Source organism: uncultured Serinicoccus sp., from assembly GCF_947500995.1.
Classification (GTDB): Bacteria; Actinomycetota; Actinomycetes; order Actinomycetales; family Dermatophilaceae; genus Ornithinicoccus.
This window is the reverse complement of the sequence record NZ_CANMUA010000006.1, coordinates 222,843-279,637: the sequence shown is the minus strand read 5'-3', so window position 1 is coordinate 279,637 and position 56,795 is coordinate 222,843. Positions and strand designations below refer to the sequence as shown.

The 56,795-nt window shown below is 69.7% G+C and carries 55 protein-coding genes (2 of these 55 cut by a window edge); 38 read left to right on the top strand and 17 right to left on the bottom strand.

Annotation, left to right across the window (positions count from 1 at the left end):
- The 5 genes in view from Q0967_RS11340 to Q0967_RS11320 are tightly spaced (at most 3 nt apart) and all read right to left on the bottom strand, a layout consistent with a single transcriptional unit that may run on beyond the window.
- On the bottom strand, positions 1-194 hold the beginning of the coding sequence (locus Q0967_RS11340) for a Xaa-Pro peptidase family protein (protein ID WP_298889745.1). It extends 982 nt beyond the left edge of the window; the window shows 194 of its 1,176 coding nt (coding positions 1-194); its start codon is at positions 192-194; its stop codon lies off the left edge, out of view.
- Entirely contained in the window at positions 191-1,099 is a 909-nt protein-coding gene (locus Q0967_RS11335; RefSeq protein WP_298889743.1) for an ABC transporter permease, read from the bottom strand. The genes Q0967_RS11340 and Q0967_RS11335 overlap by 4 nt, the downstream gene beginning before the upstream one ends.
- Positions 1,096-2,058, bottom strand: coding sequence for an ABC transporter permease (locus Q0967_RS11330; RefSeq protein ID WP_299450162.1), 963 nt, complete (start codon positions 2,056-2,058; stop codon positions 1,096-1,098). Before Q0967_RS11330 ends, Q0967_RS11335 begins: the two co-directional genes overlap by 4 nt.
- Positions 2,059-2,061: 3 nt before the next feature.
- Positions 2,062-3,690: an ABC transporter substrate-binding protein gene (locus Q0967_RS11325; protein ID WP_299450158.1), complete on the bottom strand. Its 1,629-nt coding sequence runs from the start codon at positions 3,688-3,690 to the stop codon at positions 2,062-2,064.
- The gene (locus tag Q0967_RS11320) at positions 3,690-4,898 is read right to left on the bottom strand and encodes a dipeptidase (protein ID WP_298889738.1); all 1,209 of its coding nucleotides are present in this window, start codon (positions 4,896-4,898) and stop codon (positions 3,690-3,692) included. The genes Q0967_RS11325 and Q0967_RS11320 overlap by 1 nt, the downstream gene beginning before the upstream one ends.
- Positions 4,899-5,085: 187 nt before the next feature.
- On the opposite strand from Q0967_RS11320, the gene Q0967_RS11315 reads away from it, so the two are divergent.
- Together Q0967_RS11315 and Q0967_RS11310 are read left to right on the top strand one after the other, a co-directional pair.
- Positions 5,086-6,108 (top strand): Lrp/AsnC family transcriptional regulator, encoded by a 1,023-nt coding sequence (locus tag Q0967_RS11315; RefSeq protein WP_298889736.1) that lies wholly within the window; start codon positions 5,086-5,088, stop codon positions 6,106-6,108.
- On the top strand, positions 6,101-7,822 hold the full coding sequence (locus Q0967_RS11310) for an ABC transporter ATP-binding protein (protein ID WP_298889734.1): 1,722 nt from the start codon (positions 6,101-6,103) through the stop codon (positions 7,820-7,822). Before Q0967_RS11315 ends, Q0967_RS11310 begins: the two co-directional genes overlap by 8 nt.
- A 93-nt stretch (positions 7,823-7,915) precedes the next feature.
- On the opposite strand, the gene Q0967_RS11305 is transcribed toward Q0967_RS11310, so the two are convergent.
- The 7 genes from Q0967_RS11305 to Q0967_RS11275 form a co-directional block, all read right to left on the bottom strand.
- Entirely contained in the window at positions 7,916-8,683 is a 768-nt protein-coding gene (locus Q0967_RS11305) for an SDR family oxidoreductase (RefSeq protein WP_299450152.1), read from the bottom strand.
- Positions 8,684-8,722: 39 nt separating this feature from the next.
- On the bottom strand, positions 8,723-9,526 hold the full coding sequence (locus Q0967_RS11300) for a sugar phosphate isomerase/epimerase family protein (RefSeq protein ID WP_299450149.1): 804 nt from the start codon (positions 9,524-9,526) through the stop codon (positions 8,723-8,725).
- A 52-nt stretch (positions 9,527-9,578) separates the two neighbouring features.
- Entirely contained in the window at positions 9,579-11,033 is a 1,455-nt protein-coding gene (locus Q0967_RS11295; protein ID WP_299450146.1) for an L-fuculokinase, read from the bottom strand.
- Positions 11,030-11,530 (bottom strand): YjbQ family protein, encoded by a 501-nt coding sequence (locus Q0967_RS11290; RefSeq protein WP_299450144.1) that lies wholly within the window; start codon positions 11,528-11,530, stop codon positions 11,030-11,032. The genes Q0967_RS11295 and Q0967_RS11290 overlap by 4 nt, the downstream gene beginning before the upstream one ends.
- A gap of 44 nt (positions 11,531-11,574) precedes the next feature.
- A complete protein-coding gene (locus Q0967_RS11285) occupies positions 11,575-12,456 on the bottom strand; it encodes a carbohydrate ABC transporter permease (RefSeq protein WP_299450141.1) in 882 nt (293 codons plus the stop codon).
- Positions 12,453-13,319 carry a carbohydrate ABC transporter permease gene (locus Q0967_RS11280; RefSeq protein WP_299450138.1) on the bottom strand — a complete coding sequence of 289 codons (867 nt, stop codon included), beginning with the start codon at positions 13,317-13,319 and terminating at the stop codon, positions 12,453-12,455. The genes Q0967_RS11285 and Q0967_RS11280 overlap by 4 nt, the downstream gene beginning before the upstream one ends.
- A gap of 68 nt (positions 13,320-13,387) precedes the next feature.
- Positions 13,388-14,785, bottom strand: a complete 1,398-nt coding sequence (locus tag Q0967_RS11275; protein ID WP_299450135.1) for an extracellular solute-binding protein — start codon at positions 14,783-14,785, stop codon at positions 13,388-13,390.
- Positions 14,786-15,021: 236 nt separating this feature from the next.
- Between Q0967_RS11275 and Q0967_RS11270 the strand changes: the two genes are divergently transcribed.
- Genes Q0967_RS11270 through Q0967_RS11260 form a run of 3 tightly spaced genes read left to right on the top strand, consistent with a single transcriptional unit; the run spans position 15,022 to position 16,956 of the window.
- Positions 15,022-15,828 (top strand): DeoR/GlpR family DNA-binding transcription regulator, encoded by an 807-nt coding sequence (locus tag Q0967_RS11270; RefSeq protein WP_367181622.1) that lies wholly within the window; start codon positions 15,022-15,024, stop codon positions 15,826-15,828.
- Entirely contained in the window at positions 15,828-16,544 is a 717-nt protein-coding gene (locus tag Q0967_RS11265; RefSeq protein ID WP_299450133.1) for a triose-phosphate isomerase, read from the top strand. Before Q0967_RS11270 ends, Q0967_RS11265 begins: the two co-directional genes overlap by 1 nt.
- Positions 16,545-16,599: 55 nt before the next feature.
- Positions 16,600-16,956, top strand: coding sequence for a hypothetical protein (locus tag Q0967_RS11260; protein ID WP_299450130.1), 357 nt, complete (start codon positions 16,600-16,602; stop codon positions 16,954-16,956).
- On the opposite strand, the gene Q0967_RS11255 is transcribed toward Q0967_RS11260, so the two are convergent.
- A complete protein-coding gene (locus Q0967_RS11255; RefSeq protein WP_299450128.1) occupies positions 16,953-17,642 on the bottom strand; it encodes an RraA family protein in 690 nt (229 codons plus the stop codon). The two genes, Q0967_RS11260 and Q0967_RS11255, sit on opposite strands and share 4 nt — an antisense overlap.
- Positions 17,639-19,123 carry an FAD-dependent oxidoreductase gene (locus Q0967_RS11250; RefSeq protein WP_299450125.1) on the bottom strand — a complete coding sequence of 495 codons (1,485 nt, stop codon included), beginning with the start codon at positions 19,121-19,123 and terminating at the stop codon, positions 17,639-17,641. Before Q0967_RS11250 ends, Q0967_RS11255 begins: the two co-directional genes overlap by 4 nt.
- A gap of 193 nt (positions 19,124-19,316) precedes the next feature.
- On the opposite strand from Q0967_RS11250, the gene Q0967_RS11245 reads away from it, so the two are divergent.
- The 19 genes from Q0967_RS11245 (at position 19,317) to Q0967_RS11155 (ending at position 38,783) form a co-directional block, all read left to right on the top strand.
- Positions 19,317-20,285: a dihydrodipicolinate synthase family protein gene (locus tag Q0967_RS11245; RefSeq protein ID WP_299450123.1), complete on the top strand. Its 969-nt coding sequence runs from the start codon at positions 19,317-19,319 to the stop codon at positions 20,283-20,285.
- Between the two features lie 2 nt (positions 20,286-20,287).
- Positions 20,288-21,460 (top strand): enolase C-terminal domain-like protein, encoded by a 1,173-nt coding sequence (locus Q0967_RS11240; protein ID WP_299450121.1) that lies wholly within the window; start codon positions 20,288-20,290, stop codon positions 21,458-21,460.
- A 47-nt stretch (positions 21,461-21,507) separates the two neighbouring features.
- On the top strand, positions 21,508-22,767 hold the full coding sequence (locus Q0967_RS11235; protein WP_299450118.1) for a hypothetical protein: 1,260 nt from the start codon (positions 21,508-21,510) through the stop codon (positions 22,765-22,767).
- 31 nt (positions 22,768-22,798) lie between these two features.
- Entirely contained in the window at positions 22,799-23,818 is a 1,020-nt protein-coding gene (locus tag Q0967_RS11230) for a LacI family DNA-binding transcriptional regulator (RefSeq protein ID WP_299450116.1), read from the top strand.
- A gap of 247 nt (positions 23,819-24,065) precedes the next feature.
- Positions 24,066-24,530 (top strand): hypothetical protein, encoded by a 465-nt coding sequence (locus tag Q0967_RS11225; protein ID WP_299450113.1) that lies wholly within the window; start codon positions 24,066-24,068, stop codon positions 24,528-24,530.
- A complete protein-coding gene (locus Q0967_RS11220) occupies positions 24,527-25,429 on the top strand; it encodes a MaoC family dehydratase N-terminal domain-containing protein (protein WP_299450110.1) in 903 nt (300 codons plus the stop codon). Before Q0967_RS11225 ends, Q0967_RS11220 begins: the two co-directional genes overlap by 4 nt.
- The gene (locus Q0967_RS11215) at positions 25,426-25,839 is read left to right on the top strand and encodes a MaoC/PaaZ C-terminal domain-containing protein (protein WP_299450107.1); all 414 of its coding nucleotides are present in this window, start codon (positions 25,426-25,428) and stop codon (positions 25,837-25,839) included. The genes Q0967_RS11220 and Q0967_RS11215 overlap by 4 nt, the downstream gene beginning before the upstream one ends.
- Positions 25,836-26,915: a tartrate dehydrogenase gene (locus Q0967_RS11210; protein WP_299450105.1), complete on the top strand. Its 1,080-nt coding sequence runs from the start codon at positions 25,836-25,838 to the stop codon at positions 26,913-26,915. Before Q0967_RS11215 ends, Q0967_RS11210 begins: the two co-directional genes overlap by 4 nt.
- Positions 26,912-27,694, top strand: coding sequence for an SDR family NAD(P)-dependent oxidoreductase (locus tag Q0967_RS11205; RefSeq protein WP_299450103.1), 783 nt, complete (start codon positions 26,912-26,914; stop codon positions 27,692-27,694). The genes Q0967_RS11210 and Q0967_RS11205 overlap by 4 nt, the downstream gene beginning before the upstream one ends.
- A 4-nt stretch (positions 27,695-27,698) precedes the next feature.
- Positions 27,699-28,592 carry an ABC transporter permease gene (locus tag Q0967_RS11200; protein ID WP_299450100.1) on the top strand — a complete coding sequence of 298 codons (894 nt, stop codon included), beginning with the start codon at positions 27,699-27,701 and terminating at the stop codon, positions 28,590-28,592.
- A 1-nt stretch (position 28,593) separates the two neighbouring features.
- Entirely contained in the window at positions 28,594-30,099 is a 1,506-nt protein-coding gene (locus Q0967_RS11195) for an aldehyde dehydrogenase family protein (protein WP_299450098.1), read from the top strand.
- Entirely contained in the window at positions 30,096-31,292 is a 1,197-nt protein-coding gene (locus Q0967_RS11190) for a CaiB/BaiF CoA-transferase family protein (protein WP_299450095.1), read from the top strand. Before Q0967_RS11195 ends, Q0967_RS11190 begins: the two co-directional genes overlap by 4 nt.
- Positions 31,289-32,323 (top strand): ABC transporter ATP-binding protein, encoded by a 1,035-nt coding sequence (locus tag Q0967_RS11185; RefSeq protein ID WP_299450093.1) that lies wholly within the window; start codon positions 31,289-31,291, stop codon positions 32,321-32,323. Before Q0967_RS11190 ends, Q0967_RS11185 begins: the two co-directional genes overlap by 4 nt.
- On the top strand, positions 32,320-33,159 hold the full coding sequence (locus Q0967_RS11180) for an ABC transporter ATP-binding protein (protein ID WP_299450090.1): 840 nt from the start codon (positions 32,320-32,322) through the stop codon (positions 33,157-33,159). Before Q0967_RS11185 ends, Q0967_RS11180 begins: the two co-directional genes overlap by 4 nt.
- A complete protein-coding gene (locus Q0967_RS11175) occupies positions 33,156-33,977 on the top strand; it encodes an enoyl-CoA hydratase/isomerase family protein (protein ID WP_299450087.1) in 822 nt (273 codons plus the stop codon). The genes Q0967_RS11180 and Q0967_RS11175 overlap by 4 nt, the downstream gene beginning before the upstream one ends.
- 92 nt (positions 33,978-34,069) lie before the next feature.
- A complete protein-coding gene (locus tag Q0967_RS11170; RefSeq protein WP_299450084.1) occupies positions 34,070-35,596 on the top strand; it encodes an ABC transporter substrate-binding protein in 1,527 nt (508 codons plus the stop codon).
- A gap of 73 nt (positions 35,597-35,669) precedes the next feature.
- Positions 35,670-36,467 carry an HpcH/HpaI aldolase/citrate lyase family protein gene (locus tag Q0967_RS11165; protein ID WP_299450081.1) on the top strand — a complete coding sequence of 266 codons (798 nt, stop codon included), beginning with the start codon at positions 35,670-35,672 and terminating at the stop codon, positions 36,465-36,467.
- A gap of 28 nt (positions 36,468-36,495) precedes the next feature.
- Positions 36,496-37,560, top strand: a complete 1,065-nt coding sequence (locus Q0967_RS11160; protein ID WP_298889678.1) for an ABC transporter permease — start codon at positions 36,496-36,498, stop codon at positions 37,558-37,560.
- Positions 37,557-38,783 carry a CaiB/BaiF CoA-transferase family protein gene (locus Q0967_RS11155; protein WP_299450078.1) on the top strand — a complete coding sequence of 409 codons (1,227 nt, stop codon included), beginning with the start codon at positions 37,557-37,559 and terminating at the stop codon, positions 38,781-38,783. The genes Q0967_RS11160 and Q0967_RS11155 overlap by 4 nt, the downstream gene beginning before the upstream one ends.
- A 39-nt stretch (positions 38,784-38,822) precedes the next feature.
- Here the strand turns inward: Q0967_RS11155 and Q0967_RS11150 are convergent, their stop codons facing one another.
- From Q0967_RS11150 to Q0967_RS11140, 3 genes are all read right to left on the bottom strand, one after another.
- Positions 38,823-39,677, bottom strand: coding sequence for a carbohydrate ABC transporter permease (locus tag Q0967_RS11150; RefSeq protein WP_298889674.1), 855 nt, complete (start codon positions 39,675-39,677; stop codon positions 38,823-38,825).
- Positions 39,674-40,552: a carbohydrate ABC transporter permease gene (locus Q0967_RS11145; protein WP_298889672.1), complete on the bottom strand. Its 879-nt coding sequence runs from the start codon at positions 40,550-40,552 to the stop codon at positions 39,674-39,676. Before Q0967_RS11145 ends, Q0967_RS11150 begins: the two co-directional genes overlap by 4 nt.
- 169 nt (positions 40,553-40,721) lie before the next feature.
- On the bottom strand, positions 40,722-42,050 hold the full coding sequence (locus Q0967_RS11140) for an ABC transporter substrate-binding protein (RefSeq protein WP_299450074.1): 1,329 nt from the start codon (positions 42,048-42,050) through the stop codon (positions 40,722-40,724).
- A 167-nt stretch (positions 42,051-42,217) separates the two neighbouring features.
- Here Q0967_RS11140 and Q0967_RS11135 point away from each other — a divergent pair, with 167 nt between their 5' ends.
- The 14 genes from Q0967_RS11135 to Q0967_RS11070 form a co-directional block, all read left to right on the top strand.
- The gene (locus tag Q0967_RS11135; protein WP_299450072.1) at positions 42,218-43,102 is read left to right on the top strand and encodes a carbohydrate kinase family protein; all 885 of its coding nucleotides are present in this window, start codon (positions 42,218-42,220) and stop codon (positions 43,100-43,102) included.
- Positions 43,103-43,111: 9 nt separating this feature from the next.
- Positions 43,112-44,005, top strand: coding sequence for an aldolase (locus Q0967_RS11130; RefSeq protein WP_299450069.1), 894 nt, complete (start codon positions 43,112-43,114; stop codon positions 44,003-44,005).
- A gap of 4 nt (positions 44,006-44,009) precedes the next feature.
- A complete protein-coding gene (locus tag Q0967_RS11125) occupies positions 44,010-44,843 on the top strand; it encodes a DeoR/GlpR family DNA-binding transcription regulator (RefSeq protein ID WP_298889664.1) in 834 nt (277 codons plus the stop codon).
- Positions 44,840-45,865, top strand: coding sequence for a zinc-dependent alcohol dehydrogenase family protein (locus Q0967_RS11120; protein WP_299450067.1), 1,026 nt, complete (start codon positions 44,840-44,842; stop codon positions 45,863-45,865). Before Q0967_RS11125 ends, Q0967_RS11120 begins: the two co-directional genes overlap by 4 nt.
- A complete protein-coding gene (locus tag Q0967_RS11115) occupies positions 45,862-46,923 on the top strand; it encodes a tartrate dehydrogenase (protein ID WP_299450065.1) in 1,062 nt (353 codons plus the stop codon). Before Q0967_RS11120 ends, Q0967_RS11115 begins: the two co-directional genes overlap by 4 nt.
- Positions 46,920-48,338 (top strand): aldehyde dehydrogenase family protein, encoded by a 1,419-nt coding sequence (locus Q0967_RS11110; RefSeq protein ID WP_299450063.1) that lies wholly within the window; start codon positions 46,920-46,922, stop codon positions 48,336-48,338. The genes Q0967_RS11115 and Q0967_RS11110 overlap by 4 nt, the downstream gene beginning before the upstream one ends.
- A 95-nt stretch (positions 48,339-48,433) precedes the next feature.
- Complete coding sequence (locus Q0967_RS11105; RefSeq protein WP_299450061.1) at positions 48,434-49,057, top strand: helix-turn-helix domain-containing protein; 624 nt, start codon at positions 48,434-48,436, stop codon at positions 49,055-49,057.
- A gap of 168 nt (positions 49,058-49,225) precedes the next feature.
- Positions 49,226-50,803 (top strand): ABC transporter substrate-binding protein, encoded by a 1,578-nt coding sequence (locus tag Q0967_RS11100; protein WP_299450059.1) that lies wholly within the window; start codon positions 49,226-49,228, stop codon positions 50,801-50,803.
- A gap of 7 nt (positions 50,804-50,810) precedes the next feature.
- Entirely contained in the window at positions 50,811-51,872 is a 1,062-nt protein-coding gene (locus Q0967_RS11095) for an ABC transporter permease (RefSeq protein ID WP_299450057.1), read from the top strand.
- Positions 51,869-53,629: a dipeptide/oligopeptide/nickel ABC transporter permease/ATP-binding protein gene (locus Q0967_RS11090; protein WP_299450054.1), complete on the top strand. Its 1,761-nt coding sequence runs from the start codon at positions 51,869-51,871 to the stop codon at positions 53,627-53,629. Before Q0967_RS11095 ends, Q0967_RS11090 begins: the two co-directional genes overlap by 4 nt.
- On the top strand, positions 53,626-54,435 hold the full coding sequence (locus Q0967_RS11085) for an ABC transporter ATP-binding protein (protein ID WP_299450051.1): 810 nt from the start codon (positions 53,626-53,628) through the stop codon (positions 54,433-54,435). Before Q0967_RS11090 ends, Q0967_RS11085 begins: the two co-directional genes overlap by 4 nt.
- Positions 54,436-54,472: 37 nt before the next feature.
- Positions 54,473-55,330 carry an alpha/beta fold hydrolase gene (locus Q0967_RS11080; RefSeq protein WP_299450048.1) on the top strand — a complete coding sequence of 286 codons (858 nt, stop codon included), beginning with the start codon at positions 54,473-54,475 and terminating at the stop codon, positions 55,328-55,330.
- Positions 55,331-55,503: 173 nt separating this feature from the next.
- Positions 55,504-56,574: an amidohydrolase family protein gene (locus Q0967_RS11075; protein WP_299450045.1), complete on the top strand. Its 1,071-nt coding sequence runs from the start codon at positions 55,504-55,506 to the stop codon at positions 56,572-56,574.
- Positions 56,571-56,795: the beginning of a DUF1028 domain-containing protein gene (locus Q0967_RS11070; RefSeq protein WP_299450042.1), read on the top strand. Its footprint extends 702 nt past the window's final position; only the first 225 of its 927 coding nucleotides appear in the window; the start codon lies at positions 56,571-56,573; its stop codon lies off the right edge, out of view. The genes Q0967_RS11075 and Q0967_RS11070 overlap by 4 nt, the downstream gene beginning before the upstream one ends.

The following is a 56,795-nucleotide window of genomic DNA, read 5'->3' as shown; positions in this document are numbered from 1 at the left end:
AGCACGACGCGGTCGCCGGAGATCCAGACGGCGCCGGGTCGCTCGTTGGGGTGGTGGAAGAACCCGCAGAGATAGGCGACGTCGCGCCAGTCGTCCACCAGGATGGCGTCCAGCCCGCTCTGGTGCAGCCGGTCGCGCAGGCGCGCATGGAGCTGGTCGTAGAAGGACCGGGGAAGTCGGTGGGACAGAGTCATCGGGCAGAGTCACCTCGGGTGCGGGGGTTGCGGGCGTCGTTGTAGGCCAGGGAGGTCAGGGTTGCTGCGACCACGAGCAGCAGGATGGCGAGCGAGGGGAACAGTGCGGTCCACCAGGCCGAGGCCAGGACCCCGCTGCGCTGGGCGTTGTAGAGGATCGTGCCCCACGACCAGCTCGAGGGGTCGCCCAGGCCGAGGAAGGACAGGCCTGCCTCGCTGAGGACGGCCCGCGAGGCAGTCAGCACGACCGACACGACGATGACGGGAGTGACGGCCGGCAGCACGTGCCGCAGCAGCACCCACCGGTTGGGGGCGCCGATGACGTGGGCGGCGTTGACATACGTCAGATCCACCACCGGCAGGGCCTGCGACCGGACCACGCGGGCGACCTCGGGCCAGGAGAAGACGGCGATCACGACGACCAGGGTCGAGATGCTGGGGCCGGCCAGAGCCGCCACGAGGATCATCAGCGGGAGGATGGGCAGGGAGAGCATGACGTCGATGAGCATGCCCAGGGGCGTGTCCAGGCGCCGGAAGTATGCCGCGCCGATGCCGACGGCCGCGCCCAGCACGATCGCGAGGGCGGACGCTCCGAGGCCCACGGCCAAGCTGGTACGCGCACCCCAGACGATCTGGTTGTAGACGTCGCGCCCGATGTTGTCCGTGCCGAGCCAGTGCTCGGCCGAGGGCGGTGCGAGCACGTCGGCGCTGTAGCCGCCGGGCTCGCCCGCGATGAGCGGTGCGGCGAGCGCGACCGCGACGATGAGGAACAGGACGGCCAGCGAGACGAGCCCGAACGGGTTGCGGACGAAGGCGCGCCAGGTCCGGCTCCGGGGAGAGACGGCCTCCGTCCGCATACCCTCGCGGGCGTCCTCGGCGGTGCCGCTGGGCGGGATGATGCTCATGTCTGTCGCACCCTCGGATCCAGTAGTCCGTACATGAGGTCGGTGAGCAGGTTCGCCACCACCACCGTGGCCGCGAGGAGGACGAAGGCTCCCTGCATCACCGGGAAGTCGAGCTGGCCCACGGACTCGTAGATCGCCCGCCCGATGCCGGGGTAGGCGAAGATGGTCTCGGTCAGCACCGAACCGCCCACGAGGAATCCGAGCTGCAGGCCCACGAGCGTGACGGTCGGCAGCAGGGCGTTGCGCAGCGCGTGCACCCAGACGACCTTGGTCTCCGACACCCCCTTGGACCGGGCCACGTTGGTGTAGTCCTCGGACAGCGCCTCGATGAGGCTGGTCCGCAGGAACAGCACGTAGGGACCGAGCTGCAGCAGGACCAGGCTCAGACCCGGCAGCACCAGGTGCGCCAGGATGCTCCCGTAGGCGGCGACGCCGTAGACGTCGCTCGCCATCGCGCCCCCGATCGGCAGCCATCCCAGCCACACGCCGAAGACGTAGAGCAGGAAGATGCCCACCGTGGGGACGAACAGGGCCTGGCCGACGACACCGCCGACCTGCACGGCGCGGTCCAGGGCCGACCCCTGGCGGCGGGCCGCCGCCACGGCGAGCGGCACGCCGACGATGAGCGTGACCACCAGGGAGGAGCCGGTCAGCAGCAGGGTCCACGGCAGCCGTTCCAGGAGGATGTCCAGGACCGGCGCGTTCTGCCGGAAGGAGATCCCCAGGTTGCCCTGGGCGAGCTGGCCGAGGTAGGTCGCGTACTGGACCAGGAGGGGCTCATCGAGCCCGAAGTCCGAGAGCATCTGGGCGCGCTGGTCAGCCGTCATGGTGGGGCTGGCCACTGCCAGGGCAGGATCCCCCGGCAGCAGCCGCACCAGGAAGAACGTGACCGTCACGGCGAACCAGAGGGTCAGCAGCCCTCGGAGGAGGCGCACGGACACGAAGCGCAGCAGGCCCATCGATCAGCCCGAGCTGGCCTGCGCCAGCGACTGCGGGTTCACCAGGGAGAGCAGGTCGCTGGGCTTGGGCTCGAAGCCCGTCCAGTTCGAGGACGCCGCGAAGTTGAACTGCTCCACATACATGACGTTGTCGTAGACCTGGTCGTGCACGATGCGGGCGATCTCCTGGAGGGGCTCCTTCGCGTCCTCGGGGGAGAGGGCGGTGGAGGCCTCCTCCATGAGCTCGTTGATCTCGGCATCCTCGACACCTGCGTAGTTGATGAACCCGTCGGGCGCGAAGAGCAGGGAGAAGTTGCTCTGCGGCTCGTCGATGACGGCCCAGGAGCCGGCATAGATGTCGAAGTCACGGTCGGCGGTGCGCGACAGGTAGGTGTTCCGCTCCAGCCCGGCCAGCTCGATGGTGATCCCGGCCTCGGCGCTCTGGTCGCGGACCAGCTCGGCCCACGTGGAGATCATCGGGTCGGCCTGGTCGTAGATCATCTCGAACGTGAGGTCCTCCTCGGAGTAGCCGGCGTCCTCCAGCAGCTGGCGTGACTGCTCCGGGTCGTAGGCATACTCCTCGAGGTCCAGCCCGTCCTGCCACTGCTCGAAGACGGGCGTGAGCACGCTGGAGTCGGCGGAGATCGCGTTGCCCCCGAGGACGACCTGGCGGATGGCCTCGTAGTCGACGGCGTGGGCCAGGGCCCGTCGCACGTCGACGTCGTCCAGCGGTGGGCGGCGCATGTTGTACTGCATGTGCGCCCACCCCAGGGAGGGGACGGTGTAGAGCTCGACGCTCTCGTCGGACGACAGCTGCTCGGCGACGGCCGGAGGGAGCGCGTTGCCGATCAGGTCGAGCTCGCCCGAGCGCAGGGCGAGGACCTCGGTGTTGACGTCCGGGTAGACGGAGAACACCACCTCGTCGACGTTGGGCGTCCCGGACTCCACCAGGGGGTAGTTGTCGACGGCCTCGAGGACGTACCGCTGACCCCGCTCGACGGTCGAGAGGACGAAGGGGCCCGCGGAGACCCAGTCCGAGTCGTTGGCGAACTCGGCGACCGACTCCACCTCCCCGAAGATGTGCTCGGGCACGACCGGCATCCAGAAGCCGACGCTGGTCAGGAACGCGCCGTCCGGCCGGGACAGGGTGAACTCCACGCGGGTGGGGGAGACCGCCTCGGCGCTCTCGTAGGCGCCGATCATGCCCGCCACCGTCCCGATCTGCTCCGCCTGGATGGCGTCGATGGTGAAGACGACGTCATCGGCGTCCAACGCCTCGCCGTCCGTCCACTCCATGTCGTCGCGGATCTCGACCCACGCCGTCGTCCCGTCCTCGGAGTAGCCCCAGTCGGTCGCCAGCGCCGGCACCTTCTGGCCGCTGTCGTCCAGCGTCATCATGTGCGGGTACATGAGGTTGGTGACCCAGGTGTCCGTCCGGCTGTTGCCGACGAGAGGGTTGTAGTTGACGACGTCGGCGGTGGTCCCGATGTTGAGCGTGGTGTCCTCGGCCTGCTGACCGGAGCCACCGGTCCCGTCCGCCGAGTCCTCACCCGGTGCGTCGGGGTTGGACGGCACACATCCGGCGAGGACGAGGGCTGACAGACCCACGGACATGGCCAGCGTGCGCGCTGCTCTTCCTGTCGTGCTTCCCATCAGACCCAGACCTCCTCGATGACACGCATGGCGTTGCCGCCGACGACGGCACGGATCTCGTCGTCGGAGTAGTCGTGGCTGACGAGCCACGCGACGATGTTCCAGAAGCACTCGGCCGGGTTCTCCAGGCCGTCGACGTACGGAACACGCTCGTACTCGACCCCCGCATGGGCCTCGCCCAGCGACAGAGCCCCGGAGAACAGGTCGTGCAGGCCGACGTGGTCCCCGAAGAGGGTGTCGGGCCCGAAGGCGACGTGCTCGATGCCGACGAGGTCGACGCAGTAGGTGAAGTGGTCCATGACGGACTCGATGGAGTGCCGGGGATGGTCGGCCGACAGCGTCGTATGCGGCGCAGCCTCCAGTCCGATGACCCCGCCTCGTTCCGCACACGCCCTGATGACCTCGTCGGGCTTCATCCGGTTGGTGTCCCAGACTCCTCGGGCCCCGGCATGAGTGATCATGATCGGCTTGGTGGAGTGCTCGATGGTCTCCAGCGAGGTCCGGTCACCGGAGTGGGAGACGTCGACGACGATGCCCAGACGGTTCATCCGCTCCACGGCCCGCCGACCGAACACCGTCAACCCACCGTCATGACGCTCCTTGAGGCCGCTGCCCAGGGTGTTGGCCTCGCTGTAGGCGATGCCCAGCTGGCGCACCCCGAAGCCGTAGAGGATGTCCAGACGGTCGAGCTCGTTCTCGATCGGCGTGGACGCCTCCAGCCCGGCGATGAGGGCCAGTCGTCCCGTCTCCTTCGCCGCGTGGATGTCCGCGACGGTCTCGGCCTTGATGACGTAGTCCTGGTGGGCGAGGTCGGAGAACCGCAGGCCCAGGTCGGCGATGATGTCCGTCCACTTCCAGCCGGCCTGGCTGGTGACGCAGGCGGTGCCGTCCATGAAGTTGTCGATGACCGCGGTCATGCCCGAGCGCGCCAGGCCCTCGTAGCCGGTCCGGTGGCGACCGGTCCGGTTGTAGTCGATGGTCTGGTCGATGTCGCTGGGGAAGCGCGTCGGATGGTCGTGGGTGGACACCACGATGCACTCGTCCAGCAGCCGGCCGACCCGTTCGCGCTGGTCGTCGGTGAGGTCGCCACCGGCGTAGGCCGGGACACGGTCGAGCTCGGGGGCGAGGTCGAAGGACTTGTAGTCCCTGCCCTCCTCGAGATAGCTGTACGAGCGGTAGCCGGTGTACCGGCTGGCTGGTTCGAGCACGGCGGTTGCCTTCCTTGGCTGGTCTTCGTGCGGGCACGGGGTGGCACGTCCGCTTCCACCGGGGATGTGGCGGATATCGTCGCGAACTGCGCCCAACTTGCCATAAATCCCCGTCGAGCACAAGAGTTTCGCCCAGTTTCCTCATACGCTAGGGTGGCGACACCTCATACACGAAGGAGGGGCAGCGGTGAGGAATCATCAGGCGCCTGGCCTCGACCAGCTCGACCGGCGCATCATCGCGGCACTGCAGATCCACGGTCGCGCGACGTGGCAGCAGATCGCCGGCGCCACCGGCAGCTCGGACAGCACGGTGGCGCGCCGTGCACAACGACTCTTCGGAGAAGGACTGGCCCAGGTCGTCGCCACGACGGACCCGCTGCTCTGCGTCGAGGGCTATCCCGTCCTCGTGGAGATCACGACCACCGCCGGATCCGTCACCCAGGTGGCCAAGGCGCTGGCCGGGCGCACCGACGTCCGGTTCGCCGCCCTGCTCACCGGTTCCTTCGACCTGGTGGTCGAGCTCATCGTCAGCTCGCAGGCCGAGCTCGCGCGGGTGCTGCTCACCGAGATCGACCGCATACCCGGGGTGTGGGCCACCAAGACCGAGAGCGTCCTGTCGCACTACAAGCTCGAGCACACCTGGCTGCAGACGGACCTGCCGGCGGAGGCGGCCGACATCCTGGTGCAGCACCGGGGCGCGGTGACCCCCGGAGACCCCCGGCCGCTGGACGAGCGCGAGCGCGCCCTCGTCGACCTGCTGAGCGTCGACGCGCGAGCCAGCATCTCCGAGCTCGCCCAGCAGCTCGGGGCGAGCGAGACCTCCGTGCGCCGACGGCTGGACAACCTGCTGACGGAGGGGCGGGTCCGGCTCAGCACGCTGGTGGACCCCGAGCTCCTCGGTTATTCGGCACCCGCCATGTACTGGTTGCACATGGACCTCCGGCACGTCGACGACGCGGCGAAGACCCTCACGCGGTGTCCCGAGGTCCGCTACGTCGCCGCCACCTCCGGACACAGCAACATCACCCTCGAGGTGGTCCTCCGGGACCAGGCCGACCTGCACCGGTTCAACACCGAGGTGCTCGCCGGCCTGCCGGGGCTGCACCGCGCAGAGGCGGGTCAGCAGCTGGCCACCCTCCGACGCGCCTTCGTCCTCAACCGCAGAACCCTCGCCCTCATCGACACAGCGGAAGAAGAGACACATGCGTGACGAGACCACTGCTCCACAGGTTCCGGAGGGGGAGCGACCGGTGCTGGCCCTGCGAGACGTGTCGGTGTCCTTCGCCGTCGGCGGGTGCGTCGTCGCAGCGACCCAGGAGGTCAGCCTCGAGGTCTTCCCCGGGGAGATCCTGGCCATCGTGGGTGAGTCCGGGTCGGGCAAGAGCGTCAGCGCGATGTCGGTCCTGCGGCTCCTCCCCAGCTCCGCGCAGCTGAGCGGCAGGGTCGAGCTCGAGGGCGAGGACGTCTCCGGCTTCGACGAGTCGGCGCTCCGGCAGATGCGTGGGCGTGACGTCGCGATGATCTTCCAGGAGCCGATGACCGCGCTCAACCCCGTCTTCACGATCGGGTGGCAGATCAGCGAGATGCTGCGTCTGCATCTGTCGATGACCCGCAGACAGGCTCGTGACCGAGCCGTCGAGATGCTGCGCCTCGTCGGGATGCCGGACCCGGAGGAGCGTGTCGGCTACTACCCGCACCAGCTCTCGGGTGGTCAACGTCAGCGAGCGATGATCGCCATGGCGATCTCCTGCGATCCGAAGGTGCTCCTGGCGGACGAGCCGACCACGGCCCTCGACGTCACCGTCCAGGCCGAGATCCTCCAGCTGATGCGAGACCTCCGGCAACGCATCTCCGCGGCCATGGTCCTCATCACCCACGACATGGGGGTCGTGGCCGACATCGCCGACAGGGTCATCGTCATGAAGGACGGGCAGATCGTCGAGCAGGCGTCGGTCGATGACCTGTTCGCCCACCCGCAGCACCCCTACACCCAGCAGCTCCTCGCCTCGGTGCCCCACCTGGGCCGACGTCGCGCGGATCCGCCGGCAGCCACGCACCAGCGAGGTCCGACGACTGGCGACGACAGCCGGGAGCCAGTTGCGGATGCCATCCTCCGGTTGCGCGACGTGGTGGTGGACTACCCGGGCGGTTTCGGTCGGCGCCCCTTCCGGGCGGTGGACCAGGTGAGCCTCGACATGAACCGCGGCGAGATCGTGGGGCTGGTCGGGGAGTCGGGATCGGGGAAGTCCACCCTCGGTCGAGTCGTCGTGGGGCTGCAGCAGGTCACCTCAGGAACGGTCGAGGTCACCGGGACCGACATCAGCACGGCGTCGCGCCGCCAGCTGCGTCCCCTCCGACGCCACATCGGCATGGTGTTCCAGGACCCTGCCGCGTCGCTCAACCCTCGCTACACCATCGGCGACAGCGTCAGCGAGCCTCTCCGACTCCACCGGCTGGTGCCCGAGGGACGGCGTGAGCTGGAGAACCGCGTGAGTGAACTGCTGGACAGCGTTCAGCTCCCGTCCTCGTGGCGCAACCGGTTCCCCCACGAGCTGTCCGGAGGCCAACGCCAACGAGTCGCCATCGCGCGGGCCCTGGCTGCCCACCCCGAGCTGCTCGTCGCGGACGAGCCGACCAGTGCGCTGGACGTCTCGGTCCAGGCCCGCCTGCTCGATCTGATCCTCGAGCTGCAGCGCGAACTCGGCTTCTCCTGCCTCTTCATCAGCCACGACCTGGCCGTCGTCGAGCTGCTCTCCGACCGGATAGCGGTCATGAGCCAGGGCAAGATCGTGGAGCAGGGGAGCCGTGAGGACGTCCTCACGCGACCAGAGGACGCCTACACCCGACGTCTCATCGCCGCGGCGCCCGTCCCCGACCCCGTCGAGCAACGACGGCGGCGGCGTGCAGCCACCGACGTCGCCTAGGTCGAGCGAGACGACCCCGCCTGACGGCGGCGCGCGGCGTGGCACCAGCGGCCCACCAGACGGGAGCGGGTCGCGCCCGCACGACCACCACGGTCAGACCGCCGTGTAGCCGCCGTCGATGACGATTTGCTGCCCGGTGAGGTAGGAGGAGATGTCCGAGGCGAGGAAGAGCACCAGCCCCGCCAGGTCCTCGGGCGTCGCCATCCGGCCCTGGGGGATGAGGGCCACCCACTCGGCCTCCAGCTCGGGCTGCCGCTCGAGGATCTGTCGGGTGAGGTCGGTCAGGACGTAGCCGGGGGACATCGAGTTGACCCGGATGCCCGCGGCCGCCCACTCCACCGCGAGCGAGCGCGCGAGGTGGGCGACTGCTGCCTTCGAGGAGTTGTAGGAGGCCGCCCACTGGGGCACGTTGACGATGACACCGGACATCGAGGCGACCAGGACGGCGCTGCCCGGCAGCTCGGCGTCGAGCAGTCCGCGGCCGAAGGCCTGGCAGGAGAAGAACGTCCCGGCCAGGTTCACGTCGATGACCTTGCGCCAGTCCGCGGCCGAGACGTCGATGGAGTCCTCGTTGATCTCGATCCCCGCGGCGGTCAGGAGCACCTGGGGGACGCCGAGCTGCTCCCGCACGGTCGCGAAGCACGCCTCGGTGGCGTCCTGGTCCGTCACGTCGAGCCGCAGACCGCAGGTCTGCACGCCGAACTCGGTGGAGATCTCCGCGGCCGTGTCGCCCACCCCCTCCAGCAGGTCGAGCAGGGCGACGTTCACGCCCTCGGCAGCGAGGGCCCGCGCCATGCTCAGGCCGATGCCTCGTGCACCGCCGGTGATGACGGCGGTCTTGCCGGCCAGCTTCAGGTCCATGGTGTGTCTCCTCGGTGTCTCGGGTGTTCTGGTGGTGGGTCAGGCTGCGAGGTCGCGCAGTAAGCGCACCGTCTCGGGGAGGGTCCGCTCGGGGTCGCCGCTGGTCGAGCACTCCAGGTTGACGGTGCCGTGGTAGCCGATCTCCGACAGGGCGGCGAAGATGTCGGGCCAGTCCAGCGCACCGTGACCGGGCAGGAGCCGGTTGCTGTCGCCCAGGTGCACGTGACGGACCTGGTCCCCGGCGGCGCGGAGGGAGTCCGCGACGTTCTTCTCCTCGATCGACATGTGGAAGGTGTCCGGGAGCAGTCCCGCGTTGGGGTGGTCCACCTTCTCGATCATGCGCAGGTTGTCGGCGACCGAGTTGAGGTAGCGGCTCTCGTAGCGGTTGAGCGGCTCCAGCAGGATCTTCCCGTCCGACCCGGCCACGCGGTCCAGCAGCTCGCGGTAGAACTGCAGGAACGCCTCCTCGGTCTCCGCGTCCATCCGCTGGTAGGGGTCGAAGAGGGGCATCGGGTCCTGGGGACCGTACTCGTACTCGATCTCGGTGACGAGGCCGAGCTCGGCGCAGACGTCGGCCGCCTGCGTGTACATGTCCCGGCACGCCGTCCGGAGCGCCGCGTCGGACGACATGGCCTTGCCGTAGATCTCGTCCATGAGGACGAACTCGACCGGGCGCACGCCGGTGCGGGACTCGAGCTCCACGAGCTCGCGGTGCACGGTGTCATCCCAGCGGGCGTAGTCCTGGAAGACCGCGATGGCGTCGAAGCCCCAGGTCTTGAGTCGCTCGGCCTGCGAGGTCAGCGACTCGTCGGGCAGCATGACGCTCGAGCAGCACAGGATCATGATCTTCTCCTTGGTGGTATGCGTGTGGTGAGACGTGGGGTGGGCGGTCGGGTCAGGGGCCGTACAGTCGCTGCAGGGCCGTGTCGAAGGCTGCGTAGCGCTGGTCGGTGAGCGGGTCGGCACGGGGTCGGTAGGTGGCGACGGGGGGTCGGCTGAGGTGCGCGGTGTCGTCGATCGAGCCGATCGTTCCACCGGCGGCCAGGGCGAGGATGGCGGCGCCGCGGCAGGCGTCCTGGGGTTCGCGCGGCACGGTCAGCTCCACCCCGGTGACGTCGGCCTTGAGCTGGTTCCAGACGTCCGAGGCCGTGCCGCCGCCCGCCGACGTGAGCGAGGTCGCCGACTGGCCATGCGCCCCGAGGTCCACGAGGTTCCGCCGGAGCAGGTGGGCCACCCCCTCCATGACGGAGTAGACCAGGTCGCTGCGCCGGTGGCGGAGCTGGAGGTCGAGGAACGCGCCTCGGGCCCGGGGATTGAAGTCCGGCGGGTTGAGGCCGGTGAGGTAGGGGAGGAACAGCGGTGCCGCCCCCCTGTCCACGTCGCGCAGCTGCGGCTCGACGGCCCCGAGGTCGCCGTCCGCGCCCAGGATCTCCTGGAGCCAGCCGAGGCATACACCTCCGCTGTCGGCGCAGCTGAAGAGGACCGTGTCGTCCGGTCGGAGCCCGGCGTGGAAGGACACCCTGAAGGTGGGGTCGTGCGTCCAGCCGTCGGCCAGCATGGACAGCGCCAGCACGGTCCCGGCGGAGACGCTCAGCTGGCCGGGGGCGTAGGTGCCCGTGCCGAGCATCGCGCAGAAGTGGTCCAGCGCGCCGGTGTTCACCGTGTATGACGCCGGGGGCAGCCGCTCGCTGAGGCGCGGGACCACCGGGCCGACGGTCGCTCCGGCGGGGACCACCTCGGGCATCATCCCCGGGGTCACCCCGCAGAAGTCCAGCATGTCCGGCCAGTAGTCGCGCCGGGACACGTCGTAGAGGTAGGTGAAGCCGCGCGTGGTCTCCTCGCCCACCGCGCGCCCGGTGAGCCGCCAGATGACGAAGTCCTTGATCATGAAGACGTGTCGGACGCGGGGGAGGACCTCGGGGTGGTGCTGCGCCAGCCACCGCAGCTTGGTCGCGGGCCAGGTGGGCACCGGCTCCGGCTCCCCGGTGATCGCGAAGGCCTCGTCGGGGTCGAAGGCCGCCGCCATCTCCCGGGCCTGGACACCCGACCGCTCGTCCATCCAGGAGATCCCCGGACCCACGACCTGCCCCTGCGCGTCCACCAGGACGAGGGACTCGGCCTGACCGGTGAGCACGATGCTCGCGGACGACTCGGTCTCCGGCGCCTCCCGTCCGGCCGCGCGGATGAGGTCGAGCACGGTGTCGACGACGGTGTCCGGGTCGAAGGTGACCCGGTCGCCCTCGCGGTGGTAGTGCATCGGCGACGACGCCGTCGCCCGGGCACGTGCGGCATCGTCATACCGGACGACCTTGACGTTGGTCGTGCCCAGGTCGACCGCGTAGACGATCACGGAGCACCCAGGACGGTGAAGTAGACCGTCCGCTCGCGGGCGCGGACCGAGTCCAGGTCCCCGACGTAGATGCGCCCGAACTCGCCGAGGACGGGTTCGCCGTCGACCACCGGCACCGTCGCGGAGCGGCCCAGGATGGAGGAGATGATGTGGCCGTCGGTGTTCAGGCCCCAGGACGGGTGCTCCCCGCGCAGGTCCGCGGCGTTCTTGATGTGGATGGGGCCCGGGTGCAGGTACTGGCCCTCGTTCCGTGTCGGCGGCGCGATCTTGGCCAGGACGTTGAGCGTGTCCTGGAGGAGCAGCTGGGTCCCGTAGTAGGTCGTGTCCTCCGACTCCTCCTGGATGAACACGCAGCAGCTGGTGTGCTGGGTGTAGGCGACGGCGAGCCCGTCCGTGCACCCGGACTCGGTGATGAAGGCGGTGAACTGCTCGGTCACGTCGAAGAACTCCTGGCGCGCCGGGGTCTGGATGACGGTGGTGGTGGATCGGACCAGCATGGGTGTCTCCTGAGAGGCGAGGGCGGTGCGGGGCTGTGTGTGGCTCACTCCGCTGAGATGGCTCCGCCGGTCATGCCGGCAACGATGTGCTTCTGGACGATGAAGGCCACGATCATGACCGGCATGACCGTGACGGTGCCCACGGCCGCGACCTGGCCCCAGGACGTGCCGATCGGGGTGATGAGGCTGGGGATGGCCACCGGCAGCGTCTGGGTCTCCCGCCCGGTGAGGACCAGCGCGAAGAGGAACTCGTTCCAGGAGTTGATGAGGCAGAAGATGGCCGTCGCGGCCAGACCGGGCTTGACGATGGGCATGATGACCCGCAGGAAGGTGCCCCACTCCCCGCACCCGTCCAGCTGCGCCGCCTCGTCGAGGGCGACCGGGACGGCGAGGAAGAAGCCGCGCATCATCCATACCGTGAACGGCAGCGCGAAGGTCAGGTGCGCGGCGATGAGGCCGGCGTAGGTGTCGCGGAGCCCGAGGTTGGAGGCGAGCACGAAGAGCGGGACGGCCAGCACCATGGCCGGCAGCAACCGGGCGGCCAGGAGCGCCATCATGAAGCCCTCGCCCTTGCTGGCGCGGCTGAGGCTGTAGGCCGCCGGCAGGCCCACCAGGAGCGCGATCAGCGTGGAGGCGAGGCCCACCACCGCAGAGTTCACGAGGTTCTCGGTGAAGCCCTTGTCCACGAAGGCCTCGACGTAGTTGGCGAGGGTCGGGGTGAAGAACACCGTGGGGGCGGAGGAGAAGATGTCGACCCGGTTCTTGAACGAGGTCAGGACCAGCCACACGATGGGCGAGAGGTAGGCGAGCATCAGTGCGGCGGGGACCAGCACCGAGAGGACGGTGACGAACGCGCGTCGTGGCGTCCGGCGGGGCTGCTCGGTCCTCTGTGGCCGGGTCTCGACCCGGGCGTCCGTGGTCGTCATGCTGCACCCCTTCGGTTGAGGTAGCGGAAGAGCACCCAGGTCAGCGTCATGACGACGGCGAACGTCGCGATGCCGAGCGTCGCCCCGTAGCTCATGTCGAACGCGGTGAAGCTCACGCGGTACTGGAAGATGTCGTTGACCGTGGTGGCCGATCCGGGGCCGCCGCCGGTGAGGATGTAGACCTGGTCGAACATGCGGATCGCCTCGGTCGCCCGGAACAGGATGGCCACCCCGATCACCGGGCGGATCATGGGCAGCATGACGTGCCAGTAGATCTGGAAGGTCGAGCACCCGTCGAGCTGCGCTGCCTGGATCTGGGCCTCGGGTGCGGCCGACAGGCCCGCCAGCACCATGAGGGCGATGAAGGGGGTCCACTCCCAGACGTCCATGACGACGAGGGCCGCGAACGCCCCGACGGGGCTGTCCAGCACCCCCGCCTCGCCGATCAGCCCGAGCGACTGCAGCGCCGAGGTCATGTAGCCGAACTGGGGGTTGAGGCCGAAGCTGAACATCAGCCCGACCACGAGGGGAGTGGCGATCATCGGCAGCAGCAGGAGGGACGTCATCAGGCGTCGCGTCCGGACCAGACGCGACAACCAGATACCCAGGACGAGACCGAGGAGCGTCTCGAGAGCCACGGCGAGCACGACATACCCCAGGGTGACGAGGATGGCCTGGCCGAACTGGGTGTCGGTGAACATCCGTGCGTAGTTGTCCAGCCCGATCCACCGACCATCGGCAGCCGGGTCGACCGGGCTGTAGGACTGGAAGCTCAGCAGCAGGCTGTAGACGAGCGGGAACGCCAGCACCAGCATCAGGATGACGAGGCTGGGTGCCTGCATCCCGATCCGTGCCCAGCGCACCGTCCTCCTCCTCGGCGCCGGTGGGGGCGGTGCCTCGCGCCCAGGCTCCACGGCGATCGTCATCGGGCTCAGAACTCCGTCAGCGGCAGCTTGTCACCGAGGATGCCGGTGATCTCGTCCTGCGCGTCGGTCAGTGCCTCCTGCGGTGTGGCCTCGCCCACCAGGCCGTTGGAGACCTGCAGCATGAGCTGGTCCAGCATCTGCGGCCACTCGGCGTTGCGGGGCCGGGCGACCGCGTTCTCCAGGCTGCGCAGCTGCTGCGGCCAGGACGGCAGCGTCTCGAGCAGCTCGGGGTCCTCGAAGGCGGAGAAGGTGGCCGGCACGCCGCCCATCTCACCGATCTGCTTCTGGACCGGCTCCGACAGCGCCCATGCTACGAAGAGGTATGCCGCGTCCGCGTCGCTGGCCTCGGTGCTGATGCCGTAGGTCCAGGCGCCGTGCAGGGCGTGGTGCTCGTCGCCCTCGTCCAGCACCGGGATGTCGCCGTAGGCCATCTTGCCGACGACGGCCGACTGGTCGGGGTTCTCCATGGCCCCGGCGGTGTCGCCCCAGGAGATGGCCTGGACGGCGATGCCCTGCTGCAGCTGGGCCGTCACCTCGTCCCAGGTGGCCGAGGTGTATCCCGGGGGCGCGAACTCGCCCAGGGAGCTCATGTAGTCGAGGCTGTCCACGGACTCGTCGGTGTCCAGGATGAGCTCGCCCTCGGGGGAGAGCACACCACCACCGAAGGAGTTGGCGTAGTTGAGCCACTCGAAGACCGCCGCCTCGTGCCGCTTGCCGGCCAGGGTCACGCCGTAGACGGGCTCGGACAGCGTCTCCCCGGCCAGCTGCTCACCGGCGTCCCGGGTGAAGAACTTGGCGATGTCGGCGTACTGCTCCCAGGTCGTGGCCGGTGCCAGCTCGTAGCCGTAGGCGTCCATGAAGGCCGCCTGCTCCGACTCGTCCTCGAAGAGGTCCTGCCGGTACATCATCATGGTGACCGCGCTGTTGCTCGGCATGCCGTAGTAGGCGCCGTCCCACTGCGCGGCGGTGTCCCACAGCCCGGGGATGACGTTCTCCTGCCTGAAGTCGTCGCTGACCTTGTCCGCGTTGGCCTCCATCAGCGGGGCGAAGTCCTCGAGGTAGCCGCTGCCCGCGTAGGCGCCCAGGTAGTCGTAGGGGATGGAGACGACGTCGAAGTCGCCCTGCGAGGTCGAGAAGTCCAGGGTGGCTCGCTGCACCAGCTGCGCGAAGGGCGCCGTCTCGATGGTGACCTCGATGCCGGTCATGGACGTGAACTCCGGGGCCATCTGGGCCAGGATGTCGGAGTTGAGGGTGGCCTCGGCCAGGACGTTCAGCTCGGTGCCTGCATACTCCTGCGACCAACCGCCGGCGGCCGAGGGGTCCAGGTCGTCGGAGGAGCCGCCGCACGCCGTGAGGAGGAGGGCGCCGGTGAGGCTGCCGGCCAGCACCACCCTGCGTGACATGCTGACAGGCCTGGTGCGGGGGAGCGGGGTGGGGATGTACACGGGTCGTCCTTCCGAGGGGCAATCACGACCTCGCCTGTCGATGTGAGGCGATTACACCAGAATGTAACCAAGTCTCACTGAGGTGGCAGGAGGTGCGGCAAAATTGTGACAATCTAACATCTACGGGCAGTCGCTGTGCTACGTTCGAGCAGGAGCGGGCGTCGTCGACGCCACCGTCGAGTGGAGGAGTTCTCATGGCGATGGGCCGCGGAGTGCAGCAGAGGCGAGCCGAGATCGAGGCACTCATGAGGGACCGGTCGGAGGTCGACATCACCAGTCTGGCGACCCACTTCGAGGTCTCCGCGATGACCATCAGGCGCGACCTGGAGGCCATGGAGGACCGCGGTGTCGTCCGGCGCCTCATGGGGGGTCGGGCCGTCATGGTCGAGTCCAAGAGCACAGAGCCCTCGTTGTCCGACCGCGCGGTGAGCGAGCACGAGACCAAGGCGCACATCGGGCGTGCTGTCGCCGACCTGCTCGGCACGGGGGAGGTCGTCTTCTTCGACGGGGGGAGCACGGCGCTGGCGGCGGCGCACGCCCTCCGGGGACGGGGCCAGCCCCTGACCGTGCTGACCCGCAGCCTGCTCGTCGCGGCCGAGCTGGCCGACGAGGAGCAGGTCGAGGTGTTCCTGCTCGGTGGGCGGCTCAAGGCCTCGGAGATGACGACGACCAGCTCCACGATGGCCGACGACCTGCGCCACTACAACGTCGACACGTACGTGATGGGGATCAGCGGGGTGCACCCTCGCCAGGGTCTGACGGACTACGACCCGGACGAGAGCGCCGGCAAGAGGCTGGCTCTGGAGCGTTCCGACCGCGTGGTGCTGGCGTTCGACCACTCCAAGCTCGGCAGGGTGCTCATGTCGAGGGTGGCGAACTTCGAGGAGATCGACGTCATCGTGACGGATGCCGCTCCCGACGACGCCGTGCTGGCCGACCTTCCCTCCCACGTCACGGTCCGCCTGGTCGAGCCGCGCTCGGCAGCCGTGGAGATGGCCTGATGCCGACGGCTGGCCGCCCGCCTCTGGAGGCCCCCTTCTTCGAGATCGGACCGAAGAACCTCCTGCGTCTGCCGGAGATCGTCTCCGTCGGTGCGGCGGCCGCCCGGGCCGGTCGCGTCCAGGGGGTGGGCGTCATCCTCACGGTGCCGACAGCGCTCATCGCGCAGGTCCGCGCGGCGGTGCCCGACGCATACGTCTTCGCCCAGACGATGGACGCCGACGAGCTGGGCGTCAGCGTGGGTCGCACCACGGCGGAGAGCCTTGTGGACGCCGGCGCCGACGGTGTCATGCTCAACCACGTCGGCCATCCGCTGGACCCCCTGCTCCTCACCCGGACCATGGAGCGTGCCGAGCGGGCGGGCCTGCTGACGATGGTGTGCGCCGACACCGACGAGCAGGCCGTGGAGGTCGCCAGGCGCGGGCCGACCATCGTGCTCTATGAACCCCCCGCGCTCATCGGGGGCGCGGGAGCCGGGGAGCGGCCCTGGATCCGACCGGCCACCCACCAGGTCACCCAGGCGGCACCAGGTGTCCTGGTCATGCATGCGGGAGGGGTGGCAGCCCCGCGCGACGCCTACGACATCATGCGCAGCGGTGCCCACGGCACCGGCTCGACGTCCGGTGTCCTCCAGGCGCCGTCACCGCAGCAGGCGGCCCAGCTCTTCATCGAGGCGACGCGGGAGGGGTACGCGGCGGCGTTGTCAGCGGCGGAGTGACCTGCCCGACGTGGTTCCCACAGGCCCGTCTCGGTGCCACGCTAGGAGTATGCAGGTGCTGGCGCGCGCAGCGTTGACCGTCCTGGGAGCGACGGGGCTGCACCTCGTCGTCCTGCGGCCCCGCGTCCTCACCTGGGGCGCTACTGCCGACGAGGTGTCTCGCGCACTGCCTGGGGACGACCTCCTGCCTCGTCCCGACCTGGTGGCGACACGGGCGATCACCATCGACGCCCCGGTCGAGGCGGTATGGCCGTGGTTGGCGCAGATGGGGCAGGCCCGAGGGGTCTCTACTCCTACGACTGGCTTCTACCGCTACCTGAGCCGCTGGGCGCGGCCGCTGGTCGAGACCGTCTCGGTGGCCAGCTTCGTCATGACCGAGCGGATGTTGCGGGGCATCCGTGACCGGGCCTAGCGGGTGCCGTAGCCGCGCCGCTCCTTGAGGCGGTCCAGGGTGAACTCCTCGCTCTCGATGAAGGCCATCTCCGCGGCCTCGGTGCTCCGGACCGCCTCCACCTGCTCGGGCAGTCCGCCGAGGCCCTCCCACGGGACGACGACGATGCCGTTGGCGTCCCCGTGCAGCAGGTCGCCCGTCCGGATCTGCTGACCGTCGACGACCACCGGTTCCCCGACCGACACGACCTCGAAGTTGGCGTGCGAGACCACGGGGTAGCGCATGAAGTAGTGGAAACCCAGGGCGTGCACCTCGTCGAGATCCCGGAGGGCGCCGTCGGTGACCATCCCCACCGCCCCCAGACGGCGAGCCAGGCGGACCATCACCTCGCCGGCATAGGCGACGCGGTGCGGTGCGCCGCTGGCATCGGCGAAGACGAGCACCGTCGGCCCCTGCATGCCCTCCAGCTCCTCCCACATGCGCCACCACTGCTCACGCTGAGGCGGCGGGCCAGGAGCATCACTGACCCGGACGGTCAGGGCACGGCCAGCCATCACCCCCAGGTCCGGGAAGGTGCAACGCACGCGGCCGCCGATGAAGCCGTGCGTACGGTCCCGCAGCGACAGTCTCTCGATGGCGTTGGCGACCGTGGGGCTGTCCACACCCCTCAGGAAGCCCAGCTCCTCATCAGTAGGCACGCGGTTCATGCGGCCTCCTCCTCGCTGAGGCTCCCCGTCGTCCGCCCGTCCAGCGGCCGAGCCGCCAGGCGCACACCGAGCACCCGACCCGAGGTCATCGCCCAGCCGATGTGGTGCCCGTGTCCCTTGAGCAGCATCCCCCCTTGGCCCACGGCGCCGATCGCGAACAGTCCGCGCACGGGCTGCCCGTCCGGTCGTTGCACTTCGAGGGACTGGTCGACCCGTACTGCGCCCTCGGTCACGGTGAGCATGCTGTGCACCGGTCCCATCGCGACGAAGGGGCCTCGCAGGCCGGACGACCGGACCGAGGAGACGAGCTGGTCCGTCCCCATGCCGAGGCGGGAGGCCAGGTCCTCGACGGTGTCGGACGTGGTCACCAGGTCGGGTCGTCCCCGGCGGTAGTCGGTGAAGTACGCGAAGGCGATGCCGGGCGCCGTGGAGATGAAGTTCGGTTCCCTGTCGAAGGCCTTGGCCACCGACTCGTCCATGATGATGTAGCCCGTGGAGCCTGGACGAGCCGACAGCTCCCTGGCCGGGTCCTCCTCCAGGCCGAAACGCACCCCGTCGCGGTCGACCAGGACCGCACCGGATCGGAACAGCGAGTCCGTCGGGGACATGTGCGTCACGAGGAGGGACTTGACCACGGGACGCAGAGCCGAGGCGGGGACGCGACGGACGACGGCGCCCTCGATCGCGCACAGCCAGCGCCAGGTCGGCAGCCGGTCCAGCCACCCACGGCGGGGTGGCGGACCGAAGCGCAGCTGCGGCCCGAAGAGGCGGTCCATCGCGACGAGCTCGCCCCCGGCCTGCGCCGCCAGCTGGTGCCCGGTCCCCAGCGCCTCGGGGTTGATCGGGAGCGCGGCGGCCGCGGCCTCGGGCAGGTGCTGCTGACGCATGCCGCTGTTGCCGCTGAAGTCTCCGGTGGCGAGGACGACCCCACGGCGCGCCAGGACCGTGGACGTCCCCGCGGGGCCGGTGACCACTGCGCCGCGCACCTCGCCGTCCTCCAGCACCAGCTCACGCACCTCGGTGGAGAGCACCACGTGCACCCCTGCGGCACGGGCGGCCTCCTCCAGTCGGGTGATGTAGCTCCGGGAGCCCGGGATGACGTTGTGCATCCGGGCCACGCGGTGCGGCGGCTCGATGTTCGGCAGGGTGAACTGCACCCCGTGCCGGACCAGCCACTCCAGCGTCGGACCCGACTCCTCGGCGTAGAGGCGGCGCAGGTCGGGCGCGTCGCCGGACAGCCCGGCGTCCGGGTAGTCCCACATGTCCTCGATCAGCTGCTCGGTGTCATCCTCGATCCCCGCTCGCCGCTGCAAGGACGTCCCCGCAGCCGTCATCGACCCGACCGAGTACATCGTCGTCCCGCCCAGGGAGCGGCCGCGCTCGAGGAGCAGCACCGAGGCGCCGGCCTCCGCGGCCGCGACCGAGCAGGCCAGCCCCGCAGCGCCGGCACCGACCACGACGACATCCCAGACCCTGTCCATATTGCCTCCTAGTGTTCGTATCGTTTTCAGAGTATCGTCTGCCACGGAGCTGCGCCAGACCCCTCAGCGACCGGTCGACGTCAACGGCGGCTCAGTCGCACAGGCGAGATCCGGGTCCGGCGAGGTCGTCGTCGGCTGAGCCCTGGTGCGACTCCATACCCTTCAATATGCTGTTCCTACGCGGCGAACTCGGATGAGGGCGCCAGACGACGAGAGGTTCTTCATCATGGTGGTCCCCAACCTTCGCGGCGTGACGCCGGCCATCGTCACTCCGTTCGACCAGGCCGGCGAGGTCGACATGGCGAGCCTGGTCTCATACTGCGGTTGGCTGAAAACGATCCCAGGAGTCACGGGTGTCGTGCTCAACGCGCACGCGGGGGAGGGGACCTCGCTGACCGAGGCAGAGCGGGTCGAGATCATCCGCACGGTGAGGGATGAGGTGCCCGATCTGCACCTGGTCGCGGGCGTGACCGGAGACGGCACCCGCGTCGTGGCCCAGGAGGCCCAGCGCGCCGCGGATGCCGGTGCGGACTCGTTGCTCGTCTTCCCCGCCCCCTCCAGCCTCCGCTTCGGTTACCAGGCCGGGTCGGTCCAGGGTCGCTACGACGCGGTCGCGCAGGCGGGCCTGCCGATCATCGCGTTCAACTTCCCCGCCACGACCAAGGCCACCTTCTCCCTGGAGCTGTTGCTGGAGCTGTGCGCCCACGACGCGGTCTTCGCGATCAAGGACGGCGCCCGGGACATGATCCGGTGGGACACCGAGACGCCCGTCATCCGCCGTGAGTTCCCCGACATCCAGATCCTGACCTGCCAGGACGAGTTCCTCTTGCACACGATGTGGGAGTCGGACGGCGCGCTGGTCGGGTACGCGGCCCTCATCCCCGAGCTCATGGTGGAGCTGCTCCACGCTGCGCAGGCGCACGACTACGACCGCGCCAAGGCCGTCCACGACAGGATGCTGCCGATCACCCAGGCGGTCTACCACCGGGCGTCGCACATCGAATCCACCACGGCGATGAAGCTCGGCCTCGTCGACCGCGGGCTGATCGCCGACGCGACCGTCCGCCCCCCGCTGATGCCGCTCGAGGACGGCGCCCGCGAGGAGATCCGGAGCGCGCTCGCCTCTGCCGGCGTCCCGCTGGGACAGCCGGTGGGAGCCTGACCATGCACATCGTCGACATCCGGCACGTCACCGAGCCCATCAAGGCCGACATGGCCAACGCGTTCATCAACTTCTCCTCGATGGACGTGAGCGTGCTGGCGATCGTGACCGACGAGGTAATGGACGGCAAGCCGGTCGTGGGCTATGGCTTCAACAGCAACGGCCGCTACGCCCAGCCCGGGATCCTCGACCACCGCATCATTCCCCGGGTGCTCGGGGCCGACCAGGAGACGCTCGTGGACCCCGCCACGGGACACCTGGACCCGGCGCGGATCTGGGCCGCCTCGATGCGAGACGAGAAGCCCGGTGGACACGGGGACCGGGCGGTGGCCGTCGGTATCCTCGACATGGCCGCCTGGGACCTGGCCGCCAAGCTCGCGGGCCTCAGCGTCCAGCGGCTCATCGCCGAGCGCTCACCGGTCGGGCTGGGCGCGCCGGCGGAGAAGGTCTGGGTCTACGCGGCCGGTGGCTACTACTACCCGGACCGAGGGATCGAGGCGCTGCAGCAGGAGATGCTCGGCTACCTGGACCAGGGGTACCGCACCGTGAAGATGAAGATCGGTGGGGCGCCGCTCACGGAGGACCTGCACAGGATCGAGGCTGTGCTGGAGGTGCTGCCGGAGGGGTGCACCCTGGCGGTCGATGCCAACGGGCGTTTCGACGTCGCGACGGCGGTGCACTACGCCGAGGCGCTGCGTGACCTGCCGCTGCACTGGTACGAGGAGCCCGTCGATCCCCTGGACTACGCCGGTCATCAGAGCGTGGCCGAGGCATACCCGGGCGTGCTGGCCACCGGGGAGAACCTGCTGTCGCGCCAGGAGGCCGTCAACCTGGTCCGGTTCGGTGGGCTGCGTCCCGAGCAGGACGTGCTGCAGATGGACTCCGCCCTCAGCTACGGCTTCACCGAGTACCAGCACACGCTGGCCGCCCTCGGCGAGCTGGGCTGGACGCCGCAGGCGTTCGTCCCTCACGGTGGGCATCAGTTCAACCTCGCGATCGCGGCGGGCTGCGGTCTGCGGGGAACGGAGTCCTATCCGGGCATCTTCGAACCCTTCGGCGGCTTCGCCGATGGTGACCGGGTGGTCGACGGCTACATCACGCTGCCGGACGCACCGGGCATCGGGCTCGAGCTGAAGGCCTCGCTGGCGCCGGTACTGGCCCGGCTCGAAGACTGACCAGGTCGGCCCCGGCCGAGGTGGTGGTCGGCCTCGGCCTGGCCCTGGTGATCCTGACCGTCCCCCTGGGGAATCTCTACCCGGGAGCCGGGGTGGTGGCCGGGGTCGCAGCACTCGTGGTCCTGGTGGCCGCACTGTTCATCGTGCGCCCCGTGACCCGCTGGGTCGCTCTCGTCCTCGTCGCCGTCGGGGCAGTGGCCCTGGGCTGGGCGATGCTGCTCGGCGCCCGTCCTGCGCCGGGTCAGCTGACCTCGCTCAACCAGGGCGTGGTGGGGATGCTCGCCGCGGTGTCGTTCACCCGGCTGGTCACCGTGCGTCAGCCGGGGGGCCAGGGACAGGAGGGGCGCCCCGGACGGGTCGCGCTGTGGCGTACCTCAGGTCTGGTGCACGGCCTGGGTTCGGTCATCAACCTCGCCGCCGTGGACATCGTCGGTGGGCACCTCGGGCGGGGACGCACGAGACTGCCGCTGCTCGACGGGCTGCTGCTCTCCCGCTCCTTCTCCGTGGCCGCCTTCTGGTCGCCCTTCTGGGCCTCCTCCGCGACCGCGATCGCGTACGCCCCGGCGGCCGACACCCGGGCGCTCGTGCTCTGCGGCGGTGTCCTGGCGGTCGCCGCGCTGGCGCTCAGTCTCCTGCTCCTCCAGCGTCGCTTCCCCGACGGGTCCCAGGACTACCGGGGGTACGAGGTGACCCCGGGCATGTTGCTGCTGCCGGTCTCGCTCCTCCTGTGCGTCGTCGTCGGACACGCTCTCGTCCCTGGTCTGCCGGTCTCCACCGTCGTCCTGCTCTCCGCGTTGTTTGTGAGTGTGGTGCTGGGGGCATGGACGCTGCGGGCCGGTCTCCTCGGCGCCCTGGGGCGCCACGTGGTCCACGGGCTGCCGCGACTGCGGGGCGAGGCGGCGCTGTTCGTCGCGGCCGGTGTCCTCTCGGTGGGGCTCTTCATGCTGGTGGGCGAGCTCGGGGTGCGGGCACCCGTGGGGGAGTTCACGGTGGTGGTGGCCTGGGGGTGCATCCTGGGTATGACGGCACTCTCCGTCATCGGCATCCATCCCATCATCAGCATCGCGATGGCCGCGGTCCTGGTGGCTCCGACGCAGCCGGACCCCACCCTCTTCGCCCTGACGGCGACGATCGCCTGGGGCGCCTCTGCTTCGGTGGGTCCGGTCTCAGGGCTCAACGTGTACCTGTCCGGGAGGTTCGGCCTGAACGGCTTCGAGGTGGCGCGCGCGAACGCAGGGCACGCGGTCCTCGTCCTGGTTCTGGCCCTGCCCACGTTGATGCTCTGCCGCGCGTTGATGAGCCTGTAGTCTTCGCCCACCGACGGCAGAAGAGGAGCAGATGTCGAACATCCGGGACGTCGCGCTCCGCGCCGGGGTGTCGCCGTCGTCCGTGACCAGGGTGCTCGGAGGCTACCCCAACGTCAGCCCCGAGCTGCGTGAGCGGGTGCTACGGGCGGTGGAGGAGGTCAACTACCAGCCGGACCTTCTCGCCGCCGGCCTGCGCCGTGGCAAGACCAAGACCGTCGGCATGCTGGTCAACGACGTGCTGAACCCCTTCAACGCCCAGATGATGGACATCTTCGAGAGCGAGTTGCGCCGGGCGGGGTACAACGTGATCCTCACCAACTCCAACGGCCTGAGCGAGGTCGACCTGGAGAACCTCATGGTGCTCAAGCAACGGCGCGTGGACGGTCTGGTCGCCTCCTTCGCCGACGACCGGAACCCTCTGCTCGCGACCGAGCTGCGCTCGTGGACGGTCCCCGTCGTGCTCTTCGACCGGCAGGTCGACGACATCGACGTCAGCGCCGTGCTGAGCGACCACCGGTACGGCGCGCAGCAGCTGAGCGAGCACCTGGTGGACCAGGGGCATCGGCGTCTGGCCATGATCAGCGGGTCGGAGGCGCTGTACTCCACCCGGGAACGGATCCTCGGCATGCAGGACGTGGCCCGGGAGCACGGGCTGGAGATCCGCCCCGACTTCCTCATCAGCGGGCGGGGGTCGCACGAGCACGGCAGCGAGGGAGTGGCTCGCCTCCTCGACGATCCCGAGCCACCCACCGCGATCGTGCTGGCGAACGGCAACACCGCGGCGGTCGTCGGTGCCCTCGCCGAGCTGCGTCGTCGGGGGGTGCGGATCGGCGAGGACCTCGCGGTCGCGACCTACTACGACGACCCTGTGGTCGCCCTGTGGTCGCCGTCGCTGACCTCGGTGTGGCGTCATGTCCCGGACATGGCGAGACGGGCGGCCGACATGATGCTGGACCGCCTCCAGGACGGCCGACGGATGGCCCACACCGTCGTGCTGCCGACCCGCCTCATGGTGCGGGAGTCCACCTCCCGGCAGTTTGACGCTGACTGAGACCCGCTCAGCCCGATCCTGCCCGAACCCTTGTGCGCACGTCCGATGATCACCTACAGTTGCGTCACTTCCTGAAAACGGTTCCGAAAGAAGCAACGATGCTGAAGGTCCCTCACCCGGCTGTGACCCGGGGGTCCTCTGAGCCCGTGCGGACGCCATGGCAGGGGGAGCACTCCCTGTCTCCGCGGCGTCTCGTGTGGGTCGGCGCTGAAATCGTTTCCGCCGACCGAGGGGCCGGTGGTCACCCGTGAGCCTCGTCGAGGATGCGGAGACCTGGCAGGCTCTGGACGAGCACGACGGCGTTCGGGCCGGCGAGCTGACCCGCCCGCGACGGCTGCCGGTGGATGTCCGGCGGGTCGAGCTCCTGCAGGCCGCCGTCGACCTGGTACTCGGGCCCGCGCAGGGGCGCAGTGTGACCCTCCAGGACGTCTGCCCCGACCCCCTGGTGCACGCGCTGCAGGCGGGGCTTCCCCGCCCCAAGGCCCTCGACCGACAGATCGACGGCGGGAGCAGCTGGACGCAGCTGCTCGGTGTCGAGGACGGCGAGCAGCTCGTGTCCGTGAGCTCGGTCGCGAGCATCGAAGAACGCCGGACCAGCCGTGGGTCGCGGCTCGTCCGGACGACGTTCCTGACCGAGCTGATGCGTCCCGGTACGGGAGAGCGGGTCGGCTGGTGCACCGGAACCAGCCTTGACCTGGAGGTGGCCCGGTGACTGCGCCGCGGGTGGTAGGAGACCGCGTACCGCCGGTCGGCCCCGTCGTCCTGCCGCCGTCGTCCCTGCTGCGCTGGGGGGCAGGGGCCGAGGACTTCTCCGAGATCCACCACGACGACGACGCAGCGCGGGAGCGAGGGCTCGAGGGAGCGGTCGTGCACGGTCCGTTGCAGGTGGCGGTGCTGCTCGAGCAGCTTCGACGCTGGCTGGGCGCGGACGCGCGGGTCACCCACGTGGACGCCATCTACCTCGCACCCGCGCCGGTCGGTGATGCGCTGGTCTTCGAGGGAGAGGTGACCGAGGTCAGTCGTGGCGAGGCCGGCGACGAGGTGCTGGGATGTGAGCTCCGGTCCCGGCGCTCCGACGGCCGGACCACGGTGCGGGTCCTGGCTCGCGTCCGGACGGGTGGCGCGGATCCGGCGTCCGCCCTGCCGCTGGAGCAGCTGCGGCGGGCGCTGCGCGTCGGTGAGGTCGCCGGTACCTTCGAGTACCAGGTGCAGTCGAACGACCTGGACCACTTCGCCCGGGCGCTCGAGGGCGAGGTGGACCCGTCGGGGCGGGTCCCGGCCACCTACTTCGGCGCCCTCGACCCCGTGGAGCGGCGCGACCTCCATCTGGACGGGTTCCTGCTCGAGCTGCCGTTCCCGCGCACCGGGGGAGGGAACGCCTTCAACGAGGTGGAGTACGAGCGGCCCCTCAGGGCTGGCGACGAGATCACGGTGTCGACGCGCTACACGGAGGTCTACGAGAAGCAGGGGTCCCGGGGCACGTTGCTGTTCCGGGTTCGGGAGAACGAGATGAGGGACGCCTCGGGAGCTCTCGTCGCCACTTCCAGGTGCGGGCACGTCCTCAGTTTCGCCCTGCCGCCTTCCACGGGGTCGGAGGCGACTCATCCATGAGCGCCAACTCCCTCCCGACACCTGGCAGCGCGCTGCCCTCCCGGGTCAGGTTCACGACTCGAACGCAGCTGGTGCGTTATGCCGGCGCTGCCCAGGACCCCTCGCCCATCCACTTCGACGACTCCTACGCGCGGGACCGTGGCTTCCCCTCCGTGATCGTCCACGGCTTCCTCAAGGCAGCGCTCTTGGAGGAGCTCACCCTGGGCTGGGCGCCGCCGGGCAGCTGGATCCAGCAGTTCGCCGTCCGGTACCGCGGCATCGACCTGGTCGGCTCGCCCCTGCTCTGCCAAGGCGTCGTGACCGACGTGACAGCGGACGGGGTCGTCGGCCTGGAGCTGTGGATCGAGGACGAAGCAGGCCAGCGGACGACCGACGTGCGGGCGCGCCTGCACTGGGAAGGCAGATCGTGACGAACCAGGACACCACCCGGACCTACCGGATCGCCGCTCTTCCCGGCGACGGCATCGGCCACGAGGTACTCCCCGCCGCCACTCGGGTGCTGGACGCGCTCGGCACCAAGCACGGCCTCGACTTCCGGTGGGAGCACCAGGAGTGGGGCTGCGAGTACTACAGACGCACCGGCTCGATGATGCCGGAGGACGCCCTGAGCATCCTCGCGCCGACCGACGCCATCCTGCTCGGAGCGGTCGGAGCCCCCGGGGTCCCGGACCACGTGTCCCTGTGGGGGATGCTCATCCCCATCCGCAGGGAGTTCGACCAGTACGTCAACCTCCGGCCCGCCCGGTTGCTGCCCCGTGTCCCCAGCCCCCTGGTACCCGAACGGGTCGCCGGCCTCGACCTCGTCGTGGTCCGGGAGAACGTGGAGGGCGAGTACTCACGGATCGGGGGGCGGCTGTACGGCGGGACCGAGCACGAGATCGCGGTGCAGGAGTCCGTGTTCACCCGGAGGGGTGTCAGCCGGGTCATGGACTACGCCTTCGACCTGGCAGCCCGGCGGCGGGGGTCGCTGGCCTCGGCAACCAAGTCGAACGGGATCGTCTACACGATGCCCTTCTGGGACGAGGTCTTCGCGGATCGCGCTGCCGCCCACCCCGACGTCACCACCTCGCAGTACCACATCGACGCCCTCGCAGCGCTCTTCGCCCTCGACCCGACCCGCTTCGACGTGGTGGTCGCCTCCAACCTGTTCGGCGACATCCTCACCGACCTCGCCGCCGCCGTCGCCGGATCGATCGGCGTCGCGCCGTCGGCAAACATCAACCCCGAACGCCGGTTCCCCTCGATGTTCGAGCCGGTGCACGGCTCCGCCCCCGACATCGCGGGTGAGGGGATCGCCAACCCGGTCGGACAGCTCTGGTCCTCGGTGCTCATGCTCACGCACCTCGAGGAGACGGAGGCGTCCGCGGACCTCATGTCGGCGATCGAGCAGGTACTGGACGACGGCGTCATGACACCCGACATCGGTGGGACGGCCTCCACGGAGGACGTCACCACCGCCGTGATCGAAAGGCTGGGAGCACGATGACGTTTTCCTCCGAACCCGTCCTCATCACCGGAGGCAGCGGCGGTATGGGCGCAGCGATGGCGCGGCGTCTCGCGTCCTCCGGCGCCCGCGTGGTGGTCTGCGACCTCGACCAGGATGCGGTGCAGGGAGTCGCTCGAGAGCTCACCGACGCCGGTCATGAGGCGATCGGGGTCAGCGCCGACACCTGCGACGAGGAGCAGATGCGGGCCGCCGTCGACCAGGCGGAGGAGGCGTTCGGCCCCCTCTACGGCCTGGTGACGGCCGCAGGGATCAGGCAGCCCGCGGCCCCCTTCCACGAGCTCGGCCTGGACACGTGGGACCGGGTGCACCGGGTCAACGTGATGGGCACCTTGATCGCCATCCGGGCCTGCCGCCCCCAGCTGCTCCGCACGCGTGGGGCGATCGTCACCGTGGCCTCGGTCACCGCCAACGCCGCTCGGATGAACCAGTCCGCCTACTGCGTCAGCAAGGCCGCGGTCCTGCACCTGACCAGGCAGGTCGCCCTGGAGCTCGCGGCGCACGGCGTACGGGCGAACGCCTTGTGCCCCGGCGTGACGAAGACGCCCATGATCGAGGAGGCGGTCCGCACCGATGGTCCCCAGGTGCTGGAGGCCAAGCTGCGGGGGTCCCTCGAGGCGTTCCGACCAGGTATCCCGCTCGGCAGGCTGTCGGAACCGGAGGAGCAGGCGGCCACGGCCGAGTTCCTCCTGTCCCAGGATGCGTCCTTCATCACCGGTGCCGCGATCTACGTCGACGGCGGCGTCTCGATGCTCGGGTGACGTCATGACCACATCACACTCCTCCGGGCGGCGCCTGGCGCGGTTCGTGTGGCATCACAAGCTGGTGTCGCTCAGTGCGCTGGTCCTGGTCGTGGCGGTGGGCAGTGCCCTGCTGGTCACGTGGATCGCACCCTTCGACCCGTATGCCCAGGACGTCGCGATGCGCAACCGGCCGCCCTTGACGCCCAACCCGGACGGAGGGATCCACCTGCTGGGCACGGACCCCTTGGGCCGTGACGAGCTGTCCCGGGTCATGCTCGGGGGGCAGATCTCGCTCACCGTGGCCGCGGCCAGCGTGGTGGTGTCCGGGCTGTTCGGGACCACCGTGGGCATGATCGCCGGGTACTACCGCAACTGGTTCGACGACGTCGTGGGGCGTCTGGTCGACCTCCAGATGAGTGTGCCCTCGCTGCTCATCGCCCTGCTCGTGCTGTACGTCCTCGGGCCTAGCTTCGTCAATGTCGTGCTGGTCCTGGCGGTGACCCGCTGGATGGTCTACGCCAGGGTCAGTCGGGGGTTGGTGCTCGCCCTGCGGGAGGAGCTCTTCGTCGAGGCCGCACGTTCCCTCGGTGCGCCCGGCCGACGCATCATCGTGCGCCACCTGCTGCCCAACATCCTCGGGCCCATCCTCGTGCTCGCCACCCTCGAGCTGGCGGTGATGATGCTCACCGAGGCCAGCCTGAGCTTCCTCGGCCTGGGGATCCAGCCCCCGGAGTCGTCCTGGGGACTGATGCTGGCGGAGGGGCGGGAGTACCTCACCAGCGCGTGGTGGCTCGTCGCCGTCCCCGGCCTCGCCATCCTGCTCACCACCCTCAGCGTCAACATCATCGCCACCTGGCTCCGCTCCCGGTCGAGCCAGGCCCAGTTCAGCAAGGTCACCATCGGTGAAGGGATCTGACATGTCGACCCAGACCACATCTTTCGAGACGGCGTTCGGCGAGGCCGGCTCGGCCCGGGACCGCCGTGCCGCCACCCGGGCCGGACTTCCCGGCAACCTGCAGCAGTTCCCCGACGCCGATCAGGTGGACGTCGTGGACCCCTACACCCAGGAGGTCGTCGCGTCGGTCGCCCGGTGCGGACCGGCAGAGGTGGATGCCGCGTGCCGTAGGGCGCACGGCGCCCAGGAGCGGGGGATGCCGCAGTGGGAGAGGGCGCTGGTGCTCGACCGACTGGCGCTCCTCCTGGCCGAGCACACCGAGCGGCTGGCCGCCATCATCACGCTGGAGAACGGCAAGGCGATCCGAGACGCGCGCACGGAGGTGTCTCGGGCCACCGAGACGGTGCGCTTCGCGGCCGCCCAGGCGCGCACCCTGACCGGAGACCTCGTGGCCGCGGAGGCGACGCCGACCGGCGAGGGGAAGATGGCGATGGCGCTGCGTCTGCCGATCGGTGTGGTGGCCGCCATCACCCCGTTCAACTTCCCGCTGAACACGGTCCTGCACAAGGTGGCGCCGGCGATCGCCGCCGGCTGCGCCGTCGTGCTCAAGCCGGCGCACCAGACCCCGTTGACCGCGTTGGCTCTGCACGAGCTCCTGCTCGAGGCGGGGTTGCCCGAGGACTGGGTCACCGTGGTCACCGACGACGGGGTCTCCGCCGGCCCCGCGCTCGTGGAGCACCCCATCCCGCGGCTGGTCACCTTCACCGGGAGCACCACGGTGGGGTGGGGCATCGCGCAGACCGCCCATCGCAAGCGCGTCGCTCTCGAGCTCGGGTCGAACGCGCCGGTCATCGTGGCTGCAGACGCCGACGTCGCCGAGGCGGCCATCCGGATCGTGCGTGCCGCCTACGGCACGAGCGGGCAGAGCTGCATCTCGGTGCAGCGGGTGCTGGTCCACCGCAGCAGGCACCAGGACCTGGTCGACGAGCTCGGGCGCCGGGCCGATGCGCTGGTGGTCGGGGACCCGTTCGACGACGGCACCGACATCGGTCCGCTGATCCTCCCGGCCGCCACCCAGCGGGTGCAGGAGTGGATCGACGAGGCAGCCGGGATGGGTGCTTCTCTCGTCGCGGGCGGTGTCCGTGACGGCGCCTGCCTCCGGCCGACGGTGGTCGACCAGGCACCGACAGGGTCCCAGCTGCGGGACGCCGAGGCGTTCGGGCCGGTGCTGACCGTGGTGCCGTTCGACGAGCCGGAGGAGGCCTTCGCGATCGCCAACGAGACGCCGTACGGGCTCCAGGCCGGAATCTTCACCAGCGACCTCGGCCTGGCCCTGCGGGCGGTACGCGAGCTGGACTTCGGCGGCGTGCTCGTCAACGACATCCCCACGACCCGGCTGGACCAACAGCCCTACGGCGGCGTCGGGGACTCGGGCAACACGCGCGAGGGGCCGGCCAGCGCCGTCGTCGAGATGACCGAGGTCCGCTTCGTGTCGTTCCAGGCACCTCCCACGGCGGTGGTCCCGTGACCGGCCCGCTGGACGGGGTGACCGTGCTGGACTTCACCGAGCGCGTGCAAGGGCCGTACGCGACCCAGATGCTCGGTGACTTCGGGGCGGAGGTGATCAAGGTCGAGCGGCCGAGCGCGCTCACGCCGGACGGCCGCGCTGACGAGCGCTACCAGGCGCCCGGCGAGCCGGCCCCCACCTCGCTCTACCGCGCGACCTTCCTGGCCAACAACCGGAACAAGCGCTCCGTGGTGCTGGACCTCAAGTCGGCCGAGGGGGTGCGGGCCGCCCGACAGCTGGCCAGGTCAGCAGACGTGCTCTATGAGAACTTCCGTCCCGGTGTGCTGGACCGGCTGGGGCTGGGGTACGACGAGCTGGCAGCTGACAACCCCGGGCTCGTCTACGTGTCCGCCTCGGGCTACGGACCCGACGGTCCCTACAGCAGCCGTCCTGGGCAGGATGTCCTGGCCCAGGCCCTCAGCGGTCTCGGCCAGGCCAACAGCGCGCCGGACGGGCGACCTCTGCCGGTCGGACTCTCGATCACGGACGTGCTCGGTGGGCTCAACGGGGCCGCGGCCGCGCTCGCCGCCCTGGTGCACCGGCAACGGACCGGTGAGGGGCAGCGGGTGCACGTCGACCTGCTGGGCAGCGCGCTGGCCGCGCTGTCCGAGCACGTCGTGCACCTGCTCAACAGCGACGCGGCCGAGCCTGAGCGGCGCACCGCCATGCACGGGCACGGCTACATCCCCCCTCCGTACGGCTTCTACGCGACGGCCGACGGCTACATCGCTCTGTCCAGCGGGCGGCAGATCCCGCAGATCTGCGAGATCCTCGGCCTGCCGGACCTCACCCAGGACGCCCGCTTCGCCGACTTCGCCGTGCGTGACCAGCACAGGGAGGAGATGGAGCACCTGCTGGAGAGCCGCCTGCGGACCCGGTGCACCGCGGACTGGATGCAGCTCATGGTCGCCCGGGACATCTACGCGGCGCCCGTGCTGACCCTCGAGCAGGCGGCGAGGGACCCCCAGGTGACCGCCACCGGCCGCATCGTCACGGTCGAGGGCCGGCACGGCCCCGTGCACCTGGTGGCACCACCGGCGCGGTTCTCCCGCACCCCGCTGCCACCCCCCACCAGCCCGCCGGCGCACGGGGAGCACACGCAGGAGGTGCTGTCCGGGCTGGCGGTCCGCAGCACGGAGGGGAGCACTCGATGAGCACGCAGGCCAGATCAGACACCAGCGCGCCGGTCGAGGTGGGCCAGGCCATGCTGTCGGTGCGTGACCTCACCGTCACCTTCCCCTCGGCGGACGGGCCCATCCGCGCCGTGAACGGCATGTCCTTCGACGTCCGGCCGCGTGAGCGGTTGGGCATCGTCGGCGAGTCGGGCTCGGGGAAGTCGGTCACCGCGCAGGCGCTCCTCGGGCTGACACCCCGCGACCACACCACCGGCAGCATCGTCTTCGAGGGTGAGGACCTGCTCACGGCGCCTCAGGACCGGCTGCGCGCACTGCGTGGATGGGACATCAGCTACGTCTTCCAGGATCCGCTCTCCGCCCTGGACCCCACGCGGACCGTCGGTCACCAGGTGGCCCAGCCGCTGCTGCTGCGACGGGTCCCGAAGAAGGAGGCTCATCGCCGCGCGGTCGAGATGCTGGGCGAGGTGGGCATACCTGATCCGGCCAGACGTGCCCGGAACTATCCCCACCAGTTCTCCGGAGGGATGCGGCAACGGGTGATGATCGCGATGGCGCTCATCGGCCAGCCCCGACTGGTGATCGCGGACGAGCCCACGACGGCCCTGGACGTCCGTGTCCAGGCCAAGATCATCGACCTGCTCTACCGACTCACCGACGAGCAGGGCGTCGCCGTGGTCTTCATCACCCACGACCTGGGCATCCTCGCGGGTCTCGCCGAACGGGTCATCGTCATGTACGCGGGCCGGGTCATGGAGGAGTGCAGCACCGACGAGCTCTACTACCGCTCGATCCACCCCTACACCCTGGGACTGCTCGAGTCCCTGTCCCGGATCAGCGGCCCCGTCCCCGAACGTCTCCTCACCATCGGAGGGGGCCCGCCGGCCCCCTCCCGGCTCCCTACCGGGTGCCCGTTCCACCCTCGGTGCCAGTACGTGCAACCGGAGTGCCGCACCACACCGCCTCCCCTCGAGGTGCCTCCCGGCGGAGAGCACGCGAGCGCCTGCCTGCGGGCGGCCTGGTTGGCCGAGCGACCCGGAGAGCTGCGATGACGACTCCGCTGCTGCAGGTGCGAGGTCTGGTCCGGGAGTTCGGCCACGGCCCGGGACTCGTCCGCGCCGTGGACGACGTGTCCTTCGACGTCATGCAGGGTGAGGCCCTCGGGCTGGTGGGGGAGTCCGGTTCTGGGAAGTCGACGACGGCCCGCTGCGTGCTGCGGCTGATCGAGCCGACCGCCGGCGAGGTGCGCCTGGACGGCGAGGACGTGCTCGCCCTGGGCGGACCCGCACTCCGGCGCCTCCGCTCCACAGCGCAGCTCGTCTTCCAGGATCCGTACTCCTCGCTCAACCCGCGGATGACCGTGGCCGACATCATCGCCGAGGGGATCCGTATCCACCGGCCACGCGAGTCGTCCACCACCGTGAAGGACGAGGTGGTCGATCTGCTCGAGCTGGTGGGGCTGCGCCCGGACCACCTGACCCGCAAGCCTGCGGCCTTCTCGGGCGGGGAGCGGCAGCGGATCGGCATCGCCCGGGCGCTGGCCCTCAAGCCCAAGCTGCTGGTCTGCGACGAACCCGTCGCCTCGCTCGACGTCTCCATCCAGGCCCAGATCCTCAACCTGTTCGCCGACCTCAGGGAACGGCTCGACCTGACCCTCGTCTACATCGCGCACGACCTCTCCACGGTGCGCCATCTCTGCGGTCGGATCGCCGTCATGCAGGACGGCAAGATCCGTGAGATCGGCACGCGAGAACAGATCTACGAGGACCCGCAGCACGAGTACACCCGAGCACTGATGGCCGCCGTCCCCGAGCCGGACCCGCGCTCGGAGCGGGCCAAGCTGGCCGCCCGCCGCTCCGCGCAGACGACGGAGGCAGGACGACTATGACGACCGGACAGACCCGGGAGAGCGTGGTGGTCAGCAGGGACGAGGACCGCATCGGCACCATCACGCTCAACAGGCCGGAGGTGCTGAACGCGCTCGACTCGGCCGCGCACCGTGCCTTCGCGGCCGCGGTGCGAGAGCTGGAGGCGGACGAGGACATCGGGGCGATCGTCGTGCGCGGCGCTGGGCGGGCGTTCTGCTCCGGCTCCGACCTGCGAGAGATCGGGGAGCTCAGCGGACGGGCCGAGCAGGAGTACGTGGCACTGGACTTCGCGACCAAGAACCTGGTGGCGGGGTGTGCGGTCCCCGTGGTCGCGGCGCTGCACGGCTGGTGCGTCGGTGGTGGGCTGGAGCTGGCCCTGGCGTGCACGATCCGGATCGCTGCGCAGGACGCGACCTTCGCCCTCCCGGAGGTGAGCCTGGGCAGCCTGCCCGGATCCGGGGGGCTGCAGCGACTCGCCCCGGTGGTGGGGCTGGGGGTGGCGACGGACTGGATCCTCACCGGTCGCACCGTGGACGCATCAGAAGCACTCGCCCGCGGCCTCGTCACCCGGGTCGTGGCGGACGAGGAGCTGGACCGCGCCGCACATTCGCTCGCCGCCGAGCTGGCCACGCGGAACTCGTTGGCCCTCCGCCTCGCCATGGTCGCCCTCCGGCCTGAGCCGCCCTCGGAGCGCGGACTGGTCGCAGCATTCCAGGCGCTGGCCGGCGACGCCACACACCGAGATCCTCGCTACGCCGCTGCGACGCGACCGTTCCGAGGGGACCAAGAACCCGTGGACGGCAGCAGAGCCGCACCACCGGACGGACGTCAACGATGACGCCCGCGACCGAGAGGAGAAGCACAGTGACACCACTGACGACGAGGCGGCGGGCGCACCGGCCGTCCGGACGATCCGCCGTGGTGGCGGGCGTGGCCGCATCTGCCCTGGTGCTCGGCGCCTGCAGCGGAGGCGAGACCGAGGAGACGGCGGCGGACGACACGGGTGGCGCCGAGGTGACCATCGCCCTGCCGGAGGAGCCACGCACGCTGGCCAGCTGGAACGCCTACTCCAACGACGGGCACCCGGTGCTCCGCAACGTGACCGAGGCGCTCCTGAACCGCGACCCGGACTCCAACGAGCTCGTCCCCGAGCTGGCGACGAGCTGGGAGCAGATCGACGACACCAACTGGCAGTTCACGCTCCGTGAAGGGGTGACCTTCCACGACGGGACGCCTTTCGACGCCGAGGCCGCCGCCACCTCCCTGAACTTCGTCCTGGACCCGGAGAACGCCTTCCCCATGAGGACGTTCCTGGGACCTGACGTCACGGCGAGCGCCGTGGACGAGTTCACCCTGAACGTGGAGACCGAGAGCCCGGACCCGATCCTGCCCACCCGGCTCTACTTCGTGACCATCCCCTCGCCCGAGCAGGTGGACGATCCGGACCGCTACGAGACCAACCCGATCGGCACGGGTCCCTACGCCTTCGAGTCCTGGAACCGCGGCCAGAACATCGTGCTGACCGCCAACGAGGACTGGTGGGGCGCGGAGTCCGACGAGGCGATGGGTGAGCAGGACATCGCCCAGGCCACCTACGTCTTCCGTCCGGAGACCGAGGTGCGGGCGGGGATGCTGTCCAGCAACGAGGCAGACCTCGCGCCACGGATCACGTCGGAGCAGTGCGAGGCCGCGCCGGTCTGCGAGTCCACACCGACCGTGGAGACGGTGGTCCTGCGGCTGGACACGCCCAACCCGCTGCTCGCGGACCAGCGGGTGCGTGAGGCGATCGCCCTGGCGATCGACAAGGACCAGATCATGAACGACATCCTCGGTGGGGGGGAGACGGTCGGACAGATCGTCGGCCCCGGTGCCGTCGGGTACGCCGATCTCGAGCCCTACCCCTACGACCCCGACCGGGCGGCCGAGCTCGTCGCGGAGGCGCAGGCCGACGGGGTGGACGTGACCGCGCCGATCACGGTCATCGCCCGAGAGGGCTTCATCCTCCGGGCGAGCGAGGCCGTCCAGGTCATCGCCGCCGAGCTGCAGGAGATCGGCCTGACCGGAGCCACCAGCGAGACGCAGGAGACCGCAGCCTTCGAGGAGCAGTGGACGATCGGCTACGACAACATCCCGGAGGACCGGGCCTGGGCCGGGCTGCAGCAGCACGGCCAGGAGCTCATGGACTACGCCGGCTCCATCGGTGGCTACTACAGCTGCGACGGGCAGACCTCGGCCTACTGCGACCCCACGCTCGAGGACATGTACGCCGAGGCGGTCACGACCAGCGACGACGAGCGTCAGGAGGCGCTCGCCGCCATCGCCGAGTACGTCTACGAGGAGGTCCCCGTGGTGCCGATCGGTCAGCCGAACTTCAACTTCGGCATGACCGAGCGACTGGAGTGGACCCCGAGGATGGACGGCTTCATCTTGCTCAAGGAGATGACCGTCAGCGAGTGAGACCCGCGGCCGGGCCGCCCTCGACGGCGGCCCGGCCGTGCCACCCCTTCCACCATCAGCCAGGAGGCACGACGTGTACAGCAACCCTTTCTTCGCCCAGTGGGCCCAGGACTCGCAGATGACCGGTGCGTGGTGCACCCTTCCCGACACCGTGGCGGCGGAGGTGCTGGGCCGGCAGGGATTCGACTACGTCTGCGTCGACCAGCAGCACGGGCTGATCGACGACTCCACGATGGTGCCCATGCTGCAGGCGATCGACGCCTCCGGCGCCGCACCGCTCGTCCGGGTCCGGTGGAACGAGCCTCCCGCCATCATGTCGGCGCTCGACGCCGGGGCGGCGGGCGTGGTCGTGCCCATGATCGAGACCGCCGAGGACGCCGCTCGGGCGGTGTCGGCGTGCCGCTTCCCTCCCCAGGGGCAGCGCTCCTACGGTCCCATCCGGGCCCGGGAGGTGATGGGGAGCGGGGAGACCGAGGTGGTTCAGCAGGTGGCCTGCATCGTCATGATCGAGACGGCGGCAGCGATGGAGAACCTCGACGACATCCTGGACACCCCCGGCCTGGACGGTGTGTACATCGGTCCCAACGACCTCACCCTGGCGCTGGGGGGTCGGCCGAACACCACGACCCCCGAGTTCGTCGCGGCGGTCGACACGATCCAGCAGGCCTGCCGCAGCCGCGGCCTGGCGATCGGGATGCATACCGGGTCGGGCGGGGACGCCCAGCACTACCTCTCGCTCGGCTTCGACTTCGTCACCGTCGTCTCGGACGCCGGGCTGCTGGCCCGCGCCGCCGCGGCTGAGCTGAAGCTGGCGCTGCGGCCTGCCACGGATGCGCCCAGCTCCGCAGCGGCGCCCAGCCAGACCTACTGAACACCCGCCCCCTGCTCAGGAGAACGACGTGGTTCTGCGATATCTCGGCAAGCGACTGCTCCATGCGGTGCTGGTCCTCGCCTCGGTCCTGGTGGCGGTCTGGTTCGTGGTCAACGCGATCGGCGACCCGGCGCGCCTCATCCTGCCCCCGTCGGCCTCGGAGCAGCTGTACCTGGACACCCGGGAGAGCATGGGGCTGAACGACCCGATCCTTGTGCAGTTCTGGCGCTCGGTCTCCGGCTGGCTGACCGGCGACTTCGGGATCTCGGTCTGGCAGAACGTCCCGGCCCTCCCGCTCGTGCTCGAGCGGCTGCCGGCCACTCTGCTCCTGACCACGGTGACCCTGGGTGTCGCCGTGCCGTTGGCCCTGGCCCTGGGCATCATCTCCGCGCTCCGTCCCGAGGGTCCCCTGGACCGGACGCTGACCACGATCTCGCTGGCCGGGGTGTCGATCGCTGACTTCTGGCTCGGGTTGATGCTCATCCTGGTGGTGGGCGTGCACCTCCAGCTCCTGCCCACCTCCGGCTACGGCGGGCTGGAGTATGCGGTGCTCCCCGCCACGGCGCTGGCGCTGCGACCCCTGGGCAGACTGGCGCAGGTGAGCCGCTCGGCGATGGTCGAGGAGATGCAGAAGCCCTACATCACCACCCTGCGTGCCCAGGGGATGCCGGAGCACACCATCGTCCGCAAGCACGCGCTGAAGAACAGCCTCATCCCGATCATCACGGTCGGAGGCGACGAGATCGCCACCTTCCTTAACGGAGCCGTGGTGATCGAGACCATCTTCGCCTGGCCTGGGGTAGGCGGGCTGTTCATCCAGGCGATCGAGCGTCGGGACCTCCCGCTGGTCACTGCCTGCGTCTTCGTCATCGCCTCGATGATCATCGTCGTCAACCTGCTCATCGACCTGGCCTACCTCTGGATCGACCCGCGCACCGCACTGACGGAGACACGACGCCGACGGGCGCCCTGGTCTCGGGCGGCAGGCAAGAACCGGTCGACCTCGAAGAGCAGCCAGTCGCCCTCGACCTCACCCACGACGAGCCCGTTGGCCGCAGCCGGCGGCGCCGACACAGGAGGAAGTACCCGATGACCGGACCGCTGCACGGAACCACGATCCTCGACTTCACCGAACGCATGCAGGGCCCCTACGCCACCCAGATGCTGGCCGACATGGGCGCCGACGTCATCAAGGTGGAGCGCCGCACGTCGCTGACGCCGGACGGTCGTCCGGACGACCGCTACGGGGAGAGGTCCAGCTACGGATCGGACCCGGAGGACTCGAAGATCTACTCCTCCGGGTTCTTGGCGAACAACCGCAACAAGCGCAGCATCACGGTCGACCTGAAGAACCCGGCCGGCGTACGGATGATCGAGCGCATGCTACCCTCGGTCGACGTCGTCTACGAGAACTTCCGGCCCGGCGTCATGGACCGGCTCGGTCTCGGCTACGAGCGGTGTGCCGAACTGCGTCCCGGTCTGGTCTACGCCTCGGCCACCGGGTACGGCGACGACGGTCCTTACGCTCGTAAGCCTGGCCAGGACGTCCTGGTGGAGGGACTCACGGGGTGGGGTCGGGTCAACGGTGACGCCGACGGGAGACCGGTACCTGTCGGCACCGCCATCGCCGACACCCTCGGCGCGATGAACGGGGCGTATGCCGTCGCCTGCGCCCTGGTGCATCGTGCCGCGACCGGAGAGGGCCAGAAGGTCGGTGTCAACCTCTTCGACAGCGCTCTCGCGGGGTTGGCCGAGTGGGGGTTCCACGCGCTCAACACCCCGCACGGGGAGCCGCGGCGGCGGCCGACGAGCCACGCCAGTCCCTGGACCCCGCCCCCCTACGGCTTCTACCGCACGGCCGACGGGCACATCGCCCTGTCCAGCGGGCGACAGATCGGCACCTTGTGCCGGATCATCGGGATCGAGGACCTCTCCCAGGACGAACGCTTCAGCGCCTACTGGTCCCGGTTCGAGAACCGGGAGGACTTCACGCGGCGTATCGAGGAGGCGTTGACGAGGCGGAGCACCGCCGAGTGGGTGGAGCTGATGGAGGCCGAGGACATGTTCGTGGCCCCGGTGAACACCATGGCACAGGCGTTCGCCGACCCGCAGACCCAGCACAACGACATGGTCGTCCAGCTGGAGACCCCTGTCGGGGAGCTCGGCTTCCTGGGGGCCCCCTACCACCTGTCCCGGACCCCGGCCTCGGTGCGGACGCCTCCGCCGCTGCACGGGCAGCATACCGACGAGGTGCTCAGCGAGTTCGCGTTCACGGCGGAGGAGATCGCGGCACTGCGCGCGGACCAGGCCATCTAGCCGTGGGAGTGCAGGCCACGGCTCCCTTCGTCGCGGCGCTCAGCCCTTGAGCGAGCCCCCGGCCAGGCCCTCGACGATGTGCCGCTGGACGAGGAGGGCCAGCACGATGACGGGCAGCGTCATCACGGTCGCCGCCGCACAGATGGCACCCCAGTTGATGCTGCCGTAGGACATGAACTCGAAGACCGCGACCGGGAGGGTCCGCGTGTCCCGGCCGGCGATGACGACCGAGAAGAGGAAGTTGTTCCAGCTGAAGACGAAGCCGAGGATGGCTGCCGAGGCGATGCCGCCCCTGGTGACCGGGAGGACGACCTTCACGAAGGTACCGACCGCCGAGGCGCCGTCGACCGCGGCCGAGTCCAGGAGCTCCTCCGGGAAGTCCTCGAAGAAGCTAACCATGAGATAGGTGACCAACGGCAGGTTGACCAGCAGGTGGCTGAGGATGAGCGCCTGGTAGGTGTCGATCCAACCGACCTGGCTGAAGATGATGAACCAGGGGATGAGGAAGGCGATCCCCGGGGTGATGCGGGAGGACAGGATCACGGCACCCAGCCGGGGCATCTTGTAGCGAGCGATGGCGAACGCCGCGGGCAGGCCGATGACCAACGCGATGAGCGTCGAGCACCCGGCGACCACCAAGGAGTTGACCGTGAAGGCGAGGAAGTCCGTCCCGAGCAGCACGTCTCGGTAGTTGTCCAGGGTGGGGGTGAACCACAGGGTGAACGACCCCGAGTTGATGTCGAGCGGGCTCTTGAACGACGTCGCGACCATGTAGAGGAAGACGAACATGAACGGGGCGAGGACGAACGCCAGGAGGAGGTAGAACCCCGCCGTGCGTACCAGGGCCCGGCGCCGGTATGCCCGGCGCGCCTGCTGCTGTGTTTCCGTCATCATGAGGAGGCCTTTCCGCGGCGGAAGCTGAGGGTGACGGCCGCGAGGGTGAAGACGATGGCGAAGAAGACCAGCAGCAGCGCTGAGGCATATCCGAGCTGCTGGTACTGGAACGCCGTGTTGTAGATGTAGATGTTGAGGGTCTCCGTGGCGAACCCCGGGCCGCCCTGGGTGATGACGATGATGGGGTCGAACGTCTTGAGCGCCTCGATCAGCCGGAAGACCACCGCGATGACGATCACCGGCCGCACCATGGGAAGCGTGATCAGCCAGAACCGCTGCCAGGCGCTGGCGCCGTCGACCACGGCAGCCTCCATCGGCTCGGTCGGCAGGGCCACCAGCCCGGACAACGTCACGAGGGTGATGAGCGAGGTCCACTCCCAGACATCCACCAGCACCAGGCAGAAGAGTGCGATGGAGGAGTCGGCCACCCAGGCGGAGGGCGACAGCCCGACCGCCATCAGCATGTCGTTCAGCAGCCCGAGCTCGGGCTGGAACAGCAGCCGCCAGACCAGTGCCACCGCGACGGGGGTGGCGATCATCGGGAGGAGCATGAGGCTGCGGACGAGTCCTCGGCCGGCGAACTGCCGGTGCAGCAGCACCGCGATGGCCACTCCCAGGACCGTCTGGATCGACACGGCGAGCCCGGTGAACAGCAGAGTCCTGCCGAGGGCGTCCCAGAAGCGCGGATCGTTGGAGAAGATGCGCACATAGTTGTCGACCCCGACGAACGTGGGCGGGCTGGTGGTGCTGCCGTACCAGTCGTGCAGCGACAGGTAGAGCGTGTAGGCGATCGGGAAGATCATCATGAGCACGACGAAGGCCACGGCCGGGGTCGCGAAGACCGACTTGACATGTCGGTCGATGACGTCGTTCACCCCCGACAGCCAGCCTCGTCGCCGCTCTTCTGCTCCCTGGCCCGGGTCCTGACGAGGCTCGTCCTGGACCCGGCGCTCACGTGCTCTCGTCGACGGAGGGGTCACGTGCGTCCACCTCCTCGTCCCGCCCGGGTGGTGCCGCCTCTGCCGGGCCGCGCGTGGGCGAAGGTCACTGCTGCGCCTGCACGATGCGGTTGAACTCCTCGGCGGCCGTCGAGACCGCGGCCTCGACATCGCCACCCTCGATGGAGACGACGATGGCCTGACCGATGGCGTCGCGCACCTCCGGCACCGGGATGACGCCGGGCAGCTGCGAGCGGCTGCGCGCGAGCGACGACTGGAACGCGTCGATGAAGCTCTCGGGGGTGTCGTCGGCGAACTCGGCCGACTCACGCCCACCGACGACGTCCGCCTCCACCTGGAGCTCCTCCACCATCTCCGGCGAGGTGGCCCACTGGAGGAAGAGCCAGGACGCGCCCTTCTCCTGGGACTCCGGGGAGATGGCTGCCGACCAGCCGAAGAAGGTCTGGGCGTCCCCCGCGGGCCCGGCGGGCATCGGGGCGAACTCCACGTCGTCGGCGACCGAGGACACCTCCGGGTCGAGGACCGAGGCCACCTGGCCGCTGTTGTCCGCCCACATGGCGATCTGGCCCTGCTGGAAGAGGGCCAGCAGCTCCTCCCACGAGTTGTTCGCCGACCCGGCGGGGCCGTACTCGCGGAGCAGGTCTCCGTAGGTCTGGAAGGCCTCGACCCCTTCCGGGGTGTCGAAGGCAGCCTGCCCGTCCTCGTCGATGAACTCCGCGCCGTAGTTGTAGAGGAAGGAGGCGATCTGCGTCACCGCCGCCGCACGCTTGCCTCGGGCCGCCCAGCCGATGACCTCACCGTCCTCGGAGATGGTGGCCGCGGCCGACTCCAGCTCGTCGATGGTTCCGGGCACCTCGAGGTCGTACTGCTCCAGGACGGAGGGGCGGTAGAAGAAGATCTGCGTCTCGACGACGGTGGGGAGCGAGACGAGCTGCCCGTCGTAGGTCTGCGACTCGATGAGCCCCTCGCCGAAGTCCGCGAAGTCGTAGTCGGGGCTGGTGAGGCTCTCGTTGGACAGCATCGGGTTGAGGTCCTCGTACCACCCCAGCTGGACGAATCGTGCTGCGTCGTTCTGCGGGGACGTGGCGAAGACGTCGATGTCCTCCGACCCCGAGGTCATCTCGACCTGCAGGCGCTGCCGGAACTGCTCCTCCGGCAACGCGTCGAGGGCGACGGTGATGCCGGTGAGCTCCTCGAACTCCGGCAGTCGCTCCGCGATCGCCTCCTGCCACGGGAACTGCAGCGAGGAGACGCGGATCTCAGTTCCCGAGTACCGCTGCCAGTCGAACTCTCCCGTGGCCTCGGCCGGGTTCTCCTGACCGGCTCCGTCGTTGCTCCCGCACGCTCCGGTGAGCAGGGCGGCAGGAAGCAGGATCGCCAGGATGCGGGTGGTGCGAGTCGTCGTTGACGTCATCGTGTCTCCTCGGTAGGGCCGCTGTGTCGTCGGGCCAGCGGCGGTGACTCGGCTGTGAGTGTTCCAACAGAGTGTGTTGGTATTCTCACATAAATGTGCGAAGATGCACAAGAGGGATCGGCGAGGTCGGTCATTCTCCGGGCCAGGCGTTGTGAAAGGACTTCGAGATGGGGCTTGACCTACTGTGCGTCGGGGCCGCCAACCTGGACGTCGTCGTGTCGGTGGACCGAGCCCCTCGTCCGGACGAGCGGGTCGTCGCACGGGAGATCGTGCACGCCGGCGGCGGGCCGGCAGCCACGGCGGCGGTGGCCGCCGCGAGACTGGGGGTGTCCGTGGGGTTCTGCGGCCGGGTGGGTGCGGACGCGGAGGGGGACCTGATCCTCGACAGCCTCACCAGCGAGGGGGTCGACATCGCCCACGTCACGCGAGACCGCGAGGTGCCCAGCGGGGCGAGCGTGATCATCGTCGACAGGACGGAAGCCGGACGGCAGATCTGCGCCCGGACCGCCCCGCCGCCCGAGCGCATCCCCGATGTCGAGGGCTGGTTGCACGTCGACCAGGTCGGCTACGAGGCCTTGACGAGAGAGCACCGCCGCAACAGCCTCATCAGCTTCGACCACGGCAACCCGGTCCCGAGCCTCGATCTGAACGGGATCGATCTCTATGTCCCGTCCAGGCCGATGGTCAGCACCCTGTGGCCGGGAGACCTCGGCGCCGCCGTCCAGGACATGCGCAGCCAGGGGGCGGACCGGGTGGTGGTGACGGACGGCGCGGCTGGCGCCTGGCACTCCGTCGACGGACGGCTGCACCAGACCCCGGGGCACCGGGTGCCTGGCCCGCTCAGCACGCTGGGGGCGGGAGACGTCTTCCATGGCGCCCTCGTGGCCGGAGTCATCCAGGGCCGGCCCCTCGCGGAGGCGGTGGAGCGTGCCAACGCGTGCGCAGCGCTGGCTTGTCAGGGGCTCGACGGCAGGTCTGCCATCCCCACCGGTCCCCAACTCGACGAGTTCCTGGGGCGACTCAGCGACCAGACCCCAACCACCACCACCTGAGAGGTTCACATGAACGCCACCGTGCTTCCCCCCCGGCTCCAACCGCTGGGCGACGAGGAGGGGACCCTCGCCATGCTGGCGCTGGACCAGCGTGAGTCACTGCGAGCCATGCTCGCGGGCGTCGACGAGATCCAGTCGGTGCCCGACGCGTCGCTCGTGGACTTCAAGGCCGAGGCGGGCACCGTCCTGACGCCCCACGCGACGGCGGTGCTGCTCGACCGTCTGTACGCCCTGGACGAGCCTGGTCTGCAGAGGGCGCCGGAGTGTGCGCTCATCCTCGCGGCCGACATCCTGCACCAGCCGGCAGGCGGGCCGGTCGTGCGGACCGAGTTCGACGAGCACGTCACCGTACGCGTGATCGAGGAGTCTGCCGCTGCGGCGCTGAAGCTGCTGGTCATGTGGCGTGCGGACGAGGCCGAGGGTGAGCGCCGGGCCATCGTCGACCCGTTCCTCCAGCGGTGTGCGGATGCCGGCGTGGCGGCGGTCGTGGAGGGAATCGTCGTGCCGCCCGAGGGTGGGTTCGCGGCTGGTGAGCGGGACGCGGCCGTCATCGCCGCAGCCGAGGAGCTGTCGGTCGGTGCCGATCTCTACAAGGCCCAGGTCCCCGGCTACGCGCCCGGAGAGACCCAGGGAGTGCAGGCGCAGGCGGAGCTCTTGACCTCGCGGCTGCAGGTCCCGTGGGTCGTGCTGTCCAACGGGGTGCAGGCCGAGGACTTCGCCGAGGCCGTGCGGCAGGCGTGCCTGGGTGGGGCCCATGGATTCCTCGCGGGACGCGCCATCTGGGCCGACACCGTGCTCGACGCGGACCGCTCGGCCAGTCTGCGCCAGCGGTCCGTCGACCGGTTGGACGAGCTCCGGGGCATCGTGAAGGCGGCCCGCGGCCACCAGGGTGCGGCAGGCTAGAGAGATGAGCGACACCGCGGACGCCCTGGACGATGGCCTGAGATACGGCTCGGCACCGCAGCGCAGAGCACGCCTGCAACGCCGGGTCGAGGAGCAGGGGTTCGCGACGACCTCAGAGCTGTCGCACTTCCTCGGCGTCTCCGAGATGACGATCCGCCGGGACGTCCAGCGCCTGGAGAAGGACGGAGCGCTCCGTAGCGTCCACGGGGGCGTCAGCGCACTGCCGCCCAGCGAGCTGGTCGGCAGCCAGTTCACCTCCCGAGAGCTGCGCCAGGCGGCGGAGAAGCGGTCGATCGCTCTGGTCGCTGCGCAGATGGTGCCCGACCAGGGTGCCGTCGGGCTGGACTCGGGGACGACGGCACTGGAGCTGGCACGGGTATGGCCCACGGAGCGCCGGGCCACGGTCGTCACCAACTCCATCCCCAACGTCCTGGCGCTCCTCGACGACGAGCACACCCGCGTCATCATGCTCGGGGGCGAGCTGCACCAGAACGCCCAGACCCTCTCAGGACCCATGACCATGCGCTGCCTGGAGGACCTGCAGCTGCGGGTCGTGTTCCTGTCTGCCAGCAGCGTCAACGAGCGCGGGGTCTACTGCGGCAACGACTTCGACGCGGTGATCAAGAGACGGCTCATCGAGGTGGCTGACCGGGTGGTGCTGATCTGCGACTCCTCGAAGTTCGAGGGCAGCGCCATGGTCCGAGTCTGCGGACTCGACACCATCGACACCGTCGTCGTGGATTCCGGCATCGCCACCACCACGGAGCAGATGCTCCGCCAGCACGGGCTCACCGTGCATCTGGTGGACCCCAGCACCGAGCGCAAGGAGGATCAGTGAAGGCGGTTCGATACCACGGAGACGGCACCCTGCTGCTGGAGGACATCGCTGACCCCCGGCCAGGACCGGAGGACGTGCTGCTGGCCCCGGAGGCGGTCGGCGTCTGCGGGACGGACACCCACATCGTGTCCGGGCACTTCGTGTCCCGCCCCCCGGTCGTCCTCGGGCACGAGATCGCGGCGCGGGTCCTGGCCGTGGGGGAGCGGGTGGACGGGCTGGACGTCGGCCAGCTCATCACCGTGGAGCCACACCTGTACTGCGGGCGCTGCACCCCGTGCCAGACCGGACGTCAGCACCTGTGCCCGGACCGCCAGGCGCCCGGCGTGCACCTGAACGGAGGTATGGCGGAACGTCTGGTGGTGCCGGCGACCCTCGCCTACCCGGTCCCGGACGGCGTGCCGGCGGAGCACGCGGCGATGACCGAGCCGATCGCCTGCTGCGTCCACGGCATGGACCGCCTCGCCCCCAGCTCGGGACTGCCGCTGGCGGTCTTCGGGGCCGGACCCGCGGGCGCCATCATGATCGCCCTCGCCAAGCTGGCCGGGGCCTACCCCGTCGTGGCGTTCGACCCGCAGGAGACGCGCCGCGACCTGGCACGGAGGATGGGCGCCGACGTGGTCCTGGACCCCCGCCAGGACGTGACCCACGAGGTGGCCTCGGCCACGGGTGGTGACGGCTTCGCCGCGGTGATCGATGCGGTGGGCTCCGCTCGGGTGCTCGAGCAGGCTGTCAGCATGTCGGCCCGCGGCGGACGCATCCTCGTGTTCGGCGTGAGCGACCCCGCCGAGCGGGCCGACCTGTCGCCCAACGACATCTACCAGCGCGAGCTCACCATCCTCGGCACGGCGCTCAACCCCTACACGCACCGGCGCGCGGTGTCGCTGCTGCAGCGGCTGCCCCTCCACGAGCTGAGGACCCGGTCCTTCGGCCTGGACGGCGTGCCCGACGCGCTCGAGGCGCAACGCGGTGGCGTGGCCGACAAGATCTTCATCCGACCGCAACCGACGGAGGCACCGGCATGAACGGGCACTACCGCATCGCCGCGCTTGCGGGCGACGGCATCGGGCAGGAGGTCCTGCCGGCCGCCACGAGGGTGCTGGACACCGCCGCCGACCGCTTCGGGTTCCGACTGTCGTGGACGGACTTCGACTGGGGCTCGGACTTCTTCCGTGCCCACGGCCGCATGATGCCGGAGGACGGGATCGACCAGCTCGCGGAGCACGACGCCATCTTCCTCGGCGCAGTCGGGACCCCCGGCATACCGGACGCCGAGACGTTGTGGGGGCTGCTCATCCTCATCCGACGCTCCTTCCTGCAGTACATCAACCTGCGTCCGGTGCGCAGCCTCCCGCAGGTGCACTCGCCGCTCGAGGACAAGCGACCCCTCGACATCGTCATCGTCCGGGAGAACGTCGAGGGTGAGTACTCCGAGGTCGGTGGCCGGCTCTACCGCGGTCGCCCCGAGGAGGTGGCGATCCAGGAGGCCGTCTTCACCCGGGCAGGAGTCAGCCGAGCGGCCCAGTACGCGTTCCGGCTCGCGACAGAGCGCCAGGGCACCCTCGTGAGCGCCACCAAGTCCAACGGCATCGTCTACTCGATGCCGTTCTGGGACGAGGTCGTCTCCGAGGTCGCCGCGCAGCACCCCGGGGTGGCGTGGCGCTCGGTCCTCATCGACGCCCTCGCCGCCGAGTTCGTGCTGCGGCCCCAGGGGCTCGACGTGGTCGTCGCCTCCAACCTCTTCGGCGACATCCTCTCGGACCTGGCCGGGGCGATCACCGGGTCCATCGGGGTCGCTCCCAGCGCCAACCTCAACCCCGAGGGCGAGTATCCGTCGATGTTCGAGCCGGTCCACGGCTCGGCGCCGGACATCGCGGGGAAGGGCATCGCCAACCCCGTCGGTCAGATCTGGTCGGGCGCCATGATGCTGCGCCACCTCGGGCAGCCCGAGGCGGCGGACGCGGTGGAGGCCGCCTTCGAGGCCGTGCTGTCCGAGGGGTTGGCCACCAAGGACCTCGGTGGCCGGGCCACGACCGAGGAGTTCACCACGGCGGTCATCACCACTCTGGAAGGACAGGCATGATCGAGCAGCAGCTCTACCTCGACGGCGCGTGGCAGGAGGGCGCGGGGACGCCGCGGGAGGTCCACGACAAATGGACCGGAGAGGTCGTCGGTCACTATGCCGTCGCCGCGCCCGAGCAGGTCACGGTGTCCATCACCGCCGCCCAGACCGCCATGGACGTACCCTGGCCGGCGCACGAGCGTGCGGCAACCCTGCGCCGGGCCGCCGCGTTGATGGCCGAGCGGTCCGAGGAGCTGGCCGACCTGTTGCGGCGGGAGGCGGGCAAGCCCATCACCGCGGCCCGTGCCGAGGTCGCGCGCTGCGTGCAGACCTTGAGCCTGTCGGCCGCCGAGGCCAGTCGGATCACCGGCGAGTCCCTGGACATGTCGGTGGTACCGGGCGGCGAGGACGTCACCGCCTACACCCTCACGCAGGGCGTCGGCGTGGTCGGTGCCATCACTCCCTTCAACTTCCCGCTGAACCTGGTCGCGCACAAGATCGGCCCCGCGCTCGCAGCCGGGTGCGCGGTCGTGCTGAAGCCGTCCGAACGCACCCCCCTGGCGGCCGGGGCTCTGGTGCGCATCCTCCACGAGGCCGGGCTACCGCCCGGACGGCTCAACATGGTCACCGGGGACCCGGCTGAGGTGGTCGGCCGGCTCATCAAGGACGACAGGGTCGAGGTGCTCACCTTCACCGGGTCCGCCCAGGTGGGGTGGGACCTCAAGGCGAGGTCGCCTCGGAAGCGACACGTCCTCGAGCTGGGGTCCAACACGGCCGCCCTGGTGATGCCCGATGCCGACCTCGACCTCGTGGTGAACAGCGTGATCAGCGCCGCCTTCGCGTTCTCCGGGCAGGCGTGCGTCTCTCTCCAGAGGTTGTACGTCCATGAGGAGCAGGTGGAGGCCCTCGTGGAGCAGCTGCGTGTGGCCACGGAGGCGCTGGGTGTCGGTGACCCGGCACGAGAGGACGTGACGGTCGGTCCGCTGATCAGCTCCGCCGCGCTCGAGAGGGTCGAGCAATGGGTGGACGAGGCCGTGTCCGCGGGTGCACGTCTGGTGACCGGAGGGCCGCGTGAGGGCCGGGCGCTACGACCTACCATCCTGGCCGACGTCCCTGCCTCCGCGCGCGTCGTCTGCGACGAGGTCTTCGGCCCAGTTGTCTCGGTCATCTCCGTGCCAGACGCGGACGCCGGTATCCGGAGCATCAACGAGAGCCGCTTCGGGCTCAACGCCGCGGTCTTCACGAGAGACCTCGGGGTTGCGATGCGGTGCACCCGCGAGATCGAGGCCGGCTCCGTCCTGGTCAACCTGCCACCCGCCTTCCGGACGGACAACATGCCCTACGGAGGGGTGAAGGACAGTGGCCAGGGACGCGAAGGTGTCGCCTACGCGGTCGCGGAACTTCTGGAGGAGCGTCTGGTCCTGCTGGCCCACTAGGGCGACCGCTTCCGGGTGAACCGGCCGCTGATCCATGCGGCTGGCTCTGGTGATCAGCAGGTGCGACTCGTCGCCCCATGTAGGTTGTGCGCCAAATGGATGAGATGACAGATGCCGACGAGTCAGGCCCCGACGGGGGGATGTCTCACGGCTCGGAAGAGTCCGCGAAGCTGCAGCTCGGTCAGATCGTGCGTGAGCGTCGCGAGCAGTCCGGGCTGAGCCTCAACGCCCTGGCCGCGGAGTCAGGGGTGAGCACGGGCCTGCTCAGCCAGCTCGAGCGCGGCCACGGCAACCCCTCGTACAACACCCTGATCAAGCTCGCCCACGCGCTGGGGGTTCGGGTGGGTGACTTCTTCGGTGGCCAGGATCCGGAGCCCAAGCTGGCCGAGCTGGTCAGGGCACAGTCCCGACGTCGTCTCCTGCTCTCTGAACGGGACATGGTCTATGAGCTCATCACGCCCAGCATGAACGGGCGGCTGGGCATGATCCGCGCCCAGGTGGCCGCCGGGTGGAGCAACGAGAGCGTGCCCTTCCGGCACGAGGGGGAGGAGTGCGTGCTGGTGGTGGAAGGGTCGCTGAAGGTCGTCGTGGGTGGTGAGCACTATCGCCTCGGAGAGGGTGACTCCCTGACCTACGAGGCGTCCGTGCCGCACTGGTACGCCAACGACGGTGACCGGCCCACGGTGTTCGTGGGTGCGATGACGCCGCCGTCGTACTGAGGGGGTCACGTCCCGGCAAGAGTTCACAGGTCGGAAACAGCGAGGCAAACACTAGGCAACGTGCGTGCTGTTCACTACAGTGCACAGTGTTCATTCCGATGAACATTGCCTGAGCAGGTCCCTGTTCTCGCGTCCGCCTCGGCGGCGCCCCGACTCAGAAGGACTCCCATGACCTCATCCAACCAGTGGCCATCCAGCCGACGTCGGGGTCTGGCGACGGTGGCCATCACCTCCGCGGCCGCGCTCTCCCTCGCCAGCTGCTCTTCCGGCTCATCCGAGGAGACGGGGCCGGCGGTGGGCGCAGAGAGTCTCACGCTTCAGCTGGACGGCCCGGTGACCTCGCTCGACCCGGCGCTCGGAGCCTCATTCCAGGATGCGGTGGTCCTCTGGTCCATGTACGACAACCTCGTCGCCCTCGACGAGGACGGCACGTTCCTGCCGGGCCTGGCGTCCGACTGGGAGGTCAACGCCAGTGAAGGGGTCTTTACCATCCGGGAGGGAGTGACCTGCTCGGACGGGGAAGAGGTGACCGGGGAGGTCGTCGCCAACTCGCTCAACCGCTTCTTCGACCCGCAGACCGCCGCGCCGTTCCTCTCGAGCGTGATCGGCGCGGGCAACAGCGCCACGGCGACGGCGGACGGCCAGACCGTCACCGTCTCGCTGGACCAGCCCTTCTCGGGCCTCTTGTCCGGGCTGACGGTGGCCTACACCGGAATCGTGTGCTCTGCGGGAATCGACGACCCGGAGAGCCTGGCCACAGGTTCCAACGGCACGGGCGGGTACGTGGCGGACAGCCAGGTCGCCGGGGCCAGCTACACCTTCGCGGTGCGCGAGGACTACGACTGGGGCCCCGAGTTCGCAGGGATCCCGACCGAGGGTGCCCGTCCTCAGACGTTGGTCATGCAGGTGGCCGAGGACGAGAACACCCGCGCCAACCTGCAGACCACGGGCGAGATGGAGATCGCCGCCTACACCACGGACGCCTGGGAGCGGGTGACCCAGCAGCCCGACTGGACCAGTGTCGTGTCGCAGCAGTCCGACACCTTCCTCATGTTCAACCACACCGAGGGACACCCGACCGCCGACCCCGAGGTCCGACGTGCTGTGGCTCAGGCCATCGACATCGAACGGCTCAACCAGGTGCAGAGCTATGGCGCCGGTGAGCTCATCACGAACCTGGGTCAGCCGTCCTACGCGTGCTACGACGAGGGGGCCGCGGACTACATGCCCGAGTACGACGCGTCAGCGGCGTCCGAGGTCCTCGACGGCGTGTCCCTCGCCGTCAACGGCACGACTCTGCTGGCCGGCGGTGACGGCAACGCCTACGTCCAGGACGCGCTACGCGAAGCCGGCGCCGAGGTGGCGTTCCAGAACCTCAACAACCAGCAATGGGTCTCGGGTCTGTTCACCCCGCTGAACGACTGGGACGTGACGATCCTGGTCTTCGCGAACACCTCGTCCAACCTGATCTCGGGTGCGAACTTCTTCACCGGCGCGGTTCCTCCCGACGGTCAGAACCTCTCCGCGGTCGACAATCCCGAGGCTGATGCCCAGCTCGAGATCGCTCGTGCCACCACGGGTGAGGAGAGCTGCTCCGCCCTCGCCGAGTACCACCGACTCCTCCTGGAGAACCATGACGTCCTGCCCCTGGCGACGGCGCCGGCGACGGTGGTGTTCGCCCCCGGCGTGACGGCGATGGTGTCCAAGGGGTTCGTCCGGGCCGGGACCATCCGGATCTCGGAGTAGTCCGCCGATGTCAGACGTAGCGTCGGACGTCAGGACGGAGGAGCCCGCGAGCCAGCCGCCGGCAACGGCGAAGGCGGGTGAGCCCAAGGGGCGCCATGCCTCGCGGGACGCCACCGGACTGTGGCTGCGATACCTCCTGGGACGGCTGGGTGGGCTCGTCGGCATCGTCGTGGCCCTGCTCGCGATCACCTTCCTGCTCATCCAGTTCGTCCCGGGTGATCCAGCCCGCAACATCGTGGGCGTGACCGCGACGCAGGAGCAGGTCGACATGGTCAGCGACCGGCTGGGCCTCAACGACCCGTTCCTGCTGCAGGCCTGGAACTACGTCAGCGGCTTCGTGCGGGGAGATCTCGGCAACTCGTTCGTCAACCAGCAGCCCATCGTCGAGCTCATCGCCCAGCGGCTCCCGATCACCGCCTCGGTCGCCCTCGGCGGGTTGATGGTGGTCCTGCTGATCGGGTTCCCGGTCGGTGTCGCGGTCGCCTTCGCGGGGCGACGAGGAGGGCGTACGGCGCTCTCCGGCACGTACAACGTCGCGGCGGGCCTGGCGGGAGCACTTCCCGAATACATCACCGGAACGGTCTTGGTCATCGTCTTCGCCCTCTCCCTGGGGTGGCTCCCGGCCCAGGGCGGGGTCGGTCTCGAGGGACTCATCCTCCCGTGCATCGCCGTCGGGCTCGCCCCCGCGGCGGCGATCTCCCGGGTCGTCCGCGGCGAGACCCGGGCTGTGCTGGGGCAGGAGTACATCCTGACGGCCCGCAGCAAACGCATCTCGAGCGGGCGCCTGCTCGTCGGCCACGTGCTGCCCAACGTAGCGACCAGCGCGCTCACCCTCGGCGGCATCATCCTGGTCGCGCTCCTGGGCGGCACCGTCATCGTCGAGAACGTCTTCAACATTCCCGGCCTGGGCACGCAGATCGTCCAGTCGATCCTGTCCAGCGACTACCCGGCCATCCAGGGCATCATCCTGACCCTGGGCCTGCTGGCGGCCATGGTCAACATGGCCATCGACATCCTCCTCGGCATCCTCGATCCCCGCGTCCTCACCACGAAGGGGCTGAGCCGATGACTGACGTCGTCCTGCCCACCACCGTCGGCCGCTCGCGCAGGAGGTACCCCGCGTCGCTCCTGGTCGGTGCCGTGGGGCTGGCCGTGATCGTGCTGCTTGCCGTCCTGGGCCCCGTGCTGTGGGGCACCTCCGCCGCCTCCGGGTCGGGGCAGCTGCGAGCCGGCCCCTCGGCGGAGCACTGGTTCGGCACCGATGCGCAGGGGCGTGACGTGCTGGCCCGCACCCTGGTGGCCACACGGCTCACCATCGTCATGGGTGTCGTCGCCACCGCGCTCGCCGTCGGTCTGGGCGGTCTGGTCGGAGCGGTGCTCGTGCTCTCCGGCAACCGCGTGCGGTGGCTCGGAGCCCGGGCGATCGACCTGTGGCTCGCGCTGCCACCCATCATCGTGGCGCTGGCCATCACCGCCATCTTCCGGCCTGGCGCGGTCACCGTCGTCGTCGCCATCGGCATCGCCTTCTCGCCGCAGTTCGCACGACTGACCAACAACCTGGCGAGCTCGGTGGGAGGCAAGGACTTCGTCGTCACCGCACATCTGCTCGGAGTGCCGGCGCCGACGGTGCTGGCGCGCCACATCGTGCCCAACATCGCCTCGCCCGTGCTGGTGCTGACGTCCGTGTGCCTCGCCACGTCCATCGTCACCATGTCGGGCCTCAGCTTCATCGGGCTCGGTGTGCAACCCCCCGCCATCGACTGGGGGCAGCTGCTGGCCAGCGGACTGCGCGACATCTACCAGAACCCTGCCGGGGCGTTGGCGCCCTCGATCGCGATCGTCCTCACGGGCCTGTCTGCGAGCCTCCTGGGTGACGGGCTGGTCGCGTTCAGCGAGCCACGGCGTGCCCAGGTCCGGTCTCGTAGAGCTGATCAGGGCTCACCGTCGGCCACCTCCCTGACCGGGGAGGAGCAGAGCGCCGCCACCAGTGCGGGGGATGACGTGGCCCTGCACATCGAGGACCTGCACGTCCAGACCGCGAACGCCCCGGAGGGCCAGATGCTCGTCGGGGGCGTGTCCCTGACGGTGGCCACCGGCGAGATCGTGGGCCTGGTGGGTGAATCGGGGTCGGGCAAGAGCATCACCGCCATGACGGCAGCTCAGCTGCTGCCGTCAGAGCTCGGGTGGAGGGCCAAGGCGCTGAGCGTGGCGGGACACCCCATCGACCCCCGTCAGGCCCCGCCCAGCTCGATGGCCCTGGACTGCGGCGTCGTCTTCCAGGACCCCTCGTCCTGCTTCAACCCCGCTCGTCGCCTCGGCGCCCAGCTCACGGAGACCATCCGCGTCCACCGCAAGGTCTCGCGGCGCGAGGCGGAGAGGCTCGCGCTGGACAAGCTGAGGGAGGCGCGGGTCAGCGAGCCCGAGCGCCGCCTGCGCCAGTACCCTCACGAGCTCTCCGGGGGGATGCGGCAGCGGGCCATGATCGCCATGGCGCTGATCACCACGCCGAAGCTGTTGATCGCCGACGAACCGACGACGGCCCTGGACGTCACCGTGCAGGCCGACGTCCTCAGGCTCATCAAGCAGATCAACCACGACCACGACATGGGTGTCCTGCTCATCTCGCACGACATCGACGTCGTCGCCTCCATGTGCGACCGCGTCTACGTGATGCACCAGGGCGGCATCCTCGAGCACCTCACCTCGGCGCAGCTGCGCCGGGGCGAGGTGACGCAGCCCTACACGCGCAGGCTCCTCGAGGCCTCCGCGAGCACCGCGCTGAAGAACACCGTGCACGTCACCAGCACGATCAGGGGTGGGTCATGAACGCGGTCATCGACGTGCAGGGCCTGTCTGCCACCTACGGATTCAGCCATCGCAGCCCTCGGGTCCTCGACGGCGTCTCCCTGACCGTGGCCCGAGGTCGGACGATGGGCGTGGTGGGAGAGTCCGGGTCCGGGAAGTCGACTCTGGCCAAGGTCATCGTCGGCACTCTCGGCGCGGCCTCGGGGACCGTGAGCATCGAGGGCGCCGACGTCATGAAGGTCGCGCGCTCGCAGCGCCGGGCCCTGCGCCGACGGGTCCAGATGATCCCCCAGGACCCGTACGCCTCACTGGACCCTCGCATGACCATCGGCCGCACCCTCCTGGAAGCCCTGGCCCCGACTGCGGCGCGAGCCACCTCCCACCGCGACCGTATCGCCGAGCTGCTCAGCATGGTCGCACTGGAACCCGGAGCTGCGAGCCGTCTCCCGCACGAGTTCTCCGGAGGTCAGCGCCAGCGCGTGGCCATCGCGCGCGCCATCGCGGTGCAACCGACGGTGCTCATCGCCGACGAGGTCACCTCGGCGCTCGACGCCTCGATCCAGTTCGAGATCCTGGAGCTGCTCGACCGACTCCAGGACGACCTGGGCTTCGCCTGCCTCTTCATCACGCACAACCTGGGGGTCGCTGCTCGGGTGTGCGACGAGATCACCGTGATGCGACACGGGCGCGTGGTGGAGCAGGGTGACATCTCCCTGCTGGCCGAGCCTGCCGATCCCTACACCCGTCTCCTCGTAAGCAGCGTGCCGGACCCCGAGGGCCGGTTCCTCCACGGCCCCTCCCGGTACGACACCGCACCCCAGTCCTGACACGACCCGACCGCACCTCTAGCACAAGGAGCCAGCCATGCACGCCCACCTCAACGGCGTCGACCTCTACTTCGACGTCATCTCCTCGGGGAAGACGGTCGACTTCTCCGGCGACAAGGACAAGCCCGTCCTCTTCGTCCATCACGGCGGCCCGGGAGCCGACCACAGCTACTTCAGGCCCTGGCTCGATCCCCTGGGGGAGGTTGCACAGGTCGTCTACCTCGACCACCGGGGGACGGGCAACTCCTCCGACGCCCCCGTCGAGACCTACACCGTCGAGCAGATGGCGGATGACGTCGAAGCCCTCCGCCACCACCTGGGGCTCGGGAAGATCGTGTTCCTCGGCCACTCCTACGGCGGTTTCGTGGGGCAGGTCCTCGCCCTGCGCCACCCGCAGGCGTTGTCCAAACTCATCCTGTCGCACACTGCCCCGGACTACGACTTCTGGGAGGAGGCGCAGGCGATCGCCGAGAGGATCGCCACCCCGGAGCAGCGGGAGGTCTTCCGGGAGCTGTTCGACGGTGCGATCTCCAGCCAGGAGGAGTATGAGGCGTGGTGGAAGAAGTGCTACCCGCTGTACTTCCGCCACCCGGACCAGGAGGTGCTGGACCAGCTGTCCACGCGGAGCAACGGCCGCTACGAGGTGGCGGGATACATGATGGCCAACGAGATCCCCCAGTACAACCCCTACCCCCAGCTGCCGACGATCGAGGTGCCCACCCTCGTCATGTCCAGCGAGTACGACTGGGTGACCCCGCCCAGCCAGGGTCGCAGGATCGCCGACGCCATCCCGAACTCGCAGTTCGTGCTCTTCGAGGACAGCGGGCACGAGCCATTCGCCCGGGAGGAGGAGCAGGCCTACCTCGACGTCGTGTCGACCTTCCTGCGCGCATGAGCACACCCCCGACGACGTGGCTCCTGCGTGGCGCCGCCCTCTTCGACGGGGTCGACGGCTCCAGGCGCACGGGGCAGTCCATCCTCATCGCCGACGGGTCGATCGCCTGGGCCGGCCCTGATGCGCAGGCTCCATACGCCCCCTGCACCATCGACGCCGCAGGGCGCACCGTGATGCCAGGGCTGATCAACGGTCACGTCCACCTGGCCAACGATGCACCCGCTGACCTGGCGGCTCAGGTCCGAGACGACTCCACGGCCACGGCCGCCTTCCGTGCCGCCGCCAACGCCCTCATCACGCTCGCCGCGGGCATCACCACCGTCAAGGACTGCGGGGCGGCTGACAACGTCGTGATCGATCTGAGCCGCGCCGTGGAAGCCGGCATCCTGCCTGGGCCTCGTATCGTCGCAGCCGGGCGCGTCATCACCATGACCGGCGGTCACGGCCACTTCATGGGCGTCGAAGCGGATGGGGTGGACGCAGTGCGCACCGCCGTTCGCGGTGAGCTCAAGAAGGGCGCAGGCTTCATCAAGGCCATGGCCACCGGCGGAGTCCTCACCTCTGGTGTCAGACCCACCCAGACCGCGTTCCGCCAGGACGAGCTGTCCGCCATCGTCGAGGAGGCCCACCACGCCGGCCGGCGCGTCTCCACCCACGCCATCGGACGCGAGGGCATCGAGAACGCCATCCTGGCGGGCGTCGATACGATCGAGCACGGGTTCCATCTCGACGCCGAGCTGTTCGCGCTGGCCATCGAGAGGGGGACGTATCTCGTCCCCACCCTCTCAGCGGTGAGCTGCATCGTGGCCCACGGGGAGGCCGGCGGGATTCCCTCCTGGATCGTCGACAAGGCGCATTCCGAGGCAGACCGCAGCCGGGCGATGCTGCGAGCAGCCGTCGACGCGGGCATGAACATCGCGGCGGGGACCGACGCAGGAACCCCGCTCAACCCCCACGACGGCCTCGTGGAGGAGCTCGTCGAGATGGTGGCGATCGGCCTCACCCCGGAACAGACGCTGCTGTCGGCGACGCGCGAGGGCGCGTACAACGCGGGGCTCTCCGACATCACCGGGACGCTCGAGACCGGGAAGGCCGGGGACCTCATCGTCGTCGACGGTGATCCGTTGCAGGACATCGCCGCCCTGCGACGCATCGTGCTCGTCGCCAAGGACGGATCGATCCACCGCTCGTCCCTCGAGATGTCGAGGGACCTGTCCACCCACCGCACGGAGGTATCCCGATGACGTACTCCATCATCGCCCGCGACCCCGACACCGGGGCACTGGGTATCGCCTGCCAGTCCCACTTCTTCGGAGTCGGGCGCCTGGTCGGCTGGCTCGAGCCCGGGGTCGGCGTGATCGCCACCCAGGCCTTCGTCAACGTCGGCTTCGGTCCTCGGGGTCTGGACCTGCTCCGGCAGGGAGGCTCCGCGTCCCAGGTGCTCTCCACCCTCGTCGACACCGAC

Bases quoted from the DNA above. Each gene is read 5' to 3' on its own strand.
- Q0967_RS11335 (WP_298889743.1), bottom strand. From the start codon at position 1,099: ATGAGCATCATCCCGCCCAGCGGCACCGCCGAGGACGCCCGCGAGGGT.
- Q0967_RS11330 (WP_299450162.1), bottom strand. From the start codon at position 2,058: ATGGGCCTGCTGCGCTTCGTGTCCGTGCGCCTCCTCCGAGGGCTGCTG.
- Q0967_RS11325 (WP_299450158.1), bottom strand. From the start codon at position 3,690: ATGGGAAGCACGACAGGAAGAGCAGCGCGCACGCTGGCCATGTCCGTG.
- Q0967_RS11310 (WP_298889734.1), top strand. From the start codon at position 6,101: ATGCGTGACGAGACCACTGCTCCACAGGTTCCGGAGGGGGAGCGACCG.
- Q0967_RS11305 (WP_299450152.1), bottom strand. From the start codon at position 8,683: ATGGACCTGAAGCTGGCCGGCAAGACCGCCGTCATCACCGGCGGTGCA.
- Q0967_RS11300 (WP_299450149.1), bottom strand. From the start codon at position 9,526: ATGATCCTGTGCTGCTCGAGCGTCATGCTGCCCGACGAGTCGCTGACC.
- Q0967_RS11290 (WP_299450144.1), bottom strand. From the start codon at position 11,530: ATGCTGGTCCGATCCACCACCACCGTCATCCAGACCCCGGCGCGCCAG.
- Q0967_RS11285 (WP_299450141.1), bottom strand. From the start codon at position 12,456: ATGACGACCACGGACGCCCGGGTCGAGACCCGGCCACAGAGGACCGAG.
- Q0967_RS11275 (WP_299450135.1), bottom strand. From the start codon at position 14,785: ATGTCACGCAGGGTGGTGCTGGCCGGCAGCCTCACCGGCGCCCTCCTC.
- Q0967_RS11270 (WP_367181622.1), top strand. From the start codon at position 15,022: ATGGCGATGGGCCGCGGAGTGCAGCAGAGGCGAGCCGAGATCGAGGCA.
- Q0967_RS11265 (WP_299450133.1), top strand. From the start codon at position 15,828: ATGCCGACGGCTGGCCGCCCGCCTCTGGAGGCCCCCTTCTTCGAGATC.
- Q0967_RS11255 (WP_299450128.1), bottom strand. From the start codon at position 17,642: ATGAACCGCGTGCCTACTGATGAGGAGCTGGGCTTCCTGAGGGGTGTG.
- Q0967_RS11250 (WP_299450125.1), bottom strand. From the start codon at position 19,123: ATGGACAGGGTCTGGGATGTCGTCGTGGTCGGTGCCGGCGCTGCGGGG.
- Q0967_RS11245 (WP_299450123.1), top strand. From the start codon at position 19,317: ATGAGGGCGCCAGACGACGAGAGGTTCTTCATCATGGTGGTCCCCAAC.
- Q0967_RS11240 (WP_299450121.1), top strand. From the start codon at position 20,288: ATGCACATCGTCGACATCCGGCACGTCACCGAGCCCATCAAGGCCGAC.
- Q0967_RS11230 (WP_299450116.1), top strand. From the start codon at position 22,799: ATGTCGAACATCCGGGACGTCGCGCTCCGCGCCGGGGTGTCGCCGTCG.
- Q0967_RS11215 (WP_299450107.1), top strand. From the start codon at position 25,426: ATGAGCGCCAACTCCCTCCCGACACCTGGCAGCGCGCTGCCCTCCCGG.
- Q0967_RS11205 (WP_299450103.1), top strand. From the start codon at position 26,912: ATGACGTTTTCCTCCGAACCCGTCCTCATCACCGGAGGCAGCGGCGGT.
- Q0967_RS11200 (WP_299450100.1), top strand. From the start codon at position 27,699: ATGACCACATCACACTCCTCCGGGCGGCGCCTGGCGCGGTTCGTGTGG.
- Q0967_RS11195 (WP_299450098.1), top strand. From the start codon at position 28,594: ATGTCGACCCAGACCACATCTTTCGAGACGGCGTTCGGCGAGGCCGGC.
- Q0967_RS11185 (WP_299450093.1), top strand. From the start codon at position 31,289: ATGAGCACGCAGGCCAGATCAGACACCAGCGCGCCGGTCGAGGTGGGC.
- Q0967_RS11180 (WP_299450090.1), top strand. From the start codon at position 32,320: ATGACGACTCCGCTGCTGCAGGTGCGAGGTCTGGTCCGGGAGTTCGGC.
- Q0967_RS11175 (WP_299450087.1), top strand. From the start codon at position 33,156: ATGACGACCGGACAGACCCGGGAGAGCGTGGTGGTCAGCAGGGACGAG.
- Q0967_RS11155 (WP_299450078.1), top strand. From the start codon at position 37,557: ATGACCGGACCGCTGCACGGAACCACGATCCTCGACTTCACCGAACGC.
- Q0967_RS11150 (WP_298889674.1), bottom strand. From the start codon at position 39,677: ATGATGACGGAAACACAGCAGCAGGCGCGCCGGGCATACCGGCGCCGG.
- Q0967_RS11140 (WP_299450074.1), bottom strand. From the start codon at position 42,050: ATGACGTCAACGACGACTCGCACCACCCGCATCCTGGCGATCCTGCTT.
- Q0967_RS11135 (WP_299450072.1), top strand. From the start codon at position 42,218: ATGGGGCTTGACCTACTGTGCGTCGGGGCCGCCAACCTGGACGTCGTC.
- Q0967_RS11130 (WP_299450069.1), top strand. From the start codon at position 43,112: ATGAACGCCACCGTGCTTCCCCCCCGGCTCCAACCGCTGGGCGACGAG.
- Q0967_RS11125 (WP_298889664.1), top strand. From the start codon at position 44,010: ATGAGCGACACCGCGGACGCCCTGGACGATGGCCTGAGATACGGCTCG.
- Q0967_RS11115 (WP_299450065.1), top strand. From the start codon at position 45,862: ATGAACGGGCACTACCGCATCGCCGCGCTTGCGGGCGACGGCATCGGG.
- Q0967_RS11110 (WP_299450063.1), top strand. From the start codon at position 46,920: ATGATCGAGCAGCAGCTCTACCTCGACGGCGCGTGGCAGGAGGGCGCG.
- Q0967_RS11105 (WP_299450061.1), top strand. From the start codon at position 48,434: ATGGATGAGATGACAGATGCCGACGAGTCAGGCCCCGACGGGGGGATG.
- Q0967_RS11100 (WP_299450059.1), top strand. From the start codon at position 49,226: ATGACCTCATCCAACCAGTGGCCATCCAGCCGACGTCGGGGTCTGGCG.
- Q0967_RS11095 (WP_299450057.1), top strand. From the start codon at position 50,811: ATGTCAGACGTAGCGTCGGACGTCAGGACGGAGGAGCCCGCGAGCCAG.
- Q0967_RS11090 (WP_299450054.1), top strand. From the start codon at position 51,869: ATGACTGACGTCGTCCTGCCCACCACCGTCGGCCGCTCGCGCAGGAGG.
- Q0967_RS11085 (WP_299450051.1), top strand. From the start codon at position 53,626: ATGAACGCGGTCATCGACGTGCAGGGCCTGTCTGCCACCTACGGATTC.
- Q0967_RS11080 (WP_299450048.1), top strand. From the start codon at position 54,473: ATGCACGCCCACCTCAACGGCGTCGACCTCTACTTCGACGTCATCTCC.
- Q0967_RS11075 (WP_299450045.1), top strand. From the start codon at position 55,504: ATGCCAGGGCTGATCAACGGTCACGTCCACCTGGCCAACGATGCACCC.